Origin of the sequence: Croceibacter sp., from assembly GCF_002716225.1 — a bacterium.
Classification (GTDB): Bacteria; Bacteroidota; Bacteroidia; order Flavobacteriales; family Flavobacteriaceae; genus Croceibacter; species Croceibacter atlanticus.
On record NZ_PAZX01000010.1, the window covers coordinates 1 to 57,671 of the forward strand.

General features: G+C 33.8%; 51 protein-coding genes, 1 tRNA gene and 1 pseudogene (1 of these 53 running past the window's edge). 24 read left to right on the top strand and 29 right to left on the bottom strand.

The window, feature by feature from the left end; translation table 11 throughout:
* Positions 1–85: 85 nt before the first annotated feature.
* From CL818_RS07230 to CL818_RS07255, 6 genes are all read right to left on the bottom strand, one after another.
* A tRNA-Met gene (locus tag CL818_RS07230) sits at positions 86–158 on the bottom strand.
* A gap of 145 nt (positions 159–303) precedes the next feature.
* Entirely contained in the window at positions 304–486 is a 183-nt protein-coding gene (locus CL818_RS07235; RefSeq protein WP_083798851.1) for a CPXCG motif-containing cysteine-rich protein, read from the bottom strand.
* A gap of 29 nt (positions 487–515) precedes the next feature.
* On the bottom strand, positions 516–1,871 hold the full coding sequence (locus CL818_RS07240; RefSeq protein WP_414646394.1) for a TolC family protein: 1,356 nt from the start codon (positions 1,869–1,871) through the stop codon (positions 516–518).
* Entirely contained in the window at positions 1,871–5,137 is a 3,267-nt protein-coding gene (locus CL818_RS07245; protein ID WP_272973092.1) for an efflux RND transporter permease subunit, read from the bottom strand. Before CL818_RS07245 ends, CL818_RS07240 begins: the two co-directional genes overlap by 1 nt.
* A 2-nt stretch (positions 5,138–5,139) precedes the next feature.
* On the bottom strand, positions 5,140–6,312 hold the full coding sequence (locus tag CL818_RS07250) for an efflux RND transporter periplasmic adaptor subunit (RefSeq protein ID WP_272973091.1): 1,173 nt from the start codon (positions 6,310–6,312) through the stop codon (positions 5,140–5,142).
* 113 nt (positions 6,313–6,425) lie between these two features.
* Complete coding sequence (locus tag CL818_RS07255) at positions 6,426–7,652, bottom strand: acyloxyacyl hydrolase (RefSeq protein WP_272973090.1); 1,227 nt, start codon at positions 7,650–7,652, stop codon at positions 6,426–6,428.
* A gap of 94 nt (positions 7,653–7,746) precedes the next feature.
* Between CL818_RS07255 and CL818_RS07260 the strand changes: the two genes are divergently transcribed.
* A complete protein-coding gene (locus CL818_RS07260; protein ID WP_013186089.1) occupies positions 7,747–8,118 on the top strand; it encodes a DoxX family protein in 372 nt (123 codons plus the stop codon).
* 216 nt (positions 8,119–8,334) lie between these two features.
* Here CL818_RS07260 and CL818_RS07265 read toward each other — a convergent pair whose 3' ends face one another.
* Complete coding sequence (locus CL818_RS07265; RefSeq protein ID WP_272973089.1) at positions 8,335–8,808, bottom strand: hypothetical protein; 474 nt, start codon at positions 8,806–8,808, stop codon at positions 8,335–8,337.
* A gap of 29 nt (positions 8,809–8,837) precedes the next feature.
* Positions 8,838–10,133 carry a tyrosine--tRNA ligase gene (gene tyrS, locus CL818_RS07270; protein ID WP_272973088.1) on the bottom strand — a complete coding sequence of 432 codons (1,296 nt, stop codon included), beginning with the start codon at positions 10,131–10,133 and terminating at the stop codon, positions 8,838–8,840.
* 82 nt (positions 10,134–10,215) lie between these two features.
* Here tyrS and CL818_RS07275 point away from each other — a divergent pair, with 82 nt between their 5' ends.
* On the top strand, positions 10,216–11,217 hold the full coding sequence (locus CL818_RS07275) for an NAD-dependent epimerase/dehydratase family protein (RefSeq protein WP_272973087.1): 1,002 nt from the start codon (positions 10,216–10,218) through the stop codon (positions 11,215–11,217).
* Here CL818_RS07275 and CL818_RS07280 read toward each other — a convergent pair.
* The 3 genes from CL818_RS07280 to CL818_RS07290 are packed head-to-tail and all read right to left on the bottom strand — an operon-like array spanning position 11,214 to position 13,752.
* A complete protein-coding gene (locus tag CL818_RS07280) occupies positions 11,214–11,690 on the bottom strand; it encodes a DUF4296 domain-containing protein (RefSeq protein WP_272973086.1) in 477 nt (158 codons plus the stop codon). The genes CL818_RS07275 and CL818_RS07280 overlap by 4 nt on opposite strands.
* Positions 11,690–13,030: a dihydroorotase gene (locus CL818_RS07285; RefSeq protein ID WP_219359915.1), complete on the bottom strand. Its 1,341-nt coding sequence runs from the start codon at positions 13,028–13,030 to the stop codon at positions 11,690–11,692. Before CL818_RS07285 ends, CL818_RS07280 begins: the two co-directional genes overlap by 1 nt.
* A gap of 2 nt (positions 13,031–13,032) precedes the next feature.
* On the bottom strand, positions 13,033–13,752 hold the full coding sequence (locus tag CL818_RS07290; protein ID WP_272973085.1) for a polyprenol monophosphomannose synthase: 720 nt from the start codon (positions 13,750–13,752) through the stop codon (positions 13,033–13,035).
* A gap of 92 nt (positions 13,753–13,844) precedes the next feature.
* Here CL818_RS07290 and CL818_RS07295 point away from each other — a divergent pair, with 92 nt between their 5' ends.
* Positions 13,845–14,516 carry a DUF4271 domain-containing protein gene (locus tag CL818_RS07295; RefSeq protein WP_272973084.1) on the top strand — a complete coding sequence of 224 codons (672 nt, stop codon included), beginning with the start codon at positions 13,845–13,847 and terminating at the stop codon, positions 14,514–14,516.
* An 18-nt stretch (positions 14,517–14,534) separates the two neighbouring features.
* A complete protein-coding gene (locus CL818_RS07300; RefSeq protein WP_219359913.1) occupies positions 14,535–15,281 on the top strand; it encodes a uroporphyrinogen-III synthase in 747 nt (248 codons plus the stop codon).
* Positions 15,282–15,360: 79 nt separating this feature from the next.
* On the opposite strand, the gene pckA is transcribed toward CL818_RS07300, so the two are convergent.
* The gene (gene pckA, locus CL818_RS07305) at positions 15,361–16,971 is read right to left on the bottom strand and encodes a phosphoenolpyruvate carboxykinase (ATP) (RefSeq protein ID WP_272973083.1); all 1,611 of its coding nucleotides are present in this window, start codon (positions 16,969–16,971) and stop codon (positions 15,361–15,363) included.
* A gap of 78 nt (positions 16,972–17,049) precedes the next feature.
* Complete coding sequence (locus tag CL818_RS07310) at positions 17,050–17,439, bottom strand: DUF423 domain-containing protein (RefSeq protein WP_272973082.1); 390 nt, start codon at positions 17,437–17,439, stop codon at positions 17,050–17,052.
* A gap of 69 nt (positions 17,440–17,508) precedes the next feature.
* On the opposite strand from CL818_RS07310, the gene CL818_RS07315 reads away from it, so the two are divergent.
* Positions 17,509–18,879 (top strand): saccharopine dehydrogenase family protein, encoded by a 1,371-nt coding sequence (locus CL818_RS07315; protein ID WP_286972523.1) that lies wholly within the window; start codon positions 17,509–17,511, stop codon positions 18,877–18,879.
* Between the two features lie 45 nt (positions 18,880–18,924).
* Positions 18,925–19,395: an Lrp/AsnC ligand binding domain-containing protein gene (locus tag CL818_RS07320; protein WP_013186101.1), complete on the top strand. Its 471-nt coding sequence runs from the start codon at positions 18,925–18,927 to the stop codon at positions 19,393–19,395.
* 66 nt (positions 19,396–19,461) lie between these two features.
* Here the strand turns inward: CL818_RS07320 and CL818_RS07325 are convergent, their stop codons facing one another.
* The gene (locus CL818_RS07325; RefSeq protein ID WP_013186102.1) at positions 19,462–19,848 is read right to left on the bottom strand and encodes a DUF3127 domain-containing protein; all 387 of its coding nucleotides are present in this window, start codon (positions 19,846–19,848) and stop codon (positions 19,462–19,464) included.
* A gap of 9 nt (positions 19,849–19,857) precedes the next feature.
* Entirely contained in the window at positions 19,858–20,736 is an 879-nt protein-coding gene (locus tag CL818_RS07330; RefSeq protein ID WP_272973079.1) for a flavin reductase family protein, read from the bottom strand.
* A gap of 96 nt (positions 20,737–20,832) precedes the next feature.
* Between CL818_RS07330 and CL818_RS07335 the strand changes: the two genes are divergently transcribed.
* Both CL818_RS07335 and CL818_RS07340 read left to right on the top strand, forming a co-directional pair.
* Positions 20,833–21,996 carry a sensor histidine kinase gene (locus CL818_RS07335; protein WP_013186104.1) on the top strand — a complete coding sequence of 388 codons (1,164 nt, stop codon included), beginning with the start codon at positions 20,833–20,835 and terminating at the stop codon, positions 21,994–21,996.
* A 26-nt stretch (positions 21,997–22,022) separates the two neighbouring features.
* Positions 22,023–22,373: a hypothetical protein gene (locus CL818_RS07340; protein ID WP_272973078.1), complete on the top strand. Its 351-nt coding sequence runs from the start codon at positions 22,023–22,025 to the stop codon at positions 22,371–22,373.
* Positions 22,374–22,376: 3 nt separating this feature from the next.
* Here the strand turns inward: CL818_RS07340 and CL818_RS07345 are convergent, their stop codons facing one another.
* From CL818_RS07345 to CL818_RS07360, 4 genes are read right to left on the bottom strand one after another with little or no spacing between them, the layout of a single operon-like run.
* On the bottom strand, positions 22,377–22,790 hold the full coding sequence (locus CL818_RS07345; RefSeq protein ID WP_219359909.1) for an acyl-CoA thioesterase: 414 nt from the start codon (positions 22,788–22,790) through the stop codon (positions 22,377–22,379).
* Positions 22,790–23,179, bottom strand: coding sequence for an HIT family protein (locus CL818_RS07350; RefSeq protein WP_272973077.1), 390 nt, complete (start codon positions 23,177–23,179; stop codon positions 22,790–22,792). Before CL818_RS07350 ends, CL818_RS07345 begins: the two co-directional genes overlap by 1 nt.
* Before the next feature lie 48 nt (positions 23,180–23,227).
* Positions 23,228–23,551 (bottom strand): 2Fe-2S iron-sulfur cluster-binding protein, encoded by a 324-nt coding sequence (locus CL818_RS07355; protein ID WP_272973076.1) that lies wholly within the window; start codon positions 23,549–23,551, stop codon positions 23,228–23,230.
* Positions 23,551–23,937 (bottom strand): DUF983 domain-containing protein, encoded by a 387-nt coding sequence (locus CL818_RS07360; RefSeq protein WP_013186109.1) that lies wholly within the window; start codon positions 23,935–23,937, stop codon positions 23,551–23,553. Before CL818_RS07360 ends, CL818_RS07355 begins: the two co-directional genes overlap by 1 nt.
* 44 nt (positions 23,938–23,981) lie before the next feature.
* Between CL818_RS07360 and CL818_RS07365 the strand changes: the two genes are divergently transcribed.
* Positions 23,982–25,913: an ABC-F family ATP-binding cassette domain-containing protein gene (locus CL818_RS07365; protein WP_272973075.1), complete on the top strand. Its 1,932-nt coding sequence runs from the start codon at positions 23,982–23,984 to the stop codon at positions 25,911–25,913.
* A gap of 50 nt (positions 25,914–25,963) precedes the next feature.
* Complete coding sequence (locus CL818_RS07370) at positions 25,964–26,740, top strand: amidohydrolase (RefSeq protein WP_272973074.1); 777 nt, start codon at positions 25,964–25,966, stop codon at positions 26,738–26,740.
* On the opposite strand, the gene CL818_RS07375 is transcribed toward CL818_RS07370, so the two are convergent.
* Entirely contained in the window at positions 26,727–28,340 is a 1,614-nt protein-coding gene (locus CL818_RS07375; RefSeq protein ID WP_272973073.1) for an Ig-like domain-containing domain, read from the bottom strand. The two genes, CL818_RS07370 and CL818_RS07375, sit on opposite strands and share 14 nt — an antisense overlap.
* A gap of 57 nt (positions 28,341–28,397) precedes the next feature.
* On the bottom strand, positions 28,398–29,078 hold the full coding sequence (locus CL818_RS07380; RefSeq protein ID WP_272973072.1) for a ComF family protein: 681 nt from the start codon (positions 29,076–29,078) through the stop codon (positions 28,398–28,400).
* 71 nt (positions 29,079–29,149) lie between these two features.
* Between CL818_RS07380 and CL818_RS07385 the strand changes: the two genes are divergently transcribed.
* Both CL818_RS07385 and CL818_RS07390 read left to right on the top strand, forming a co-directional pair.
* Positions 29,150–30,034 (top strand): DUF8428 domain-containing protein, encoded by an 885-nt coding sequence (locus CL818_RS07385; RefSeq protein WP_286972530.1) that lies wholly within the window; start codon positions 29,150–29,152, stop codon positions 30,032–30,034.
* Between the two features lie 67 nt (positions 30,035–30,101).
* Positions 30,102–31,637 carry a glycine--tRNA ligase gene (locus tag CL818_RS07390; protein ID WP_272973071.1) on the top strand — a complete coding sequence of 512 codons (1,536 nt, stop codon included), beginning with the start codon at positions 30,102–30,104 and terminating at the stop codon, positions 31,635–31,637.
* Here CL818_RS07390 and CL818_RS07395 read toward each other — a convergent pair.
* Positions 31,634–32,086, bottom strand: coding sequence for a hypothetical protein (locus CL818_RS07395; RefSeq protein ID WP_272973070.1), 453 nt, complete (start codon positions 32,084–32,086; stop codon positions 31,634–31,636). The genes CL818_RS07390 and CL818_RS07395 overlap by 4 nt on opposite strands.
* A 96-nt stretch (positions 32,087–32,182) precedes the next feature.
* Here CL818_RS07395 and CL818_RS07400 point away from each other — a divergent pair, with 96 nt between their 5' ends.
* Complete coding sequence (locus CL818_RS07400; protein ID WP_272973069.1) at positions 32,183–34,192, top strand: T9SS type A sorting domain-containing protein; 2,010 nt, start codon at positions 32,183–32,185, stop codon at positions 34,190–34,192.
* A 52-nt stretch (positions 34,193–34,244) separates the two neighbouring features.
* Here the strand turns inward: CL818_RS07400 and CL818_RS07405 are convergent, their stop codons facing one another.
* Positions 34,245–37,670 carry a DUF8818 domain-containing protein gene (locus tag CL818_RS07405; protein ID WP_286972533.1) on the bottom strand — a complete coding sequence of 1,142 codons (3,426 nt, stop codon included), beginning with the start codon at positions 37,668–37,670 and terminating at the stop codon, positions 34,245–34,247.
* A 119-nt stretch (positions 37,671–37,789) separates the two neighbouring features.
* Between CL818_RS07405 and CL818_RS07410 the strand changes: the two genes are divergently transcribed.
* The 3 genes and pseudogenes from CL818_RS07410 (at position 37,790) to CL818_RS07420 (ending at position 40,626) form a co-directional block, all read left to right on the top strand.
* Positions 37,790–38,554 (top strand): exodeoxyribonuclease III, encoded by a 765-nt coding sequence (locus CL818_RS07410; RefSeq protein ID WP_272973067.1) that lies wholly within the window; start codon positions 37,790–37,792, stop codon positions 38,552–38,554.
* Positions 38,555–38,581: 27 nt separating this feature from the next.
* Positions 38,582–39,547: an OmpA/MotB family protein gene (locus CL818_RS07415; protein ID WP_286972535.1), complete on the top strand. Its 966-nt coding sequence runs from the start codon at positions 38,582–38,584 to the stop codon at positions 39,545–39,547.
* 40 nt (positions 39,548–39,587) lie between these two features.
* Positions 39,588–40,626, top strand: a pseudogene (locus CL818_RS07420) (aldo/keto reductase).
* Positions 40,627–40,638: 12 nt separating this feature from the next.
* Here CL818_RS07420 and CL818_RS07425 read toward each other — a convergent pair.
* Entirely contained in the window at positions 40,639–41,535 is an 897-nt protein-coding gene (locus CL818_RS07425) for a metallophosphoesterase family protein (RefSeq protein ID WP_286972537.1), read from the bottom strand.
* A gap of 115 nt (positions 41,536–41,650) precedes the next feature.
* On the opposite strand from CL818_RS07425, the gene CL818_RS07430 reads away from it, so the two are divergent.
* Positions 41,651–43,909, top strand: a complete 2,259-nt coding sequence (locus CL818_RS07430; protein WP_286972539.1) for a patatin-like phospholipase family protein — start codon at positions 41,651–41,653, stop codon at positions 43,907–43,909.
* On the opposite strand, the gene CL818_RS07435 is transcribed toward CL818_RS07430, so the two are convergent.
* From CL818_RS07435 to trmB, 3 genes are read right to left on the bottom strand one after another with little or no spacing between them, the layout of a single operon-like run.
* Positions 43,906–44,232: an MGMT family protein gene (locus CL818_RS07435; RefSeq protein ID WP_272973062.1), complete on the bottom strand. Its 327-nt coding sequence runs from the start codon at positions 44,230–44,232 to the stop codon at positions 43,906–43,908. The genes CL818_RS07430 and CL818_RS07435 overlap by 4 nt on opposite strands.
* Before the next feature lies 1 nt (position 44,233).
* Positions 44,234–44,869, bottom strand: a complete 636-nt coding sequence (locus tag CL818_RS07440; RefSeq protein WP_013186125.1) for a LysE family translocator — start codon at positions 44,867–44,869, stop codon at positions 44,234–44,236.
* A 5-nt stretch (positions 44,870–44,874) separates the two neighbouring features.
* A complete protein-coding gene (gene trmB / locus CL818_RS07445) occupies positions 44,875–45,546 on the bottom strand; it encodes a tRNA (guanosine(46)-N7)-methyltransferase TrmB (protein ID WP_013186126.1) in 672 nt (223 codons plus the stop codon).
* A gap of 93 nt (positions 45,547–45,639) precedes the next feature.
* Here trmB and CL818_RS07450 point away from each other — a divergent pair, with 93 nt between their 5' ends.
* Positions 45,640–46,692, top strand: coding sequence for a glycosyltransferase (locus tag CL818_RS07450; RefSeq protein ID WP_272973061.1), 1,053 nt, complete (start codon positions 45,640–45,642; stop codon positions 46,690–46,692).
* Here CL818_RS07450 and CL818_RS07455 read toward each other — a convergent pair.
* The gene (locus tag CL818_RS07455) at positions 46,636–47,724 is read right to left on the bottom strand and encodes a sensor histidine kinase (RefSeq protein ID WP_041240850.1); all 1,089 of its coding nucleotides are present in this window, start codon (positions 47,722–47,724) and stop codon (positions 46,636–46,638) included. The genes CL818_RS07450 and CL818_RS07455 overlap by 57 nt on opposite strands.
* Positions 47,725–47,727: 3 nt before the next feature.
* Complete coding sequence (locus CL818_RS07460; RefSeq protein ID WP_013186129.1) at positions 47,728–48,408, bottom strand: response regulator transcription factor; 681 nt, start codon at positions 48,406–48,408, stop codon at positions 47,728–47,730.
* 165 nt (positions 48,409–48,573) lie between these two features.
* On the opposite strand from CL818_RS07460, the gene CL818_RS07465 reads away from it, so the two are divergent.
* From CL818_RS07465 to CL818_RS07485, 6 genes are all read left to right on the top strand, one after another.
* Positions 48,574–51,357, top strand: coding sequence for a TonB-dependent receptor (locus CL818_RS07465; protein ID WP_272973060.1), 2,784 nt, complete (start codon positions 48,574–48,576; stop codon positions 51,355–51,357).
* A gap of 81 nt (positions 51,358–51,438) precedes the next feature.
* Complete coding sequence (locus CL818_RS07470) at positions 51,439–52,569, top strand: beta-helix domain-containing protein (protein WP_502692231.1); 1,131 nt, start codon at positions 51,439–51,441, stop codon at positions 52,567–52,569.
* Positions 52,570–53,135: 566 nt separating this feature from the next.
* Positions 53,136–54,701: a lamin tail domain-containing protein gene (locus tag CL818_RS07475; protein WP_502692225.1), complete on the top strand. Its 1,566-nt coding sequence runs from the start codon at positions 53,136–53,138 to the stop codon at positions 54,699–54,701.
* A gap of 104 nt (positions 54,702–54,805) precedes the next feature.
* Positions 54,806–55,786 carry a LuxE/PaaK family acyltransferase gene (locus tag CL818_RS07480; protein ID WP_286972679.1) on the top strand — a complete coding sequence of 327 codons (981 nt, stop codon included), beginning with the start codon at positions 54,806–54,808 and terminating at the stop codon, positions 55,784–55,786.
* Positions 55,787–56,823: 1,037 nt separating this feature from the next.
* The gene (locus CL818_RS13580) at positions 56,824–57,339 is read left to right on the top strand and encodes a DUF350 domain-containing protein (protein WP_502692226.1); all 516 of its coding nucleotides are present in this window, start codon (positions 56,824–56,826) and stop codon (positions 57,337–57,339) included.
* A 184-nt stretch (positions 57,340–57,523) separates the two neighbouring features.
* Positions 57,524–57,671, top strand: partial view of a YHS domain-containing (seleno)protein gene (locus CL818_RS07485; protein WP_502692232.1) — the beginning only. The gene runs 212 nt beyond the window's last position; only the first 148 of its 360 coding nucleotides appear in the window; its start codon is at positions 57,524–57,526; its stop codon lies off the right edge, out of view.

The window sequence follows — 57,671 nt, forward strand, 5'->3', positions numbered from 1 at the left end:
AACTTTAGACTTGTGCCATTTTCGTGACGGCTTTACTATTAAAAACAAGTTAGCCCTTTAAAATAAAGGGCTAAGCTATTGTTAGTAGCGGGAACTGGACTCGAACCAGTGACCTTCGGGTTATGAGCCCGACGAGCTACCTACTGCTCTATCCCGCGATTTGTATGTCTGTTTTTTACTTGGTTTTGTAACCTTCAAATCATAAGCTTGACAAAAAACAATTCCCTTTCGTTTGATTGGGATGGCAAATATACAACCTATTCACAATCTGACGAAATATTTTGACTATTATTTTTGAAAATATTATTGCCCTAAATTTTGAGGCTCAAATTGTACTAATTCGTGATTCTCGAACTTCACTTCGACTTCAATAGGGTTGCAGCACACTTCGCAATCTTCAACATAAACTTGCTGTCTTACAGAAGTGTCTAAGAGCATTGAAATTGTTTCCCAGCAATAAGGGCATTGAAAGAAGTGTTCGTACATATCTTAAAGTTATGAATAAAATAAGACACTTAAAACTCTACATTTAAAAGTTGACCTGTAAGCCTTAGCAACTCTAGCTCGGCTAACTTAGCATCATATTTAGCTAAGTTTTTATTGGTCTGTACGTTTATTAAGTTTATTTGTGCCTGTCTAAATTCAATAGAAGAAATTTGACCCAGATTTAAACGTTCTCTGGAGCGCTCAAGGTTATTTTGATTGGTCTCAACGTTTTGCTCTTGTATCTTATAAATTTTCAAAAGGTTTCTATAATTTCCCAAGGCATTTGCAATATCTCTATTTACCTGTAATTCAAATTGTTGTTTTTGCAGTTTTTGAGAATCATTTAAAATCTTAGCGTTCTTTATACCTACAATGCTTCTACCACCATCAAATAAGTTCCAGGTTAAGTTTGCGCCTACAGTTAAATTGTTTCCTCTAGATACAGAACCTGGAAAAAAAGCTGATGCTGGACTGTTAACTCTGTTCCAACCGTAACTTCCTGTTAAGCCCACACTAGGTAACAACAAGGCTTTATTCGCTTTAATTTCAAAATCGCTAATTCGTGTTTGGCTTTCAGCTTGTAATAGCGTTACATTATTAAATTCTGCTTTTTCAACAAAGCTTTCTAAAAGCAAATCGTTTTCAAACTCCACTAATGTGTCTACTTGAAAACCTATAGTTTCTAATTCGCGGTTAAGCACAACATTTAAATCTCTTTTTGCATTTAATAACTGTTGTTTTGCATTTAAGACATTTACAGAGTCTGTCACTACATCCACTTCTGCTTGGAGGACTTCTAACTTGGTACTTTGCCCATAATCGAACCCATATTGTGATCGTGTAACGCGTTTTTGAGAAATTTCTAAAGCTTGTTTAAATACTTCTAAGTTTTCTGTTAATCTAGCTACATCAAAATAAACCGAAAATAATTGCAAGGTTGTGTTCTCAATAGTTTCACGCGCTTGAAGCTCTGTTAAGTTGTAAGTTTCTTTAAGTTGCTTGTAGTTATAAAAACGTCCTAACCCATCAAAAAGCAAATAATTTACATTAAGTGATGCATTGTAGCTTTGTGATTCAGCTCCTTCTATCTCTGTATTAGGTCTTGGACTACCATCTTCATTGAAGGCACCTGGAAACTCTCTTGTTTCATTAGACCTATCATATTGAGCATTAGCATTTCCTGTAAGTGTTGGTAGGTATCCTGAGTTTAAAACACTTTGGTTGTTATCTGCAACCTCTACTTGATTTTCAGCAATTTTAATCCCAAAATTATTAACTAGCATTTGAGATATAGCTTCTTCCTTACTCAACAAGTCCTGACTAAAACTTGTTACAGTAAAAGTTATAGCCAATAACAGAAATGCTGACATGTTTTTATACTTCATCATTGTACCTCATCATTTGTATTAGTATTGCGCTCTGAAATACTGTTACCGTTTGCCTCATCTAATTCTTTTTGTCTTTTCTCTTCATCATTCTTTTCCATTATTGCTCGCTCAACAGATTCTTTACTGTACGTTTTCCCTGTAAGCAACCATTTCCCTTTTGTCTTTGCTGAATTGGTTAAAGAGATTAATAGTGGCAAAATTAATAACGTGAGGAATGTTGCAATAAAAATACCATATGAGATAGATATTGCCATTGGTTTTAAAAACTGGGCTTGTCTACTTTTCTCAATTAATAAAGGTGCAATACCTGCTATAGTTGTTAGTGATGTTAAGAAAATAGCTCTAAAACGAGATTTACCTGCTTCTGTAAGTGCTTTATCAAAAGACATGCCTTCCCGTAAATAACTATTAAATTTACCTATTAACACCAAGCCGTCATTCACCATAATACCAACTAAAGCAATTATTCCTAATAGTGATAAAATATTTACAGGGAAACCGTGTAGGTAATGACCCCAAGCAACTCCAATTATACTAAACGGAATCATAATTATAAGTAGCAAGGGTTGGCTATAACTTCTAAAGGTAAATGCTATAACTGCATAAATTAAAAACAAGATAATTGGAAATACATTTATAGCTGAATTAGTTAACTTTTCTGCTTCTCTATTTTGACCTTCATAAGACACTGAAACACTTGGATACTTAGAGAGAATTTCTGGTAAAATATTTTCATCTATATCTGCAAGAATATCTGTTGCACTAGCATTTGGGTCACCCAAATCTGCATTTACCTGAATTTCTCTTAAACCTTCTAAGTGAGCTATAGATTCTGTTCCTCTTCTAATTGTATAATCAGCTATTTCACCAAACGGCACTCTATTACCATCTTGGGTTATAATGCGCATATCATCTAAATCATTTATAGACTCTCTGTTTTCTCGATCATACCTTACCCAAACTTTAATTTCATCTTGCCCACGTTGAAAACGTTGTGCTTGCAGGCCAAAGAAACCAGCTCGAACTTGGCTCATAACTTCTCTTAAATTAAGGCCCAAAGCATAAGCATTATCATTTAATGTGATACTTATTTCTTTTATTCCTTCTGGATCTGTATCTGTAACATCTTTTAAAGTAGATTTTTCTTGAAGAATTGTCTTTAACTCTTCTTTGGCGCCCTCTAATTCTTCCAAATTATTTCCTAAGAGTGATACAGAAATAGGGCTTCCGCCAAAGTTACCGCCAGAACCAAAGGTTAGTTGCTCTACACCATAAACTTCGCCAACTTCATCTCTTATAGCATTTGTTATTTCTGGAGAACCAAAATCACGTTCTTCGCCAGGCAATAAGTTTACCCGTAGCGAAGCTTTATTATTTCCAGGACCTACTCGACGTACAATGTTTTTAACCACATCTATATTTCCTGTTTGTCGCTTTGTAAATTCTTCATTTACTCTCCAGGCAGCATCTTCAACCAAAGAAATAATACTATCTGTCTTTCTTGGATTTGTGCCTTCTGGCATTAATAAGTTTATGCTAACACGATCACTAGCTATACTTGGAAAAAGTGTAACCTTTACAACACTTCCCATTAAGGAACCAATAGTTAATAATAACAACGTCCCTAAAATGGCGAAACTTAAGAAGCGATTTTTTAGTGTTGCTCTTAATACAGGTTCGTAAAGTTTATCACGCAAATAGCTCATAAACTTATCACCATACTCATTAAACTTTCGCATTTTAAGAAAGAATTTTGCTATACCTTTCTTATTGCGCTTTTCTTCTTCAGTCTCTCTAACTAATGCTTTTGAATGGGCTATGTGTGCCGGTAAGATAATTAGTGCTTCAACCAAAGACACCACAAGTGTTAGGATTACAACGGTAGAAACTTCTCCAAAAAACTGGCCTATTCTACTATCTAAAAACAAGAATGTAGAAAACGCTAAAATAGTGGTAATTATAGCAGATAGTATTGGTGGCAACACTTCTAAAGTTCCATCTATGGCTGCTTGTACAGGCTTTTTACCCATTTCATAATGCTGGTAAATATTTTCTGAAATAACAATACCATCATCTACAAGAATACCTATAACGATAATCATCCCGAATAATGATAATACATTAATCGTAACCCCAAATGATCCAGCGAACATAAACATTCCTAAAAATGCAATTGGCAACCCGAAAGCTACCCAAAACGCGAGTCTCGTATTTAAAAATAAAGACAGAAAAAATAATACCAGCAAAATACCTACTGCACCATTCTCAATTAAAAGCTGTGTTCTTTGGTTTAATGTAATACTTCTGTCATCTTCAATTATAATTTGAAGTGCTGTATATTTTTCATTAAACTCTTCTGTATAAGCTCTTACTTTTTCTGCTGCAGAAATTAAATCTTCATTATTTGTTGTTGAAATATTTACACTTACTGCAACCCTTCCATTTAAATACGAAGCATTTGGAGTTTCTGAAAACCGGTCTTTTACCGTGGCAACATCTTCCAGGTATATCTGTGTGCCGTTAGGTTGAGATTTTACAATTAGTTTATTTAACTCATTACCGTAATAAGATCGATTGTCTGCTCTAATAAGAAAATCTTCAGCATCTGTTTTTATATTACCACCAGTTGTAATTATGTTAGCTCTAGAAACAGCGTCTGCAACTTCTGCAAACGATAAGTTGTAGGCTAGCAAATCATTCTCTCTAACTGCAATCTCAATTTCCTCGTCTGGGTAACCATCGATAGTAATTTGTGACAAGCCATCCATTGCACGTAAATCATACTCTACCTGTCTTGCAATTTGTTTTAACGTTGCAAGGTCTACACCATCTCCACTAATAAAGAAATCTATTGTTTCTCTTATATTTTCCTGTTTTGCAACCACTAAAGGTTCCATACCAGTTGGGAAATTAGGAACACGATCTACAGCATTCTTAACTTCAGAGAGCATGACGTCTATATTTTCATCTGGATCTATCTCTACAGTAATGCTACCTCCATTTTCTCTAGATGTAGAGGTAACGCGATCTACACCTACCAAGCCTTTTAGGTTGTCTTCAATTTTTAAAACAATACCTTCCTCAATTTCCTCTGGCGCTGCACCAGGATACGTTACACTTATTGTTATAATTTCAGATTCTAATAACGGAAAAAATGAGGACTGCATTCTTAGCATGCCTACAACACCAAAAATGATAAATGCGATGATCATTATATTCACCGCAACGTGATACTTTATAAAGTAACTTATGACATTTCTCATAACTACTTAGGTGTTTCTGTAACAGTTAGAGAATCTTGTTTTACACTGTTTGTCTCTGCAGAAGGTTCATTAGATACTACTTTTACAAGCATACCATTATAAGCTCCAGATACTGGTTTAGACAAAATAACCTCGCCATTTGGAACACCTTTCACTACTGCCTTTTTATCTGAAAAATAAACTGGGTTAACAGTTAGGCTAACTAATGTGCTATCTTTTACTGTAAAAATTTCATTACGGTCATTAACTAAACCACGATCTATAGATATTGCATTTTTAATAGTTTTTGCTTCTAATTCAGCTTGCAAATACATGCCTTCTTTCAATGTATTATTAGACACTTCGATAAATGCACTAACTGTTTGTGTTGCTTGATCTATACTAGCATTTACTCGACTTACTTTTCCTTTATATGTTTTTGTCTTATTAATGTTAGGTAGCTCTACATTTTCTCCAACTTCAAGTAAATCTGCATAATCTTTATTTAAGGACACTTGTAATTCATAAGTGCTTGTATCTATAAATTCACCTAATTTTTGTCCAGCTCTAATTAGTGTTCCTTCTGTTACTAAAGCTTCTGTAAGCACACCTGTAAAAGGTGCTGAAATTCTATACTTGCCTAAACGCTGCTCTAAGTTTTTTACGTTGTAATATGTTGTTAGGATACCACGCCCATTTATAAAATATTTTTCTTTATCGTTGGAAATCTCTGGTAGTTTAGGCGTTGTTTCATTTATGTTGAAACTATTTAAATACGTTTCCCATTTAGGAAACACATCTGGATAGTCTAATCGCAAATCTGGCATAATTGCCGTGATTTGATTGTATAAATTACTTTTTGAAGATTGAACAGATGCATAATATTCTGAAGCATCTATACTAATTAAAGTTTGACCTCTTTTATATTCTTGACCAGCTTTAAATAAATTAGAGCTGTTCTTAAATATACCTTGTACCTCTGCATAAAGCTCTACTCTACGCTTAGCCACTAAATTACCATTAGCTGGTATAATTATAGGGACATCTGTGTTTTTAATAGTATCTACAAAAACTGTTTTTACTACTTTTTTTGTTTTAGGAGCCTCTTTGTCTTTACTATCGGCAATAGCTCTCATAGCAAAGAATGCAGCAATTAAGAGCACTCCTGCTATAATATATAATATAGTTTTACGCATGTATAGTTGGTCTTTGAAGCTTAGATGTGTAAAAATAAAGAGGGTTTAATGCAGAATTGTTAATGTTATCCTAAAACCCTAAGGCTTCATTAGCATTTAACGGTTGTTAAACCTTAATTTTTAAACCTATAAGTATAACCTAGGCTAATTTCAGAAAAATCTGCCTGCCCTAAGTTTGCATTAATATGTGCAGACAAAAACAAGTTATGTTGTGGCGATTTGTTATTAGTAATCAAATAATATTTTACACCTAGCCTACTTGAAATGGTTCGTTTTAATTCATAATACGAATCTAAATCTGCATATACATAATTTCCGCTATCTGCTCTGTAACCTTGTGTAATTTGCCACTCTAGCTTATAAAACGGTTTATATAGATTTAAACCCAGATCTAGCTCTACACCAAAATGACCTAGAAGTAGCTCTGCAGTTCCAAACACTCCATAATTTGTTGAATAAGCAAAAGCGTTGTCTTTAAAGTTTGGGTATTGACTATTAATTAAAGCTTCTTCATCTTTAATATAATCATAGAAATGTTGATAATAACGCGCATAGAAACCACCGCCAAATTTAAAGGTTTTATTAATTACTTTTCCTATTTCAAAAGCCACTGTATATACTTCTTTCTTGGTGTTTATTGAGTCTGAAAGTGTGTTATAACCTAATCCAAATCTACTTGATGTGTATGTTTCGCTTTTTTGCTCAAGTTTGGGTTTGTGTGGTTTTACACTCTCTACTTTTGAAGTGTTAATAGTAGCAGACACACTTGCTAACAAAGAATTTAATCCTTGATTAGGTAAGCGCGTGTGGCCATTGGAGTGATGAATGTACCCTAAACCTAGACGCCAGTTGGTAAGTTTATCTTTTAATACATTGTAATATAAAAATGATCTAAATGACCAATTAACTTTAGTTGTAACTGCTCTGTTTAAAGGATTTGCTTCAAAATCATATTGGGTGTTCATATATGAGGCTCCATAACCAACGTTGAGATTAAAGTTGTCTGAATATTTTTTAAACACAGAAAACTCAACAAATGGCATAACAGTAATTGCTTGACCAACTTGATCTGGGTTACCAAAATCTATAACAGCTAAAGAAAGTCCTGTTTTAGGGTAGTTTAATCTTACAGCCCATTCTTGCTCGTTATCTAAATTGTACGTTCCGAAACTAAAAAATAAAGCTGTCTGTAAATTTGTATTAGGAAAGTCTGTATTGGCTGGAAGTGTTTTTCCAACTAAGATTTCTGGAGATAAGTAATATAAATTATCAACATTTTGAGCAGATAATACATTACTGATAATCAATAGCGCTATGACAAAAAGAATTGTTTTTCTCATCTATTTCCTACGATGTCTTGTAAATAAACAACTTTAGATGAAATAAAATTGAAACAACTTTATTAATTTTAAAAATTAAACCAACTATACCCCTATGAAATCATATTACAACATTGGTCTATTTATTTTGAGAGTAGGCTTTTCTGCATTGATGCTAACTCACGGCATCCCTAAATTCTTACAACTTGTACAAGGAGATTTTTCTTTTGGAGATCCATTAGGCATTGGCGCTACTATCTCTTTCTTTCTTACTGTGTTCGCAGAATTTGTTTGCTCAATTCTTGTACTTATAGGCTATAAGACAAGATTGGCGTGCATCCCTTTAATTGTTACAATGCTGGTTGCAGTGTTTGTAGTACACTTAAATGACCCTATAGGCTCTAAAGAACTTGGTCTTGTTTACTTGTTAGCTTTTACAGCTATCGCATTAATGGGTCCTGGTAAATTTGGATTTGACAGAAGATAACTTACTTCCTATATATTAAACATAAAAAAACAGCTACCGATGGTAGCTGTTTTAAGACCTAATATTATTTAAATTTTGAAAAGCCCCAATTTTCCAAAATCGTTATAATAAGGCTAGTCTAGTCAAATTATAAGAAATTTTTACTTAAACTTATAGTGTAAACTTACGCTCATATAAGACATAAAAAAATACCCAATAAAGGGTATTTTTTGTGTTTTAATCTAATTCTTCAATAAGAATCCGATAATCATATTGTAAGTCTTCGTGTAGTTTATCTATTGCATTTAATGCCATAGTTAATTGCCGCTCATATGTGTTTGCTAAAACTCTATTCTTAAATACAGAAGGAGAAAATGTTTTCATCTTCTTACAGAAATATATTAACAACTCTGCTTCTGTCTCTTTCTTGCCAGAATAGCGAATATAAGTTTTAAGTCGTTTTAATATTTTCCGGATTCCCTTCTTTATAAAATAACCTCGAGACGTATTAATTTCTAAAAAAGCTTCGTCTACCTCAACCTTTATTTCTTTAATATACTCTTCTTCATCTGCAGCCTCAAACAACAAATAACTAAGCAGTTCTTTATTTTCTTTCTTAAATTTAGAAAGCCTCAATGTTAACTGCATTAACTCCACTGGAGAGCGCATCTCCAATTCGTCTTTTAGTTGTTTAACTGTGGCTGCTTTCAAATGAGTTGTTTAATGAGTTAGTGTTTCTCTTAGCTTACTTTTAAAATATAGGTATTCTTCTTACCCACATTTAATATCACATAATTATCATTAATAATATCATCTGTAGTAAGTGTATAGGCTTCTGTGACTTTTTCTTTATTTACAGCAACAGAATTCGCTTTTAAAGCTCTTCTTGCTTCACCATTACTCTTTAAGAAGTTAGTTTCTGCAGAGAGTGCTGCAATCATATCTAAACCTTCTTCTAATTTAATTTTAGAGATCTCAGTTTGAGATACACCTTCAAACACATCTAAAAACGTTGCTTCATCTAATTGTGAAATATCGTTTTTAAAGGTTTTTGAAAATAAAACTTGACTCGCTTTAATTGCATTGTCTAAATCTTCTTGACCGTGTACCATTTTAGTTACATGCTCTGCTAAAGTTTTTTGCAATAGTCTTAAATGTGGAGCCTCATTATGTTTTAAAACCAACTCTGAAATTTCTTCCTGACTTAAAAATGTAAAGATTTTAATGAAATTTTCTGCATCTTCATCTGTTGCATTTACCCAATATTGGTAAAATTTATAAGGCGATGTTCTGTTTTTATCTAACCAAACATTACCTCCTTCAGTTTTTCCAAACTTTGTACCATCTGCTTTAGTTAACAATGGAGATGTCATAGCATAAGCTTTGCCTCCAGCCACACGTCTCACCAACTCAGTACCTGTGGTAATATTTCCCCATTGGTCACTACCTCCTAATTGTAACAAACAATTTTTCTCTCTATAAAGGTGAAGAAAATCATAGCCTTGAAATAATTGGTAGGTAAACTCTGTAAAACTCATTCCTACAGTAGACTCAGAACTTAAGCGTTTTTTCACGCTATCCTTAGCCATCATATAGTTTACGGTAATATGCTTTCCTATATCTCTAGCAAACTCTATAAAACTAAAATCTTTCATCCAGTCGTAATTATTTACCAGCTCTGCTTTATTTTCAGAATTTTCACTAAAGTCTAAAAAGCGAGACAGTTGCTCTTTTATTCCTGCTACGTTTTTAGCTAATGCTTCTTCATCTAGCAAATTACGTTCTGCAGATTTTCCTGAAGGATCACCAATCATACCTGTAGCACCACCTACAAGCGCAATAGGAATGTGCCCAGCGCGTTGGTAATGCATTAAGATTACAATTTGCACTAAACTCCCTATGTGTAACGAGTCTGCAGTAGGATCAAATCCAATATAAGCCGCAGTTGGTTCTTTTAAAAGTTGTTCTTCGGTACCTGGCATAACATCATGCAACATACCTCTCCAAGTCATTTCGGCTACAAAATTGGTCTTCATTATATAATTTTTTTAAGGAGACAAAGATAAAAATCCAATTTCGATAACGCATTGTTAGGTGCAGAAAAACTATCTTCGAAATATGATTTTAGTTACAGGAGGAACAGGCTTAGTAGGTTCTCATTTATTATTTCAGCTTTTACAAAACTCAACCGAGACTATAAGAGCCATACACAGACAGGACAGTAACTTAGAGCACGTATTGTCTGTTTTTAAATTGTATGATGAAGAACAAGCAGAAAAGCTATTTGAAAAAATAGATTGGGTAGAAGCAAATATACTTGATATACCACTTTTGTCTGAAGCTTTTAAAGGTATTACGCATGTATATCATTGCGCTGGCTTTATATCATATGATGTGAGAGACGCCAAAATCATGCGTCGTATAAATATTGAAGGCACAGCAAATGTTGTTAACCTATGCTTACACCATGATATTAAAAAGCTTTGTCATGTAAGCTCAATAGCTGCTATAGGGTCTACTATTAACGATAAGCCTATAACAGAAGATACTGTTTGGAACCCAGAATTATCTCATTCTCATTATGCTTGGTCTAAATATGGTGGTGAAATGGAAGTTTGGCGCGGCTCTCAAGAAGGATTACATGTTGTAATAGTTAATCCTGGTGTTGTTATTGGTCCTGGTTATTGGAAATCTGGAAGTGGTCTTTTATTTACAAAAGTTGCCAATGGCTTAAAATACACACCTATTCTCACCACAGGATTTGTAGATGTCTTTGATGTTGTAAAACCTATGATTTCTTTAATGGAAAGCGATTATCAAAAAGAACGCTACATACTGGTTTCGGAAAGTCTGCGTTTTGATAGTGTTGTAAATAAAATAGCAAATGCCTTACAAAAACAACCACCAAAAAAGACACTTGAGTCTTGGATGGTATTTATGGGTTGGGCGTTTCAAAGTATAGGACATACACTTTTTAACACTAAAAAAACTATAACCTACGACTCTATAAAAGGTGTTTTTAGCAAAAGTGTTTACTCAAACAACAAACTTAAAGATGCTTTAAATTATAATTTTAAATTAATAAATGAAAGTATCAAAGATACTGCAGCACACTACTAATTGCGGTCTCTACCTTCTGAATTAGAAATTTTTGAATTTAACTTTTTAGCAATTTCTAAAGAACTGGAAAGCGAGTCTTTTCTAACATTTTCCGCAGCTCTTTTTAAGGAGTCTTTTTTTCTATTTTCTTTAGACCTAAGAGAATCTAATTCTGTTTTCAAGACTTTTAAGCGGTTTTCTACTCGTGCAAAAACACTTTTAAATTTGGGTATGTTATCTGAATAGTACGTTGTATTTTGAACAAGTTGTGTACTATCTATATCATACTTCTCATATATAAATGTATTAAGGTCTAACTCTTTTACATCTACATCATGATTTCCTAAACGCTTTGATGCTTCAATTAAACTTAAGTCGTAAAATATATCTACCATCCTATCTTCGGCAATAAGGTTGTCTGGCTTAGAGGAACGCTCTATAGATTGGCAAGACACTGCCAGAGCAGCACATAATATGATGAGTTTATATTTCATTAACGGTCAAAAGTTAAACGTTCACCTTTTAAAACGTCATAATGTCTAAAATTCTTATATACCAGATTACCATTTACAAATGTGTGAGTAATACGTGATCTAAACGTAGAGCCTTCAAAAGGAGACCAACCACATTTAGAAAAGATGTTGTCTTCCTGCACTGTCCAAGGTGCATTTAGATCTACCATTACTAAATCTGCTTTATATCCTTCTTTTATATATCCTCTTTGTTCAATATCAAAAAGTATTGCTGGATTATGGCACATTTTCTCTACAATTTTCTCTAGTGAAATTTTACCTTCATGATAAAATTCAAGCATTGCCGGTAATGCATGTTGTACCAAAGGACCACCACTTGGTGCTTTTGTATAAGGGTTCTTTTTTTCTTCTTTAGTGTGAGGTGCGTGGTCTGTAGCTAAAACATCTAACTTACCATCTAACAACCCTTTTAAAAGTGCATCTTGATCTTTTTTAGTCTTTACAGCAGGATTCCATTTTATTAGTGTGCCTTTAGCGTCATAATCGCTATCATTAAACCAAAGGTGATGTATACAAACCTCTGCTGTTATTTTTTTATCTTTTAATGGCTTTTTAGAGTCGAACAACTCCAGTTCTTTTGCGGTAGAAACGTGAAACACGTGTAATTTAGCGCCGGTTTTCTTAGCTAATTCTACAGCTCTAGAAGATGATTTATAACAAGCTTCTTCAGACCTAATTATAGGATGAAACTCAATTGGAATATCATCACCATAGCGTTCTGTATATGTGGCCAGATTTGCTTTAATTGTATCTTCATCTTCACAATGAGCACAAATCATTAAAGGACTATTTTTAAATATTTTTTCTAAAACAGTTTCATCATCTACAAGCATATTACCTGTTGATGATCCTAGGAATAATTTTAAAGCAGCTGTTGTCTTAGGGTTAACCTTAACAATTTCATCTAAATTGTCATTAGTACCACCAAACATAAATGAATAGTTTGCATAAGAGGTTTTTGCTGCTATCTCAAATTTCTCCTCAAGCTTTTCAATAGTTGTAGTTTGAGGATTAGTATTTGGCATTTCCATAAATGATGTAATACCTCCAGCCACAGCAGCTTTAGAGCCTGTGTGTATGTTTTCTTTTTGAGTAAGACCTGGCTCTCTAAAATGAACTTGATCATCTATAACTCCTGGCAAAAGGTAATTTCCTTCTGCATCGAAAACATTTACATCTGGAGATTTTGCACTTATGTGATCTGCAACTTCTTTAATAATACCAGACTCTATGTAAACATCTCCTAAAAGGATTTTACCGTCTGAAACAATATGTGCATTCTTTATTAAAATCTTATCCATTGTTATTTTTTAAACAGGCTTTTAAACTTCATTTTAAATACCCCAAAAACAGCTTCATATATAATATTGCCACTCATTTTTGATTCTCCTTTTGTTCGGTCTGTGAAAATGACAGGAACCTCTACTATTTTAAACTTTTTTAAATAGGCCTTAAACTTCATCTCTATTTGAAATGCATAGCCTACAAAAGCAATCTTATCCAAATCTATCGTTTCAAGTACATTTCTTGTATAACAAACAAATCCTGCTGTAGTATCATGAATATTCATACCGGTAATGAACCTTACATACTTTGAAGCAATGTAGGAAAGCAAAACTCTTGACATAGGCCAATTTACAACATTAACTCCTGTAACATAACGAGAACCTATAGCCAGATCTGCCTGCTGTTTTACACAAGCATTATACAGTCTGTGTAAATCGTTTGGGTTGTGACTAAAGTCTGCATCCATTTCGAAGATTAAATTGTAATCTCTTTTAAGCGCCCACTTAAAGCCATGTATGTATGCTGTTCCTAAACCTAGTTTTCCTTGGCGTTCCTCAATAAATAATTGATCTGGAAACTCTTCCATTAAAAACTTAACTGTAGCTGCAGTGCCGTCTGGTGAATTGTCATCTACCACCAACACATCAAATTTTCTTTGTTGAGAAAAAATGTTACGCAACAACCTTTCTATATTAAGGTTTTCATTGTAAGTTGGTATAATGACTAAACTTTTCAAAAAAGCTTTTTTTTTGCAAATGTACTTAAAATAACTACCGTAAACATCTAAGAAATTGCAATAGTCTTTTTCATTACATTACTTTTGCAACAATGAAAGATTTACAGGCTATTCCTCTTCAAGAACCCACAAATTTATGGATCACAGCATCTATAATGATATGTCTTGGCCTTATTTGTCTTTGTAAGGTATTATATGAAGAACGCTTTTTAAGGTTTTTAGCATTACCTATAGAGCCAAGATATTTCATCATAAAAAAGAACGAGCATAAATTAAGTTTTCTATTTAATACATTACTGTTCACATTTAACTGTTTGGTTGCTGGTATTGTTTTAAATCTTATTGCTAGAGATCATTATCCTGAATTACTTACTCGGGAATTTATTTTTTTTATTCAGGTAGTATTTGGTTTTGGCGTTTTAATGCTTGTAAAGTATTTTGCAGAGAAAATGTTGGCTAATCTTTTTTTAATGGAAAACATTATCGAGGATTACCTATTCTTCAAGTTTAGCCACAGACATTATTTAGCACTTGCTATATTTCCACTGTGTATTATAGACGTATATACGCATCTTTTAGGAGGTTACGCGTTTTTAATAATTTCCGTTGCATTTTTAATAATTAACCTATTATTTATCTTAAAATATTATAGAAAAAAGGGACTTCTAATTTTCAATAATTTATTCTATTTTATTTTATATCTTTGCGCACTTGAAATTGCCCCCTATTTTATTCTATATAAAGTAGTAACAATTTTGAATTAACGTATTTAAACACCGTCTATGAAAGTGAAAACAATTTTGGTTTCCCAACCTGAACCTAAAATAGAAAATTCACCTTACTTTGAGCTTGAGGAAAAGCAAAAAGTAAAAATAGATTTTATTCCTTTTATACATGTTGAAGGCGTCTCTTCTAAAGATGTAAGACAACAAAAGGTTGATCTAAAGAATTACACAGCAATTATCCTTACTAGTAGAAATGCAGTAGATCATTTTTTCAGAATAGCTGAAGAATTAAGATACACTGTACCAGATTCTCTTAAGTATTTTTGCCAAAGTGAAGCTGTTGCCTATTACCTACAAAAATATGTAGTGTATAGAAAGCGAAAAATCTATGTTGGCAAAAGAACATTTCAAGAGTTAGCTCCTCTTATTAAGAAACATAAAAACGAGAAGTTTTTATTACCTTCTTCAGATATGCTAAAACCAATGGTTCCTGAAACATTAGATGAACTAGGTGTTTCTTGGAAACAAGCTATTTTCTACAAAACTGTAGTTAGTGACCTTTCTAATTTAAGAGATGTATTTTATGACATCTTAGTATTCTTTAGCCCAAGCGGTATAAAGTCTCTATTTGAAAACTTTCCAGATTATCAGCAAAACAATACACGCATTGCTGTTTTTGGAAACACTACAATTAAAGCTGCAGAAGATCACGGCTTAAAGGTAAACATTAAAGCACCTTCACCGGAAACACCATCTATGACAATGGCTTTAAAGAAATACATTACAGAAGTTAATAAGAAGTAATTACTTCACTAACTTTTAAACATAAAAAAACCCGATGATAAAAATATCATCGGGTTTTTTGTTTTTACTTAATTGAGCTTTATTTAACGTTTGGAGCGCCTGCTAATATTTCTTCATTAGCGTACTCTTCAAATTTTAAGAAGTTCTGTCTAAAGCTTTCTGCTAAAGTATAAGCCTTTTTGTAGTATCCTTCATCATTATTCCAAGTCTTACGAGGACTTAAAACGTCTGTTGGCACGTTAGGACAAGTTCTTGGTTGTTTAACGCCAAATACTGAGTGTGTGTGGTAATTATCTTTGTTTGCTTCTTCCAAAGAACCATCCATAGCAGCAGAAATCATAGCTCTAGTATACTTTAAAGCCATACGTTTTCCAACACCATAAGGACCGCCAGTCCAACCTGTGTTTACCAACCAAACATTTACACCAGAATCTTTCATTTTCTGACTTAGCATTTCTGCATAACGTGTCGGGTGTAATGGCATAAATGGTGCTCCAAAACACGCAGAGAACGATGGCATTGGCTCATCTACACCAGCTTCTGTACCAGCAACTTTTGCCGTATAACCACTAATAAAGTGATAAGCAGCTTGACCTGGAGATAGCTTACTAATAGGAGGCAGTACACCAAAAGCATCTGCGGTTAAGAAAAATATGTTTTTAGGATTCTTTCCTATTGAAGGCTCCTGAATATTATCTATATGATAAATTGGGTAACTAACTCTTGTATTTTGAGTAATACTAGTATCAGCAAAATCTACATCTCCATTTTCATCTAACACAACGTTTTCAAGAATAGCTCCTGGTTTAATTGCATTATAAATATCTGGTTCGTTTTCTTTTGAGAGGTTTATAACCTTTGCATAACAACCGCCTTCAAAATTAAAGATGGTATCTTCTTTTGTCCAGCCGTGCTCATCATCTCCAATAAGTTTTCTATTAGGATCTGCAGACAATGTTGTTTTACCTGTTCCAGAAAGACCAAAAAAGATTGAAGTATCTCCATCTTCTCCTACATTAGCAGAGCAGTGCATTGGTAAAGTTTCCTTTTGTACTGGCAATATGAAATTAAGCGCAGAGAAAATCCCTTTTTTAATTTCACCTGTATATCCAGTACCACCAATAAGCGCTATTTTCTTTCCAAAATTTAAAATTGCAAAGTTGTGCTGGCGTGTTCCATCTACTTCAGGATCTGCCATAAAACCTGGTGCATTTACAATAAGCCATTCTTCTTTAAAGTTTTTAAGCTCATCTTCTGAAGGTCTTAAAAACATATTATAGGCAAACATATTGCTCCAAGGATATTCGTTTACAACACGAATATTTAATTTATATTTTTCATCTGCACAAGCGTAGCTATCTCGCACAAAAACTTCTTTTCCAGATAAGTAATCTGTAACTTTATCATAAAGTGCATCAAACTTATCTGCATCAAAAGGGATATTTATATTTCCCCACCAAATCTCATCTTTAGTAACATCGTCTTTAACGATAAAACGGTCTAAAGGAGAACGTCCAGTAAACTCGCCAGTGTTAATTGCAAGAGCGCCGCTGCTAGCTTCTTGGCCTTGGCCGTTTGCTATTGCTGTCTCATGTAATTGTGATGGCGTAAGTTGATAATGGGTCGTTGTGTCCTTGATTCCGTAAGGTTCTAGCGAAATCGATTTCGTAGTGTTGGTATTTGTAACCATAACTAGGTTTTGAAGTTGTGTTTTGTTTATAAAGCAAAAGTACAGAAATCACTCCTAACCAAGAGAATTAAATTCTATTTATTGATTTTTTAACGTTAATGCTTTGTAAAATATGAGTGCCCAAGCTGTTATGAGCAATGTACCTCCTAATGGTGTTAAAATTGCGATGCTTTTAAAATTAAAGTCTGTCAAACTATTTGTGGCCAGTCCAAAAATTGACCACGAAAATAAAATTACTCCTATAATTAATAACCAAAGCAATACAGTTTTAGATTTAGATGTCTTTACACTAAACAATCCTAAAAAAACTAAAAGTAATGCATGATACATTTGGTATTTCACTCCTGTTTCAAATGTATTTAATTGTGCCACATCTAATACTTTTTGCAAAGCGTGAGCTCCAAAAGCACCTATAATTACAGCTGTTAGTCCAAAAAATGAGCCTGCAATAAGAAATCTTTTATCCATGTTTAAATTTTTTAGGTTGTAGCCAATTCATTACTTTCGTCTTACTACAAATCTAACCAACTAAAATAAATGCGTAAAATATTAATTATAGGAGCAGGAAAATCTACAAGTTATTTAATGTCTTACTTGTTAGATCATGCAGAGAAAGAACAATTAAAAATTACTGTAGGAGATTTATATGTAGCTAATGCTCAAAAAGCTATAGGAAATCATAAACATGCCAAAGCAATAACTCTTGATGTCTTCAACAAAAAAAACAGACAAGAAGCAATAGATCAAGTAGACCTTGTTATATCTATGCTTCCTGCACGCTATCATATTGAAGTTGCAAAAGACTGTATAACCTTTGGAAAACATATGGTTACCGCATCTTATGTAAGCCAAGAAATGGAAAGCTTAAACCAATCTGCAATAAATAAAGGGTTGGTGTTTATGAATGAAATAGGTGTAGATCCAGGTATAGACCACATGAGTGCTATGCAGGTAATTGACAGAATAAGAGACAAAGGCGGAAAAATGCTGTTGTTTGAATCTTTTACAGGAGGCTTAGTGGCTCCAGAAAGTGATAACAATTTATGGAATTATAAGTTTACCTGGAATCCAAGAAATGTTGTTGTGGCCGGCCAAGGTGGTGTTGCAGAGTTTATTCAAGAAGGCCAATATAAATACATCCCTTATAATAAACTTTTTAGAAGAACAGAATTTTTAGAAGTTGATGGGTATGGCAGGTTTGAAGCATATGCCAATAGAAACTCTTTAAAATATAGAAGTATTTATAAGTTAGAAGATGCTCTTACATTATATAGAGGTACTATGCGTCGCGTAGGATTTAGTAAAGCCTGGAATATGTTTGTTCAACTTGGTATGACAGACGATAGCTACATCATGGAAGACACTATGGATATGAGTTACAGAGAGTTTGTTAATTCTTTTCTTCCGTATTCTCCATCAGATTCTGTAGAGCTAAAAATGAGACATAGTCTTAAGATAGATCAAGATGATATTATGTGGGATAAATTATTAGAGCTTGACCTATTTAACGACAAAAAGAAAATAGGATTAAAAAGTGCTACACCTGCCCAAATTCTTCAGAAGATTCTAATGGAAAAATGGTCTTTAGCACCAGATGATAAGGATATGATTGTTATGTATCATAAGTTTGGCTTTGAGTTAGATGGCAAAAAACATCAAATAGACTCAACAATGGTAGCTTTGGGGCAAGATCAAACCTATACTGCTATGTCTAAAACAGTTGGCTTACCAGTGGCTATAGCAGCACTAAAAATATTAAATAAAGAAATTACCACGCCTGGTGTTCAAATACCAATTACTAAAGAGGTATATGAACCAATTTTAAAAGAACTGGAAGAGCACGGAATTACCTTTAAAGAAACAGAAAGAAAATATTTAGGTTATAATCCAGATGGCGTTTCTGCATAATGTTTTTTAATTAATTCTTATATTTCGGTTTTAAACTGAAAGCTGATGAAACTAAAAAACGAACAAGTTGTTATTGATGGTATTGATAAAAAAATACTTCGCTCTTTAATCTCCGATGCGCGTACACCTATTTTAGAGATTGCAAGAAATGTTGGTATAAGTGGTGCTGCAATTCATCAGCGACTACGAAAATTAGAAAAAAGTGGGCTTATTGCTGGTTCTAAATTTGTCATAAACCCTAAAGTTCTAGGTTATCATACAATGGCTTTTATTGGGGTGTTTTTAGATAAAGCTATGAGTAACCCAAAGGCTGTGAAACAGTTAGAGGCGATACCAGAAGTAATAGAGTGCCATTACACCACTGGAAATTGGTCTATTTTTCTTAAAATTCTGTGTCGGGACAACTCCCATTTAATGGAGGTTTTAAATAAAGAAATACAAGCTATTTCTGGAGTATCCAGAACAGAAACATTTATCTCTTTAGAACAACAGATAGAACGACAAATAAAAATATAAAAAACACCCAAAGCACTACAAAATGCTTTGGGTGTCTTACTTATAATACAACTTTAATTTATCGTATTAAAACGGTAAATCATCGTGATCATCTTGATTTAAATTGTTTCCAGCTGGCTCAAATTCATCAACTGGTGGCATTGGAGCTGCATTACTAGAACCTGCATTGTTTTGCGGCTGTAAGTTTTCTATTCTCCAACCTTGAATACTGTTAAAGTACTTAGTTTCTCCTTGAGGGTTTACCCACTCACGACCTCTTAAGTTAATACTAATTTTTACCTGTTGTCCAACATTAAAGTTATCTAACAAATTAGTTTTGTCTTGAACAAACTCAATCATTATATGTTGAGGATATTGCTCTTCTGTAGTAACAACAATCTCTCTTTTTCTAAAGCCATTGCTACCAAATGTTTGTGTGTCGTTAATTAACTTAACTGTTCCTTGTACTTCCATCTTCTTCTGTTATTTTGCTAATAAAATATACCACGCATTTGTGGTGTTATTGTTTTCTAAATGTTGCTTGGCTTGTTTGTGCAAATCTTCTACTGTTGCATTTTTCACAAACTCTCCTAAGCTATTTTTTATAATATAATCTTCAATTAATTCTTTAGTTGGTAGCGTTTCAACATTACCAAGTCTACCTAAATCATTACCGGTTAAAATTTTACTTTCTCTAATAGTTTGCGGTAAATTATCTACTCCAATTCCTAGTGTACGAAGTGGTTTTTCAACTTCAAACATTCCCATATTTGCCCTAGAGTACCAATTACCACCCATTCTAGCTACAGTATCAATTTTATGTTGATCTATGCTTCCATTTTCATCTAACACATTTTTATTAATATGTATTTTCACTACTTCACAAATAATAAGGTTACCTGCGCCACCTTCAGTTCCGGTTTCAACAATCTGTTTCACCTTGCATTCTAACTGTACTGGAGACTCTGCTACCCTAAACGGTTTAACCAAGTCACTTTTAAGCATTGTAAGTCCTGCTTTTTCAAATTCATTTACACCTTCTGCATACTCTGTACTACTAAGAGACATTTGTTGCACCATATTATAATTTACAATATTGATAACAACCTCATCTACTTCTTTAGCATTCTCTAAGGTATGCTTAGTGGTGTTACCTCTTACTCGTCTTGCAGGAGAGAAAATAACTATTGGCGGATTTGCACCAAAGACATTAAAAAAACTAAATGGAGATAAATTTGGTCTTCCTTGAGCATCTACAGTACTTGCAAATGCAATTGGACGTGGACTAATGGCACTTAGTAAGTGGCCATGAACTGTACCAACAGTTTCATTTTTAGGGTCTATAGACAAGATGTTCTCCATACGGCAAAGGTAACAATTGCAAATGCGTTTTAAAACCGAACACACAATAATTTGATGTGAACACGTTTATAAGTAACTTGGTCTTTTTAATCAACTATGAACTTTTCTAACGAACGTAATATACAACGCTGGCTAATTCTTGTCTCTGCCTTAGTGTTTATTGGCCTTATCTTTTTTAATGCCTCTTTATTTTTTCAGCAGCTAAAAAATGATGAGCGTAATAAAATGCGAATCTGGGCTATGGCTCTAGAAGAATTTATAAGTTTTGATATAGACAATCCTAATGATGGCGCCAACCTAGATTTAGTTACAGAAATTGTAACAAGCAACGTTACAATCCCATCTATAAACACAGATGGCAACGGTAACATTATGCAGTCTGCAAATATTTCTGAAGAAGATGAAAGCAACCCAGATCGCATGCAGCGTATACTTTTAGAAATGAAGTCTGAAAATGACCCTATAAAAGTAAATTTAGGCGATGGCGAAATTCAATATGTGTATTATGGCAACAGTCCTACTTTAAATCGCTTAAAATACTATCCTCTAGCATTAATAGTATTCTTGTTGTTACTTATAGGAGTTATCTATTTCTTTTACAGAACTGCACGATCAAGTGAGCAAAACAAATTATGGGCAGGAATGGCCAAAGAAACCGCACACCAAATTGGCACGCCATTAAGCTCATTAGTAGGCTGGACAGAAATTTTAAAAACCGAACATGTTAATCCTGAGTATATTGAGGAGATAGAGAAGGATATTGAACGGCTAAAAGTTATTACAGACAGATTTAGTAAAGTTGGTAGTAAGCCAACCCTATCTAAGGTCGATATTGTTAAAGTAACCGAAGAAACTTTTGGCTACTTAAAAAACAGAAGCTCTAAATTAATTGAATTTAAAAGTGAGATTCCTAATAGCTCAATCGAGGTTATGCTAAATGAACCTCTGTTTAGTTGGACTATTGAAAATTTAGTTAAGAATGCTATAGATGCTATGAAAGGAAAAGGGCAACTCTCACTTCGTCTTATTGAAGATCAAAAAGTAGTGAAGATCGAAATTTCTGATACTGGTAAAGGAATTCCTAAAAGTAAATTTAAAAAGGTTTTTGAAACCGGTTATACCAGCAAAAAAAGAGGTTGGGGATTAGGATTATCTTTTGCAAAACGTATTATTGAAGAATACCACAATGGAAACATTAAAGTTTTAAAAAGTGATCTCGGAAAAGGTACTACCTTTGGCATAAAATTGAGAAAAGTATAAGTCAACTATTGTTGCAGTTAACAGCTATGAAAGAATTATTTTCAACATTACGAGAAGCTCCGCTAAATAATCATTGCCCTAAATGTTTTTCAAGAGATGGCCTGCAGGTTACTTTTAAACAAAAGCATTTAAAGACAATGTGGTACAACAAGCGTACAGACGAAGTAACTAGTACGTTATTCTGCAATACTTGTAATCAGCAAATTTTTCCTGTTGATTGGGATGAAGATATTGAGCGCGTTTATGAATACCAAAGAAAAGCATCACCTCCAAAACCTTCTTATTTTAAGCCTTCAAAAAATTTATATATAGTTGTTGGCTTAAGTTTAGTTGCCTTAGGCGGTATAGCAGCCTACGCGTTTATTGCTATGGTGTAAAAATTAAGAGAACTCTTCCATCTTTTCACGCAACCAATCTGGAATTTCAAAGGTTTTTTGAGTATTAAAATCAAAACAAACAGCTACATCTTGACCTATGGCACTAACTTGATTTGATTCATTTAAAATATAGTGTTCTAAACTAAAACTTGTAGTGCCTATATGAGTAACCCTTGTTTTAATAATTACGTTTCCTGGATAGGTTAATTGTTGTTTAAAATCACATTTTGTAGAGACCAACATTGGTCCTTTATTAGTATCTGTATGGTAAGTTGCAAGTCCTGTTTCTTCCCAGAAATTAACTCTAGCAGATTGCATGTATTTAATGAATGTTACATTATTTACATGCTTATAAGCATCTGTTTCACTCCAATCTATCCTTAAGGTTAGGGTTAACGGAAATTTTTCAGCAGACATTACAGGAAAGTTCTTATGCGTTCTGCTATTGCTTTAAACTCATCTTCCTCCAAAGAGACTTTATGTTTAAAGGTCATCTCTTTCATATCATTTAAAGGTATAAGGTGTACATGAACATGAGGAACCTCCAACCCTATCACCGCTACACCAACACGCTTGCAGTTAATAGCTTTTTCAAGAGCAATTGCTACTTTTCTAGAGAATGACATTAACCCATTGTACGTTTCTTCATCTAAGTCGAAAACTTTATCAACTTCCTTTTTAGGAACACAAAGTGTGTGACCTTTAGCATTTGGGTTAATATCTAAAAATGCAAAGAAATTTTCATCTTCTGCAATTTTGTAAGACGGTATTTCTCCGTTTATAATTTTAGTGAAAATTGAGGCCATAATGTTAGTTTTAAGGATATAAAAATACAGAATTTAAAACCGACGACATTAGTCTGCTTGAGGGGCCAATTTTATTTCCATACCATCCAACTCTTTTGTGATAGGTATTTGGCAGCCTAACCTACTATTATCTTTAACAAAAAATGCTTGGTCTAGCATATCTTCTTCATCATAGCTTTTTTCTTGTAAGACGTGTGCTTTATCTAAGATATAGCAATGGCAAGAAGCACACATTGCCATACCACCACAAGTTCCTTCAACTGGCAATTCATGCATTTTACAAACCTCCATAAGATTCATATTCATATCTGTAGGCGCATCTACCACATGAGCTTCACCTTCTCTATCTATAATGGTAATCTTAATATCCATTAGTGTTTTGCTTTTTGTTTATCGTAGCTAAAGAAAAAATTAATCCAGATGTTTCTAGACAAACGCATTATTAAAGGCATAAAAACAATCATTGTAGCAACAATTACAAAGAATGAGTTTAGTAAACTTACGTTAAGCATATAATATGCTATTACAAATGCAGCTGTTGCAAATGCAATACCAACTGGGTAACTTACATACATAGCGCCATAAAAAAAGGATGGTTCTATTTTATATTTTGTACCACAATTAGAGCAACGCTCGTGCATATGCATGATTTTTGTAATCTTATACGGGTTAGGTTCCTTGTACATAGATTCCTCATGACAAACAGGGCAAACGCCTCCTAAAATAGAATAGATCTTTGTGCCTTTAAATAGTTTCATTCCCTTTTGATTTACAATACAAAAATAATCATCTTTGCACGGCTATGCTTAACATTCACGAATTATCTATATCATTTCAAGGCGAATTCCTTTTCGAGGACATAACTTTTAGGCTTAATGCGGGAGATCGCGTAGGTTTAGTTGGTAAAAATGGCGCCGGAAAATCTACAATGCTCAAAATCTTATCAAAAGATTTAGAACCAGATACTGGTCAAATTGCAATTGAGAAAGACATAAGCATTGGGTTTCTTAGACAGGATATAGATTTTGTAGAAGGCCGAACTGTATTAGAAGAGGCTTATCAAGCTTTTGAAGAGATAAAGCGCCTCGAAAAACAAATAGACGACATTAACACACAGCTCGCTGAACGTACAGATTACGAAAGTCAAGGTTACGAGCAGTTAATGATAGATCTTAATGATATACAACATCAATATGAAATAATTGGTGGTTATAATTATCAAGGAGATACAGAGCGCATCTTACAAGGATTAGGATTTAAACGGGAAGATTTCAACAAAAAAACAGACACCTTTTCTGGAGGTTGGCGTATGCGTATAGAGCTGGCAAAGCTCTTATTGCAAAACCATGACATCATGCTTCTGGATGAGCCTACAAACCACTTAGATATAGAAAGTATTCTATGGTTTGAATCTTTCTTAAAACAATTTTCTGGAGCTGCGGTCGTAGTCTCTCACGATAAGATGTTTTTAGATAATGTAACTAATAGGACTATTGAAATATCTTTAGGTAAGATTTACGACTACAATACCTACTATTCAAAATACTTAGTACAACGTAAAGAGTTACGTGAACAACAGTTGGCCACTCAAAAAAACCAACAAAAACAAATTGAGCACACCGAAAAGCTAATTGAAAAATTTAGAGCAAAAGCATCTAAGGCTACAATGGCACAATCTCTAATTAAAAAATTAGACAAGGTTGAGCGTATTGAGGTAGATGAAGATGACAACTCTGTTATGACTGTTAGCTTCCCTGTTTCTGTAAGACCAGGAAAAGTTGTAATTGAAGCAGAAGGCATTTCAAAAAGTTACGGTGACAAACAAGTACTTAAGAATATAGATTTACTTGTAGAGCGTGAAAGTAAAATAGCATTTGTAGGTCAAAACGGACAAGGAAAAACCACATTAGCAAAAATTATAGTCGATGAGATTTCTCATCAGGGTCATTTAAAGCTTGGACATAATGTACAGATAGGATATTTTGCCCAAAACCAAGCAGATTATTTAGACGGCACTAAAACAGTACTCCAAACTATGGAAGATGCTGCTAATGAAAAGAACCGCACAAAAGTAAGAGACATTTTAGGGTCATTCTTATTTAGAGGTGAAGAAGTAGATAAATACGTTCGTGTACTTTCTGGAGGTGAACGTAACAGGCTAGCATTAGCCAAAATGCTTTTATCACCTTTTAATGTCTTGGTTATGGATGAGCCAACAAATCACTTAGACATTAAATCTAAGAATGTTTTAAAAGATGCTTTAGAAAATTTTGAAGGCACGTTACTTTTAGTTTCTCACGATAGAGACTTTTTGCAAGGACTCACATCTTCTATCTATGAGTTTAAAGATCATAGGATAAAAGAATACCTAGGAGATATAGACTATTACTTAAGTGAACGAAAGGTTGAGGATATGCGTGCTGTCGAAAAAAGAGACAAGCAACCTACAGCTTCTAAAAATACAGATGATACTGCTGCTTCTCAAGACAACAAACAATCTTATGAAGACCAAAAAAAGGTAAAGTCGCTTTCTAACAGACTAAGCAAGGTTGAAAAGAATATTAACCAATTAGAGAAAGAAATTAAAGCTATAGATCTTGAACTAGAGCTTAATTACGACAAAACCATTGCTCAAGATAATTTCTTTGACAACTACCAGGCAAAAAAGAAAAAACTAACCACCTACATGCAAGATTGGGAAACAATACAACTAGAGCTAGAGCAATTTAGTTAATAGTGTTTTTAGTTTATTATATTTAAACTGAATTTAAAAACACTTGTGCTGTGCAAGACTCCCTAAATGTTACCATCATACAAACCCATTTAGCTTGGGAAAACCCAATTGAGAACCGTTCTCATTTTGATATGCTTTTAACTAGTTTAAAAGATACTCATTTAGTGGTGTTGCCAGAAATGTTCACTACTGGCTTTACTATGAATGCAGAACAGGCTTCAGAAATTTCTGAAGGTGAAACTTTAGCTTGGCTACAACAATGGGCAAAAAGAATAAACGCTGCTATTACTGGCAGTGTTGCTGTAAATGAAAATGGTAACTATTACAACAGACTTTATTTTGTATACCCAGATGGTAGCTTTAAAACCTATGACAAAAAGCATTTATTTACTCTTGCTAATGAGCACCATACTTATAATGCTGGTAAAGAACGCTTAATTGTTGAGTATTTAGGGTGGAAAATTTGTCCGTTGGTGTGTTATGATTTAAGGTTTCCTGTTTGGGCAAGAAATACAGAAGATTATGATGCTTTAATTTATGTTGCCAATTGGCCTAAGATAAGAACGCACGCTTGGGATACACTTTTAAAAGCTAGAGCAATAGAAAATATTAGTTATTGCATAGGTGTAAATAGAATAGGCCTAGACGGCAATGGCTATGAATATGTAGGGCATTCAGCAGTTTACAATACACTAGGTGAACTAGTATCATCAGAAGAACTAGAGACAGACTTGTTGCAAACAGTAACCTTAGAAAAGTCTCATATAAATAAGACTAGATCTCATTTAAAGTTTTTACAGGATAGAGATGCGTTTACTTTAAAATAAACGTCTGGTAAATTTCACTATTTGCTCTAATTTCAATCTCTTCAGGATAAAACACTACGGGTTCTGGCTGTCTTTTATCTAAATAACTTCCGGTATCCCAATAACCGTTAGCGTTTGTGTCGTAAATAATTCTAATAAAATACTTTTTAGGGTCTATTTTAGTAAACTCGAAAACGCTTTCTGTCTCTTTATATTTTTCATAAATAACTTCACCTTTATTGTTTAAAAGCTGAGCAATTATTGGATAAGATTTTACATTCTGAACGGTTAGGAATAAATCGCCATAATCTGAAAATTCTTTTGTTGGCACACTATAACTTAAACTATCATTAGTAGCGTTAAAAAAATCTGTTATAGCCTCAGGTAGAAATGTTATCTGGTATCTATTACTTTCTGTTGGTTCAAAATTTACATTTACAGTATTCTTTATTGTATCCAGAGAAGCTTCAAAAGGTATGTTTAAAGTGTCTTTATCTACAACAGAGATTAACTCTGGATTTATTAAAGCTAAAGGCGTATTGCCACTTACTGTAAAAGCTTTATTTAATAATATATTTATTTTATCGGCTTTTGCTATTTCTAAAGTATCTGCAAACTGATCTTTAAATCGAGTAATTAACGTATCATTATATGTGCCGCTTTCAACCTTAAACACCAAACTATCTGTTTCTTCTAAAAAGGGTTTAAACCAATAATGTAAGGAGTCTGTAGTTCTATCTTTTAATACTCTATATTCAAAATTATCAGGTGTATCTGTTAGCAATGTTATATTAGTATTGCTTGGTCTACCTTCATAACCAAAAAGTATATGTTGCTTCCCTATTTGTTTAGGTTTCAAAAATTTTAAATCGAGTTCTTCTTTAAAAACGGTTAGTTCATAGGTTTTATCTGTAGGTAAAGTTATAGTGTCTTGTAAATATGCGACCTTATCTACTTTAGGTTCAAATTTATAATTGTTGTTATTATCCTTAAACGCTACTAATTTATAGGTGCCTTCTTTAAGATTTTCAAATTGAAATGTTGTTGCACTGTCTAACGTGTTGGTTATATAACGTGGTATTTCATTATAAATAATAGAGTCTTTGTAGTTTTCATTAAGCTCATATAAAGCAACTGTAATAAATTGTTCTGGCACTCTTTTAAATGCATCTTTAACAGAGCCTTCAAGCTTTAATGAATCTATATAAGCTCCTGTTGAAAAAACGTATTTAAAAAACTCAAGCGGATTACCTTCATTATTGTCTTCTATACTTCTGCCAAAATTTACCGTGTACGTTGTATTTGGTTTTAAGACAGAGTCATTAAATTTAATCTTAACAACTTTATTAGGACTTCCTAAAGGAGTAATATATGGTGCAGGATCTATTGGTGGAGAAATTACTATTTGCTGCTGAGAGTTTTTAAGCTTAACATATTCATTAAAAAATATTCTAATTTCATCTTCATTAAAGTTTGTGGTAAACGGTTCTGGATTTGCCTTCACAAACTTGGGAGGTGTCTCATCTTTATCTCCACCAGACGGCGAGCCACGTTTAGCACATGAAACTAACACAGCAGACAACAAAACAACCGTAAAAATAAACCTAAAAAAAACGCTCATAATCGTGTAAATATACATGACAAAGAAACGCATTTTTTAACTATCTATTTTGAGATGTCATAATGTAATTGCCATAGTAGCCACACTAAGTTTTAAGTTTTCTGTTTCTAAAAGTTTAGCACCACAAGCTTCAATAGTAGCACCCGTTGTAATAATATCATCTACTAAAAGTACGTGCTGTCCTTTTAAAACATTTAAATCATTAATTGTTAAGGTGTTATCCAATTGTCCCCAACGTGCAATTCTTTTCTTAAACACTTGAGTCTTAGTAATTCCTGTTTTTATTAAAATTTGATCTTCGTAAGGAACGTTTAACGCAGATGCTATAGCTTTTCCAAATAATGTAACTTGATTGTAACCTCTTTTCTTTTTACGTTTAGGATGTATTGGTACAGGAACCACTGCAGTTATTGTCTTGTGCCATTCTGTTTTTAAAAGCTTTTGAGCCATCCATTTACCTAAGTATTCGCTAATTTGCTCATCACCTCTATACTTAAGCTGATGCATTAACTTTTGAGTTGTTCCTTTTTTCTCAAATGTTAAAAGTGAAACTCCATGTTCCAAAGGTAGTCTTCCATAAAACATTTTCTCAACCTGAGTTGGACTATTGTAAAACATTGGAGCTTCAGGAAGGTCGTCACTACACGCCACACACAACGTATTAAGGTCTTTAGGCAAAGTTGCATTACAGACCACACATGCATTAGGAAATAAAAGCTGAATAAAATCGTTTATCATCAATAACAATAATACAACTTTACCTTAAATTCATTACTTTTAGCATCCTAATAAAGCAACCATCATCATAAATGACTGAAGAAAAGAACAGCAAGGCATTAAAAATACTTACTGCGGTACTCACTATAGGAATAATTGCACTTGGTGTTTATACCATGAAGTTTTACAATGAAAACCAGCAAACAATTTCTAGGCTGGAAAATGAAAAAGCAGATCTTGAGTCAGACCTTAGCGAACTTATCATTAAATACGATACTGCAATTTCAAAGAATGATGTCATGGCCAAAGACCTTTATGAAGCTAAGCAGCGCATTGAGCGTCTGTTAGATTCCATTAAAGGATTAGATAACACAAATTATGCAGCTATTAGTCGCTTTAGATCTCAAATTAAAAAACTAGAACGAGAAAAGGATAAACTGTTTAAAACTGTTGACAGCTTAAGCAGACAAAACCAAAGATTAGCAACAGCTGTAGACAGTACAAACTCTGTACTTAAAGAACGCATTGTACTTACAGACTCTTTAGTACAGCAAAATGAAATTTTAAACGAAAAAGTTGCTGCTGGTTCTAAAATGCAGCTTACAAAATTATCTGCAGAAGGCGTTATCATTGAAAACTCTGGTGATATTGCTAACACAAAAAGACATCGCAGAGCAGATAAAATAAGAACCTGCTTTACTATTGCTAAAAACCTAATAGCAGAACCTGGCGAAAAGAAATTATACGCACAAATTATAAACCCTAAGAACAACCTTATTGGAGATAACAAACAAGAAATGTTTGAAGAAAAAGTTCTTATGTACAGTGCTACTACTAAAGTATTTTATGAAAATGAAGAGTTAGACATTTGTATTCTTGTTGATGCAGATGAGAATAACATTATCTCTGGCGTTTATCAGGTTAATATTTTTCAGGATGCAGATTTACTGGCAACAACTTCCTTTACATTAAAATAATCTATCCATCTCTGAAATATTCAAGGTTTCAGAATTGTATTTATAATCAACTTTCTATTTTTGCGCTATGGCAAACCAAGACACAACATTTAAGAATGTAATTTCTCATGCTAAAGAGTATGGGTATATTTTTAGTTCAAGCGAAATATATGATGGTTTAAACGCTGTTTATGACTATGGTCAAAATGGAGTTGAACTAAAGAAAAACATCAGAGAATACTGGTGGAAGAGTATGGTACAAATGCATCAAAACATTGTAGGTTTAGACGCTGCAATACTTATGCATCCAACTACCTGGAAGGCTTCTGGTCACGTAGATGCATTTAACGATCCTTTGATAGACAACAAAGACTCTAAAAAACGTTACCGTGCAGATGTTTTAGTTGAAGACTACGCAGAAAAAATACACCAAAAAGCCGAAAAGGAAATTGCAAAAGCTAAGAAACGTTTTGGTGATGCTTTTAATGAAGAAGAGTTTGTAACAACAAACCCACGCGTATTAAGATACAGACAAGAACAGAAAGAAATTTTAGAACGCCTTGCAAAGTCCTTAACAGATGGAGATTTAGCAGATGTAAAGCTTTTAATCGAAGAGCTTGGTATTGCTTGTCCTGCTTCGGGATCTAAAAACTGGACAGACGTAAGGCAGTTTAACCTTATGTTTGGCACAAAGTTAGGCGCAGATGCAGAAACGGCTACAGACTTATACCTAAGACCAGAAACAGCACAAGGTATATTTGTAAACTTTTTAAATGTACAGAAGTCTGGGCGCATGAAGATTCCGTTTGGTATTGCGCAAACAGGAAAAGCCTTTAGAAACGAAATTGTTGCAAGACAATTTATATTTAGAATGCGTGAGTTTGAACAAATGGAAATGCAATTCTTTGTACGTCCAGGAGAAGAACTTAAATGGTACGAGCATTGGAAAGAAACTAGAATTAATTGGCATTTATCATTAGGTTTAGGAAAAGAAAATTATAGATTTCACGATCACGAAAAGCTAGCACATTACGCAAATGCTGCTGCAGATATAGAGTTTGATTTTCCTTTTGGCTTTAAGGAATTAGAAGGCATACATTCTAGAACAGATTTCGATTTAAAAGCTCACGAAGAACATTCTGGCAAAAAGCTTCAATTTTTTGATCCAGAATTAGGTGAGAATTATGTACCATATGTTGTTGAAACCTCAATTGGTTTAGACCGTATGTTTTTAGCTGTACTTTCTAAGTCTTTAGTAGAAGAAGATTTAGGTAACGGAAACTCTAGAACAGTATTAAAGCTTCCTTCAATTTTAGCACCTACAAAAGTTGCCGTTTTCCCGTTAGTGAAAAAAGATGGATTACCAGAGTTGGCAGAACAAATTGTTGAAGATCTTAAGTGGGACTTTAATGTACTTTATGACGAGAAAGATGCAGTAGGAAAACGCTATAGACGCCAAGATGCTGCCGGTACACCATTTTGTATCACTGTAGACCATGATAGTTTAGAGGATCAAACTGTTACAATACGTCACAGAGACAGTATGGAGCAAAGCCGAGTAAACATTTCCGACTTAAAATCAATTATTGGTAAGGCTTTAGATTTTAAAACTTGGTTAGGTTAATATCCTGCTAAGTTTTTTATCATATTAGTTAACGGCACAAGTGTTTTTGGTGGTTGAGTCTTATCAAACTCAGACGATGTAAAGCTGGCAGAATTTGTATTTATTTCAATTTTGCTAGCTAAGTCTGCATCTGCAAATCGTTTTTGTGAAGGTGCTTCCAAATTAGATATTTCATTTAAATCTAATTTTTCAACAAGGCTATTTAATGCTTTCCAATCTTCACTAGTAATATTCTTTTCTTTCGTAACTGTTCCGTTTTCATTTACAACCAAGCTAATTTCTGTAACAGAAATTAATTCTTGCTTTCCTCTTGTATAGGCACTCCAGCTAATCTTTTTCAAATTGTTTTCTGTTTCCACTTTAGCAGTTTCTGCAGTAGCTTTTTTACCACTTTCGCAAGCTCCATTAACAATTGTTACGAATCCTAAAATGACTATTAAAAATTTCATGTTGTATATTTAGATGTTAAAAATAAGATTTTATTAGTGATTTATCGTAAATTTTGTACTTTCCCCGATTGATAAACTTAACTTAATTATAAATTTATGAAAAACTTTACTCGTTTAGCCTGTTTTTCGCTTTGCTTTATTCTTAGTCTAAGTGCTTGGGCACAGAAAGATCCGCAAGGTGTTAAAGGTCCCAATGGACTAGTACGTTGTTTAACAACAGAAATGGATACAGAACTTTCTAATCGTTATCCAGAACAAACTATTTCTAAAGAAGAATTTGAAGAGTGGCTAGCTCCAAAAATTGAAGAATTTAAAGTGAATCAAGCTTTAACTAGCTTACAGCAACCAGTATTAACCATACCAGTTGTCATTCACATTATACATGATGGAGATCCTATTAATGTTGCCGGCGGAGAATTATCTGAGAATATTTCTTACGCACAAGCTGTATCTCAAGTAGATGTATTAAACGAAGATTTTAGACGCCTTATGGGAACACCTGGCGCTGGAGAAACTAACTATAATGCAGGTGTAGATGTTGAAATAGAATTTTGTCTTGCTACACAAGACCCTAACGGTGCAGCATCTAATGGTGTAAATCGTGTAAACCTTTGCCAAGAAAGTTGGTCTACAGCAGATATAGATGGTATTGTAAAGCCTGAAACTATTTGGGATCCTACTAAATATATGAATATGTGGTCTGTAAACTTTACAGACTCTTCTTTATTAGGATATGCTCAATTTCCTAACAGCTCAGGATTAGGTGGATTAAACACAAATAATGGTCCTGCAGATACAGATGGTGTTGTTTCAAACTATAATGCATTTGGAACTTTAGCACAAGATGACGGATCTTTTATCTTAAACAACACTTATAACTTAGGAAGAACTATGACTCACGAAGTTGGACACTACCTAGGTTTAAGACATATTTGGGGAGATGGCGCTTGTAGCGTAGATGATTTTTGTGATGACACTCCAAACTCAGATGGCGCAAACTTTGGTTGTGCTATGGATTCTTCTTGTGGCTCTATGGATATGTCTGAAAACTACATGGACTACTCAGACGACTCTTGTATGAATACATTTACAGAAGACCAAAAAACACGTATGCTTACTGTAATGATGAACTCTCCAAGACGTATGGAGCTTCCAACTTCAATAGGGTGTTCTGCAGGTACTGCTAGCACTAATGATATTGAAGTTAGATTAACTTGTTTCACAGAAAATATTTGTGAAGTAGGATTCTCTCCAGGAATTGAAATTATAAATAAAGGTACAGCTGCAGTAACTGAAGCTACAATTACCTATTCTGTAAATGGTGATGCTGCTCAAACTTATGAGTATACAGGAAACCTTAATCAGTTTGATATAGCTTCAATTAATTTACCTAGCGTAGATGGTATTAATGGTAATAACACTGTAAATGTATCTGTAACTGATGTTAACGCTACAACAGATGAAGTTGCTAGTAACAACTTAGATAGTGATGAATATATTTATGCGAACGACGGTGATATTACTGAATACAACGCAACAACGTATTTCTTAGAATTAGTTACTGATGATTATGGTAGCGAAACAACTTATGAAGTAACAGATGCAAGTGGTAATGTATTGTACGAAGGCGGTCCATATGAGGATAACACAACTATAAACGATGAATTTACAGTAGAAAATAATGAGTGCTTCCAGTTTACTATTTTCGATGCATTTGGCGATGGTATCTGCTGTGGCTATGGTGATGGTAGCTATTCACTAACAACAGGTGATGGTACTGTGGTAATTGAAGGTGGACAATTTGAAGATTCTGAAAGCGTTGCCTTTAGAGCTAATCAATCTCTATCTGTTAAAGAGAATGCTTTTGCAAACTTTGCTATTTACCCTAATCCTGCAGATAATGTTTTAAACATCTCATTAAACAATACTAATGAGTTGCCAGAAACTGTAAAAGTATTTAATACTTTAGGGCAAGCTGTTGTTACTAAGTCTGTAACCAATAGCTCAGATTTAAATGTAAATGTTTCTAGCTTACAAAAAGGAATTTACTTTGTAAGAATAGAGAATGAAACTACTAGTGGTGTTGTTAAGTTTGTAAAGAACTAAATACAAATCACTAATAAATATAAAAGGCTGCCAATTGGCAGCCTTTTTTTATTTAAAAATATGCCCTAAGTTGTACGCTTCCTGTATGTATAGCATCTAGGTTTTCACTCTTTCTTCCATTATAACTTAGATTAAGGTCTAAGTACTTAGTAAGTTTTTTCTGTGTTAAAAACTGCCAAGTATAATTTTTATCAGGCTGTAATCCTTCTAACATTTGATATGCAACTGGCGAAAATGCACTACCAGAGAAATCATTTTGTATGTAATTAAACTCTCCACTTATAGCAAATTGTTGTTGGTTGGCATAAGAAAACCCTAACCCAAATTTTTGTTGATCTAACTGTTCTTTACCTCCAATTAAATTGTCTTGAAAATTGTAATTATAAAAGATATCAAAACGAGTTTGTCTGCTTAAAAGGTAGGACAGCTTGGGATCTATTGAAACGCCTTCAATATTAAAATTTCTACTTTCAAAATTTTGAGAAATACTTTCAGTGGTACTTAATTGATTTTCTATTGAAATTAACCAGCTTTCTGCAAATTTGTGATTAAAATTTATTTGGTGGCTCTGCTGTATATTTTCTTGTAAACCAGTAGAGAGAAGGTTTTTAGCTTTAGTTGATACGTAACTATAGGATGTAGTAAACTTTTGTTTACCTCTATTAAAAAAGATACTGTTTCTAAAACTAAGGTTAAGAGCTAATTCCTTTTCATCATTATCATTAAAAGGATTAATATCAAAAGCCTCACCATCTCGGCGAATCTTCCTGTCTATTAAATAGGCTGTCTGATTGTAAAAATGAGACATAAACTTCTTAAACCCATTAGTTTCTTTTTCCCAAGACCTCAAGTTTAAGGACAATGTCTGGCTAAACTTGTTTTGGTGTGTTCTTATAAAAACCTGATTTGGTAATAACACTCTTATAAACCGTGCTTCATCTTGAAATTGGGCAATTTCAAATTCTTCCAATTCTTGAACACCGTTATTATTATAATCGTTCCAGGTATATTGCCCTTCACCTGTATCAACCTCAACATAAGTAAATTCCTGTTGTGGCAAAGTACCACTGTTGGTTTCAAACGTAGTGTTTAAAGAGATTTTCTTATTGGCTATAAACTGGCTATATACAATTCTGGAATTTAAAGAGACATCATCATTATCATCTTCAGTTTCATCTTCTAAAACTCTATAATTTGCAAAAACTGCTAATTTTGTATTACTAGTATTAATTAGCCTAGACTTTAAATAATAGTTGTTTGAGTTACTAACACGAGTTAGCTCATTACTTTGTACACTATCATTTACGCGATACCTATACCCTATTTCTGCAAACACATTTGTACTATCTCCAACACCAGTATACACTTCATAATTCATAAATCTTTGACTATCTCCCGTTAAAGAGTCTGTTGCCACTTGGCGCTGCTGATTATTTTCTGCACTATATTTTGCTCCAATCCAAGACTTTTTGAACCCATATACTGCGTTAATATTTGCTCTTAGGAACTCTGAATCTATCTCTGAACCTTCACTATTTAAGTAACTTGAGTTTACAAAGGTTTTAAGCCTACCAAAAGTTAATGCCGAATTAAACACGTGTCTAGAACCACTAAAATTATCCTCATAATCTAACTGCTGAAAACTATAGTTAACAATACCTTGCTTTTGGTTAGACAACTCTAAACCTCCTATTACATAGGTTTGGCTTCCTATAGGTGTCTGTAAATTCCAATCGCGTTCAAATTCTATATTATAAATACGCTGTATACTTTGATATTCGTCTTGTATGTAATTAAATGTTCCGAAGGCATCTAAATTCCAAAGCGAGTCATTGGTAACTATACGTTGTCTGAAATCAAATTTTGTTGCCACACCATCATTATCATCATCATCTATATCTGAAAAAAGATTTAAGTCATTTTTACTACCTGCAATCTCAAAATATAAATTTGTTTTTTCTGAAGGTTTATATCTCCCATTTACAACACCTATCTGCAATTTGGTAGGTGCCTCTAACTGTATAACAGGCGCAAAACTACCTTGAGGAACGCCATTTACTGGAGCTACATATTCATAAATTCTATTTATTGCAGAGGCATCACTTAAAATATAATCTCCGTTGTTTGCGCCCACATTACTAAACTGTATTTGAAACAACTCATCTTCAGCATTTGTAGAGAACACATAAACTGGCTGACTATTTATAGTTTCTAACCTGTACAACACTCGGTTTTCACTAAATTCAGAAGGTTGCACACTAGAGGTAAACATTTGAGACATATCATCTCCAGCATCTGCCAATATTGCTACTTGCTGCGCATTAAGGTTTTGTTGTAGTGGTTGGTTTTTACTATCGTTTTCTGAATATACAAAAGCACCTATCTTTAAGTTATCACTTTCATAGTTTCCGCCACCAGTTGCTATAATCCTAGTATAATTACGCTCACTAAATTGGTACTGCACACTAATCCTCATTTCTGAAGTTATAGGATAGGTGCTGTTAAACATTATTTCACCGGCATTATAGTCTATCANATAATCTTTATTCTCTCCACGTACNAANGGCACNCCATTNACATATACAGTTTCACTNCCAGAAACAATAAGTACAAAAAGCTCTCCGTTAGGACCAGTAAGTTTATANGGACCTTGNTTTCCTTCTTGTCCTTGAAACTTACTTTCTGTAAAAACACCTCTAACCAACGCGCCTGCTGCAAATAAATTTGTAGAATTACCNTCAGGATTTAATGTTGCACCCAAAGATATTCCTTGTACTTTTTTTTCGAATGAAGCAAAAAACGATTCATTTTGAACAAGGTTTACATCNCCTGCTCTAATGTTCCAATTATCACTAAATAGCTCAATAAAAACTTGATCAAATTCATCTAAATTTTGAGAATAGCCACCTTCCTGAAGCGGTATATTAGAGTCTTGTATAGAGGCTCTTAAGCCTACTCTAGGNCTTATTTGTCCAGAAATCTGTAAATCTAATTGAGAGTCTAATACTGTATTTTGATTGTTACCNACNCGTATTCCTCTAGAAATACTTCCGCTTGTATTAAGGCCATCAAAAGGCGTGAATGTTTTTACACCCTTTTCTTGTTGGTTAAGTTGGTATAATTTATTTAGATCATCGTTATTTTCTACTATNATACTTTTATCTAGCTGAAAATATCGTTTGGTTAAGAANTCTGGATATGGTAAATATGATNCCTTTAAGGTATCATTNGCNGCNGTATTTAAAAACGTATTAGAAAATGTGATTTTAGCCAAGGAAAAATCAACTTTATAAAATGCAGTATCTATNGGTTTTCCNGTTGTATCGAGTAATTGAAACCTATTAGGNTTTATACTAACCGAGTCNATAAAAACACTGTCACGAACAACTAAAGTTTTCGTCTTCATACTACCAACAGTTTGTTGTGCAACACCAACTGTTACAACACAAAACAATAAAATGAAAGTTAGTATGCGCATCTTAAGTAAAACTACTGTTTTTGATAATTATTTTATGCAAAACNCAATCATTTTAGTCGCTATTTATATGGGTTTCGTTAATTGTATCCCTTAAATTTGAAGCTGCAAAAACAAATCTCATGAAAATAGTATCCTATAACGTTAACGGTATAAGAGCAGCAATGCGAAAAGACTTGATAAGCTGGCTTTCTCAAACAGATGCAGATGTAGTCTGTTTACAGGAAATTAAAGCTAATCCAGATCAATTTGATGAAACAGAATTTCATGATATAGGCTACAAGTATTGTTATTGGTATCCTGCTCAAAAAAAAGGATATAGCGGCGTTGCTTTACTCTGCAAAACTAAACCCAACCACGTTGAATATGGAACAGGTATAGCTACAATGGATTTTGAAGGTAGAAATATTAGAGCAGATTTTAATGATGTTTCTGTAATGAGCATGTACTTACCGTCTGGAACAAACTCTGCAAGATTAGACTTTAAGCTAAATTACATGGATGAATTTTTAGAATACTCTAAAGATTTAAGACACAGTATACCTAATCTTGTTGTTTGTGGAGATTATAATATTTGTCATAAACCAGAAGACATTCACGATCCTGTAAGATTAAAAAATGTATCTGGATTTTTACCTGTAGAAAGAGATTGGCTCACAAAATTTATTGACAGTGGTTTTATAGATTCTTTTAGAGTTTTTAATGACCAGCCAGAAAACTATACGTGGTGGAGCTACCGTGCAAATGCAAGAGCTAATAACAAAGGTTGGCGTTTAGATTATTTAATGGTTACACCTCCATTACAAGAAAAACTAAAACGTTCCGTTATTTTAAAAGATGCAGTGCATAGCGATCATTGTCCTGTATTATTAGAATTAGATTTATAATTACCCAAACCAAAAACCCTACAAAGTATGAACACNATAAAANTAGCAACAGTTGCCCTTACAGGAAGTTTATTATTAACTTCTTGTGTTTCATCTAAAGTTTACAAAGATTTAGAAGGAAAATATGCAGATGTAAAACGAGAAAATAGAAGTTTAAAAGATGATTTATCTAAGTTTAAAACTTCAAGTGAAGAGTTTGAAACTAGCTTAGAAGTTATGACAGATAAATATGCTTCACTTAAAGCAGAACATGATCAATTAGAAAGTGATTATAATGCTACTAAGCAATCTTATGAAAGCCTACAGAAATCTTATGATGCATTAGAGGCAAATAGNAGTAAAGCATTAGCTGAAAACTCTAAACAAAATAGAGCACTTATAGCAGAACTTGAAGACAAAAAGAAAGCATTAGCCGAAGAACGCGCGACATTAGATAAGCTTAAAGCAGATTTAGAGTCAAGATCTAATAGAATTAACGAACTAGAAAGCGTTATTGCAGCCAAAGAAGCTAAGATGCAAGCTCTTAAAACAGCCGTTTCTTCTGCCTTAGGAGATTTTGAAGGAAAAGGGTTAACTGTTGAGCAACGTAATGGTAAAGTTTATGTTTCTATGGAAAATAAGCTGCTATTTAATTCTGGTAGTTGGGCTGTAGGTTCAGAAGGGCGTCGTGCTGTAAATCAACTTGGTGAAGTTTTGGCTTCAAATCCAGATATTGCTGTTCTTATTGAAGGTCATACAGACAATGTACCTTATGGTGGTAACGGCCCATTACAAGACAACTGGGATCTTTCAACTAAAAGAGCAACATCAATAGTAAATATTTTAAGAGAGAACTCTCAAATAGATCCGCAAAATCTNACTGCTGCAGGACGTGGTGAGTATTTACCAATAGCGTCTAATGATAGCGCAACTGGCAAAGCTAAAAACAGACGTATAGAAGTTATCTTAACGCCTAAATTAGATGAAATCTCTAAACTTCTTAACGATATATAAATCAGTTTAAAGAAGTTACTAACCTCACAACAGTCTAATTATGGAATACAANAAAATACCAGGAACAGATATTAAAGTAAGTAAAATTTGCTTAGGATCTATGACTTGGGGCGAGCAAAACACAGAAGCAGAAGGACACCAGCAAATAGAATATGCACTAGAGCAAGGTGTTAATTTTATAGATACTGCAGAAATGTATTCTGTTCCCGGAAAACCAGAGACGCAAGGNTCTACAGAACGCATTATCGGTTCNTGGTTGGCAAAAACTGGTAANAGAAAAGATATAGTATTAGCATCTAAAATTACAGGACCTAGCCCAACATTTAAACACATAAGGCAGCCTTTAGATTTTAGTAAATCTTCAATAGAAGACGCTTTGCATAAAAGCCTTAAACGGTTANANACAGATTATTTGGATATATACCAATTGCATTGGCCAGAACGAAATACAAATTTTTTTTGGACAGCGTGATTATACCCATAAACCGTCAGAAGCTTGGGAAGATAACTTTAATGAAGTTTTAAATACGCTGGAAGGTTATGTGAAAGATGGTAAGGTTAGACAAGTTGGTTTGAGTAATGAAACGCCTTANGGTGTTATGAGATGTGCCGAAGAAGCTAGAAAAGGCAACCTTAAGGTTGTTACAGTACAAAACCCATATAATCTTTTAAACCGAAAAGACGAGATAGGTTTGAGCGAAGTATTGCTAAGAGAACAAATTGGTCTATTACCATATTCGCCACTTGGGTTTGGGCAACTTACCGGAAAATACTTAGATGGAAAAACGCCGGAGAAAGGTAGAGTAACTTTATTTCCGCAGTACTCAAGATATCACAATCCTAATGCTTTTGAAGCTACACGTAGGTATAATGAAATTGCTAANTCGCATAATTTAAGCCTCACACAAATGTCTCTTGCATTTATAAGACAAAAGCCATTTGTAACATCTACAATTATAGGCGCAACAACATTAGAGCAGCTAAAAGAAAACATTGGAAGTTACAACGTCACTTTATCTGAAGAGATNATAAATGCTATNGATGAAGTACACAATGACATTCCTAATCCTGCACCTTAAGTTTTTATTTACTTAGGTTGTAATGTAATCTTTTAAAGGAGTAGGTCCTTCTAAGAGCACCCTTTCAATTTTAAGAAACCCTTCATTAGTCGTGGCAATATCCCATTTTATAAGTGAGATGTTGCCACGTTCTATTTCTAAACCGGTAATNCTTCTCGGGTGCACACAGCTACCATCATTAAAATAAGCAATATCTCCTGGCTCAGGAAATCTAGGTCTATGTGTATGGCCTGTAATAGTTAGCAGGTTNTTATTATTAACTATCCACTTTTTAGTACGACGNTCCACTTTAATAAGTTCTTTATAATTCTTAGCAGGACTTGTAGGGTCTGCAATACCAACAATTTGTAGAGGTTTCCACAGAATCCTAACTAAAAACCTATTAATTCTCCAACCTACATAGTTCATAAAATCTGCTTGATGGCCGTGTACACAAAATATTTCTTGTTTACTANTCTCNTGTGCTAACACTAATGCTTCAGGAAATTGAATACTNGGAAACAANGGTAAATCCTTTCCTGTACGGTGATCAAAATATGTGTATATATGTTTTTTAACNTAAGATTGGTCNCGCAGAACCATATCGTGATTTCCGTAAACAATATGTANTCTATNTTCAAGATAGAATGCTTTTAAAAGTTCAAAAACATTTTTGTGTGCTCTTAAAATAGTGTCAAACTCTATATTTTCCCAGAGTTCTGTTCCATCTCCTAATTCACAATATGTAAAGCCTTCTTTGTAGTAATGCTTTAAAGCGTGAAAGTATACGTTTTTGTTATTGGCAAAATCGTCTGCAAAACTATTGTCGCCTCTATGGCAATCACTAAAAAAAACAAGCTTAGAGTCATCATTAAATGAAATACGTTTGGCCTCTTTATATGCTCTAGAAAACCGTTTTTGTGAAGACATGTTTTTATTATAAATATACACAGAAAAAATACGTTCTATATTAAACTTGCATCTTCAACTTTTATATAATTTTGTTACAACCAACAACCATTGTATTACCTATCTTTATAAAACCTTGAGATCAATTAAAATACATAGTACTGCTATCCTATTGCTTTGTTTAATCCTAAACTCTGCATACAGTTTTGGTCAGGATAATTTAGACGCTACAAAAGATATAAAAGTAGGCTTAGTACTTAGTGGTGGTGGCGCTAAAGGGTTAGCCCATATAGGTGCCTTAAAATTAATTGAAGAGTCTGGAGTTAGGATAGATTATATTGGCGGCACAAGTATGGGTGCTATTATTGGCGGCCTTTATGCCTCCGGATATTCTGCCAACCAACTAGATTCTATTTTTAAAAAAACCGATTTTAATACACTTATACAGGATAACCTTCCGCGAAGCGCTAAAACATTTTACGAAAAAGAAGACGCAGAGAAGTATGCTTTAACATTACCTTTTGATGGCTTTAAAATCTCATTTCCATCAGGTTTAAGTAAAGGTCAGAATGTTTATAACTACATGAATAAGCTTACAACTCATATTGGAGATTTAAATGATTTTAGCAAATTGCCTATTCCTTTTTTCTGTATGGCTACCAATATTGAAAATGGAAAACAAGTTTTATTAGAAGAAGGCTCATTACCGTTAGCTATTTCTGCTAGTGGAGCCATTCCCTCTATTTTTAGTCCTGTAGCAATTGAAGATCAAATATTAACAGATGGTGGTGTTAGCAACAATTACCCTATTGAAGAACTGAAGAAGAAAGGTATAGATGTTATTATTGGCATTAACGTACAGGATAGCTTAGTAGATCGTAAAAACTTAAGCTCAGCTTTCGAAATTCTTACGCAGGTAAATAATTTTAGGACCATACAAGATATGGAGAGTAAGCGTGAAAAAACAGACATTTACATAAGACCAGATATTACTAAGTACAACGTATTGTCTTTTGATGATGGCGACTCTATCATTAAAAACGGATACAAGGCTGCGCTTTTAAAATTTGAAGATTTAAAACGTGTCGCACTTAGGCAAAAACCTAAAAAAGCTTCAAAGGTAGATGTCAAATCTTCCGATGTTCTTTACATTAAAGATATTATTGTTACGGGAAACAAAAATTACCCAAGATCCTATATTCTTGGTAAGCTTAAAATTAGAGACTACACGTTAATTACCTATGAGGACTTTAACTATGGCATAAACAACCTTTCTGCAACAGGAAATTTTAATAGAGTAAATCATCAACTAATTCCAGATGGAGATGGCTACAGGGTTAGTATAGATGTTATAGAAAGTAATGAAAAAATGCTCCTAAGATTAGGGCTTCATTATGATGATTTATACAGAACTGCAGGATTACTAAACATAACTAGAAAACGTCTTTTTTTTAAAAATGACATTACTTCTTTAGACTTTATCTTGGGAGACAATGTGCGTTATAATTTTGAATATTATATAGATAAAGGAAGGTATTGGAGTGTTGGCGCAAAGTCCAGATACAACTCATTTGAAAAGAATATAAACTTCTCATTAATAAGAGAAAACACCAACATTCCTAACTTTGATGTTAACCAAATTGAAGTGAATTTTGAAGATCTTACCAACCAAATATATGGGCAAACTTTGTTTAGACAGCAGTTTCAACTTGGGCTAGGCTTGGAGCATAAATATCTTAGAATAGATTCTGAAACAATTGGATTAGATGAAAACACCCAATTACGCGGCATCGTAATTGAAAACAGCCATATCTTTAGCACTTTTGGAAACTTGAGGTTAGATACTTTCGACAATAAATACTATCCTACCAATGGTGTGTTCTTTGATGGTGATTTTCATCTGTATGCTTTTTCTAGCGACTTTAATAATGATTTTGAAGAGTTCTCTATAGCTAAAGGAAAAATTGCTTACGTATTTTCTCCACTACACAAATTTGCCTTTAAAATTGGCTCTGAAGCTGGTTTTAAAATTGGAAATTCTAATATGAATACTTTAGATTTCTTTTTAGGCGGCTATGGTAATAAGCCTATTAATGGTATTGTCCCATTTTATGGTTATGATTTTATAAGCCTTTCTGGAGACAGCTATATAAAAGGAACGTTAGATTTAGATTTTGAAGTCTTTAATAAGAATCACATAATAGCTAGCGCCAATTTTGCAAATGTTGAAGATGGATTGTTTAAAAATGGAAATTGGTTAACTTCTCCAGATTTTAGTGGGTATGCTCTTGGCTACGGTATTGAAACACTTTTAGGACCTGTAGAGGTTAAATGGAGTTATTCTCCAGAGGTAGATGAAAGCCAATATTTCTTTGTAGTCGGGTTTCGCTTTTAAATCTCTTTCATAGGATCCCAAAATACATCTGTAAAATTTTGCACTTGGTTATCTATAATAATGTGACCTTCTTCTTCTAATAACTGCTGCATAAGATTTGTACCATTAAAATGATGTTTGCCAGTTAGCACACCGTTTCTATTTAAAACTCTATGTGCTGGTACATCTTCTATATTTCCTGCATTATTCATAGCATAACCAACCATTCTTGCACTTTTTGCAGCACCAATTGCCTTTGCAATAGCACCATAAGAGGTCACCTTACCATAGGGTATTAACTTTGCAACGTCATAAACCCTATCAAAAAAACTAGGCTCCTTCATATTACTCTATATGAAATGGATAATAAATTCTTATTAAAGCTATTACTACCAATATGGCCATAAGAGCAGCCATAAAATAATTGGAATATTTAGAGAACGTTTGGGTTTTAGACTCAATCTTAAGGAAAGATAAGACATAAAAGTACAGGGTTGTAAATGTTCCTAATCCTGCTGCCAGCATAAATAAAAGAATCTCCAGGTTACCATAATCTACAGTTCCTTTAGCATTAAATGCTGTACTAATTACACAAAAATATGGTATGGGGAAAATATTTAATGCAGACACTCCAAAGCCTTTAAAGAAACTGCGAGATCCTGCTTGTTTAGGCACCTTAAACTCTGGATGATGTTGTTTAGCCTTAACAAAAAAATAAATGGCCATAATTCCAAAAATTACAAGACCAGTTCTTAATAAAATATTTCTAACAAATGGGTTGTCAAAAATATATTTAGCTAGCAGTATGGCAATTAATGCTTGAAACAGTACAGTTACAGATGCACCTAAGGCAGCAAACATTCCATTTTTACGGCCACGCTCTACACAAGTTTTAGCCACAGACATGTTTACCAAACCTGGAGGTATAACACCTACGAGAGCAGCTATATATGTAATTATAAAAAGTTTGGTTAACGCCAAGTGTATTAGTTTATCCTAAATCGAATATAAGTTATAGGTTTTCCTTGTTCAAGATACTGATTTTCATAGAAAGTCTGTATGCCAATCACATCTTCTGGAGAATATTCGTTTTTATAAACATTATGGTTAGCCTCTAAAACTTCATGTCCTTCACCGTGCAGTAAGCCAAGTGTATAGCCATGCATAAACTCACTATCTGTTTTAAGATTAACTACACCTCCAGGTTTTAGTATTCTTTTATATTTCTGCAAAAACTCTGTATTGGTCATACGGTGCTTTGTGCGCTTGTATTTAATTTGGGGATCTGGAAAAGTAATCCATATTTCATCTACCTCGTTAGCTGCAAAAATATCTTCTACCAATTCAATCTGGGTTCTTACAAAAGCCACATTAGGCATCTCATCCTCAATTGCAGTTTTTGCGCCACGCCAAAAACGAGCACCTTTAATATCTATACCCACAAAATTTTTCTCTGGATATTTTTTAGCCAAGCCCACACTATACTCTCCTTTACCACAACCTAACTCAACAATTACAGGATTGCTATTACCAAAAAACGAGGCCCAACTTCCTTTGTGTTTAAAGTTTCCAGAAACAACATCTTCTCGCGTTGGCTGAAACACATTTTCAAATGTTTCATTTTCTTTAAAACGCTTCAATTTATTTTTACTTCCCACAGATAATATTTTATGCAAAAGTAGAGATTTATAAAGCTTTAAGAATAAGTGTATATTTACTTTTTAAAAAAAGTTTTAAAGGCAACAGGTTTTATGCTGAAGAAAAAAATTCTGGTGGCACCACTTAATTGGGGATTAGGACACGCCACACGTTGTATTCCTATCATTAATGCATTAATTTCAGATGGCTTTGAGCCTGTATTAGCTTCAGACGGTGCAGCCCTAGCTTTATTAAAAAAAGAATTTCCAAATTTAGCATTCCACGAATTACCTTCTTATAACATAACTTACTCTAAAAAAGGAGCATTATTTCAGTTTAAAATGTTGCTGGAAAGTCCTAAACTACTAAAGAGTATTTATGCTGAGCAAAAAGCTTTAAAAAAGATTTTAAAGACTGCTAAGTTTCACGGTATTATATCTGATAACCGTATGGGAATTAGGAGTACTACTATACCTTCTGTATTTATCACGCATCAACTAAATGTGTTGTCGGGCAGCACTACAAAATTCAGTTCTAAATTACACAGACGTTATATTAAAAAGTTTGATGAGTGTTGGGTTCCAGATTTAGAAGGTTCCCAAAATTTAAGTGGCAAGCTTGGGCACTTAAAAAACAGCACTCTACGCATTAAATATCTTGGGCCGTTAAGCAGATTTAATAAACAGCTATTACCCAAAACATACGATTTACTTGCTATGGTTTCTGGTCCAGAACCTCAACGCGAAATGCTAGAAGACATTTTTAAGGTGGAACTAAAACTTTTTAAAGGTAATGTGCTTCTTATAAAAGGAAAGATTGAAGACAAGCAGACTATCGAGAAAGACGGCAATTTGACCATTTACAATTATATGATGGGCAAAGAATTGGAAGATGCATTTAACCAAAGTGACTTGGTAATTTCCAGATCTGGCTATACAACGCTTATGGATGTTGCTAAATTAGGTAAACCCGCATTCTTTATACCTACACCAGGCCAGTTTGAACAAAAGTACTTAGCTAAGCGTTTAAAGAAAATGAAACTAGCGCCAGCTTGTAAGCAGCATAAATTTAAGGTGGAGAAACTAAAACAAGTGTCTAATTACGATGGTTTAGGTCATCTCGGTAATCAATGGGTCAACTTCAGTGACTTCTTCAAGCTTTTCTAGTGTAAACGAAAACTCACTACCTACACCAAACTCACTTTCTACATAAATCTTTTCTTCGTGAGCTTCAAGTATATGCTTAACTATAGAAAGTCCTAAGCCAGAACCTCCTTCTTTACGGTTTCCGCTTTTATCTACTCTAAAGAAACGCTCAAATAAACGCGGTATATTTTCCTGCTTGATGCCTTCGCCATTATCTGTAACCCTAACTAAGATCTTATTGTTTATAAAATCTTCGACAGTTATTTCTGTAGTACCATCTTTCTCTCCATATTTAATAGAGTTCACTACAAGGTTGGTTAAGACCTGTTGTAACCGTTCCTTGTCTCCACAAACCATAACATCTGTATTAGAATCGAAGTCATAGAGCAAGGTGATATTTTTTTTGGCAGCTTTCATTTCTAAAAGCTCATAAACGCTATGTATAAGTTCTGAAATTAAGAAGTTTTCTTTATCCAAATGAAGATCTCCAGCTTCAAGCTTGGTAATCATATCCAGATCTTTAACAATATAGATAAGCCTATCTACACCTTTCATTGCTCGATTAAGGTACTTTTTTCTTAAGGTTTTGTCTTTCATTGCACCATCTAACAAGGTGAGAATGTAACCTTGTACCGTAAATAATGGTGTTTTTAATTCGTGAGATACATTCCCTAAAAATTCTTTACGGTAAGATTCTCTAATCTTTAAAGCTTCAATCTCTAATTTTTTACCCTTTGCAAAGCGTTCCACTTCACTTTTAAGGGTTGCCATATCTGTAGTTACTTGGGTTCTTTGTAGTGTAGTAGCATCTAAAAGAGAAACACTATCATAAATACCCTTAACACGTTTATAAATGAATTTTTCAATACGCAACTGTATAACCATAAAGGAAAACAGATAGCAACTTCCTGCAAACGTTAGGATAAAAAATAATGAAATTGAGAAGTCGAAAAATGAGAATAGAAATATACTTACAAGTACCGTTAAGAATATTGTAATATAAAACGAGGTGTTAAATGCGAACTTAAAGGAACGCTTAAATTCTTTAGCCATTAATTAAGATACAAACTTGTAGCCAACACCTTTAACAGTCTTAAAGCGCTTGTCGCCTAATTTCTCACGCAACTTACGAATGTGAACATCTATGGTACGGCCACCAACTACTACTTCATTACCCCAAACACGGTCTAATATATCTTCTCTTTTAAAGACTTTGCCAGGTTTAGATGCTAATAAAGATAATAATTCAAACTCTTTTCTTGGCAAAAGAATCTCTTCTTTTCCTTTAAGGATTTTATATTCTTCTCTATTAATTATAAGATCACCAATTTTTACAACATTATCATTGGTACTATCTTCTACAATACGTCTTAACAAAGCATTTACTTTACTTACAAGGACTTTTGGTTTAATAGGTTTAGTAATATAATCATCTGCACCTGCATCAAAACCAGCTAGCATTGAGTAATCTTCTCCTCTTGCCGTAAAAAATGTAATTATGGTATCTAGGTCTGGTATTTTTCTAATTTGCTCACAAGCCTCAACACCATCCATTTCTGGCATCATAACGTCTAAAATTATTAGCTGTGGCTTTCTTTTTTTTGCAAGTTTAACAGCCTCTTTACCATCTGATGCTGTAATGACATTGTAGCCTTCAGAAGAAAGGTTATATCCTACAATTTCTAGTATATCTGGCTCATCATCAACCAGTAAGATAGTAATATTCTTGTTGTCCATAGGTAAGTTAGTTTCTGCAAAAGTAAATATAATCGATAAAACGGCTATGTTAAGTTATTGCGTGTTAAAATAACATTATGCTAACATACATAGCTAATAGAGTTAACTTCTGCTTAACCTGAATCTTTAATCTTGATAGTTTCTTTGCACAAAATTATAAAAGTAATGATTAGAGTTTTTCAGATCTTAATATTTGTCTTTTCTACAATCGTAGTAGCACAAGACGTAGGTTCGGTTGCAGGTAGCCTTTCAGACAAGGATAACAACAATGAACCATTGCCCTTTGCAAATGTTATTATTAAAGGTACAAGTAAAGGAACCACTACAGATTTTGATGGTAACTATTTGCTAGACAACATTGCAGTAGGAACCTATACTATCGAGTTTAGCTTTGTTGGATATGAAACATTAGAAGTTCCTAATGTTGTTATTGAAGCAGGAAAGGTAACAAATATCACCACTGCCTTAGGCGCTTCTGCTGCTGCACTCGATGAGGTTATTATTAAAACCACTGCTAGAAAGGAAAGTGAGGTCGCTTTATTATTAGATCAAAAGAAAGCTGTAACTATTAAACAGAGTATTGGCGCAGATGAACTTTCAAGAAAAGGTGTAAGTGATGCTGCAGCTGCTGTATCTAAAATTTCTGGTATTTCTAAACAACAAGGTGGTGGCAATGTTTATGTACGTGGTTTAGGAGATCGCTATTTAAACACTACATACAATGGCCTTACAGTACCATCTAATGATATTGAAAAGAAGAATATAGATTTAGGTTTATTCTCTTCTGATGTTATTCAGAATATTGGTGTTAGTAAAACTCACGCAGCAAATTTTTATGGAGATTTTGCAGCTGGTAATGTTGATATCGTTTCTAAAGAATACACAGGAAAATTCTTTATAACTGCTGAAACTGGTAGCTCAATAAATACTAGAGCAGTTGATAAAAACTTTGTAAAAAGTGAAGGCACAAGCTTTTTTGGATATTATAACAGATATGACAACAACCCTTTTGCAGTAGTTGTTTCTCACGGTGTAGATCCAGAATCTGCTTCTGGACCAGTTGCTTTTACAGGCGCTATTACAACAGGAAATTCTTGGAATATCGGAGAAGAGTCTAGATTAAGCGTTTTTGGTACAGTATCCTTTAGTAATGATTTTGAATACAGAAGAGGTACACAAGTAGACTTTACAACTGTAGAGAAAAAACGTTTCCCAGACAGTGAAGAGTTTGAATATAGCACAAACACAACTGCTATGGCAAATATTGGATACAAGATAAACAACAATCACAGGTTAACCTTTAACTCATTGTTTATTAATGATGCTACAGATGAAGTTGGTTATTTTGGTATTGGTGGAAATGGTACCAACAGAGATGCCATATTAAATACAGACAAAGGCTTTTACCAGATGAACGTACAGTTTGATCAGGATATGGTTTTCGTAAATCAATTAACTGGTAAGAGCAGACTTAATGATAAATTAGAAGTAGAGTATGGTATTGGTTTTAATAATGTACTAGCAAGACAACCAGACCGTAAACGTATTAGTGTAGAGCGTTATGATTTAGCATTAGATAATGATCCAAACACAAACCCTTTCTTTTACAGTAACATAGCCTTTGACAATCAACGTTATTTTCAAGAAATTACAGATAATGAGCTTAATGCACGTGTAAACCTAAATTACAAGCACTCAGAAGAGCTTACGTTTAACTTTGGTTACAATGGTAGATCTAAAACTCGTGAGTTTGAAAATGTAAGATACGGTTACGACTTTATTAACGGTACCAGCACAGAAGTTCCAGACATAAACAACTTAGACGCTGTATTTTCTCCAGAAAATATAGGTGAACTTTATGACATATTTGTTTTTAACGCAATAGATCCTTCTCAAGGTATTACAAATAGAAACAATCCAGGTTTACCAGAAAACATTTACGAAGGAGAACTTAACGTACAATCTGCTTATGTAGATGCAGAAATTAAATCTGGAGAAAAATGGACATTTGTACCTGGATTAAGGCTTGAGTATTTTGACCAACGTATAGATTACGATGTAATTAATATTATTGCTACAGATCCAGGCTTTAGAGAAGCAGACGAGTTATTTATACTACCTAGTTTAAATATTAAATATGCGTTAACTGAAGATCAAAACTTAAGATTCTCTGCAAGTAGAACTGTATCTACTCCAGAATTTAAGGAAGTAGCACCTTTCGTATATGAAGATGTAACACAACGTATTGGTGGTAACCCAGATTTATTAACAGATCCTGCATTTTCAAGCATCCTTAACTTAGACCTTAAATACGAATGGTTTTTTGGAAGATCTGAGTTGTTTTCTTTAGGAGCATTTGCAAAGCAAATAAACGACCCTGTAAACTTAGTTGTTGCTAATGATGCAACAGGTACACAACGATTTGCAAGAACAGGAGACAAAGCAGAGGTATTAGGTGCAGAAATAGAGATTCGTAAAAACCTTATGGTAGATGAAGATGAAAACAGCATATTCTCTACAGGTGCTAATGTTACAGTAATGCACACAAAACAAGATTTAAAGAGTTCTCAAGGATTTATTTCTACAACTTTTGATAGAGACTCAGATGAATTACAAGGAGCATCTCCATTACTAATAAATGCAGATGTTAGCTATAGCCCAACATTTGGTACATATAAGCCAGTAGCTAACCTTATTGTTTCTTATTTCTCAGACCGAATTGATGCATTAGGATCTGGACAACTAGGAAATATCACAGAAAAAAGTGTAACTACTTTAGACTTTGTCTGGAAAAACCAAATAGGAGATCACTTAGAAATTAATGCCAGCGCAAAAAATCTTTTAGATCCAACCATCGAAAGAGTACGTGAAAATAATGGAGGCGATATTACTATCTCTAATTACAAAAGAGGAATTAATGTCGGCCTGCAACTTAAATATAACTTTTAAAATCAACTCTAAACCAATCAATCTTAAAATTTAAAAACAATGAAAAAAAATCTTTTATTAACAGGNCTTACAGCAGTTGCAATGTTTTTTGCATCTTGCTCAGATGACGACACTTCTCAAATAAACATCACCAANGGTGGAGATGGTGGCAACGGAAACCAAGACAACGTAATTGGAGGTACATTATCTGAAGATTTAACTCTNACGGCTAATGAAACNTACACATTATCTTCTGCTCTTATTGTTCCAACAGGAAGAACATTAACTATTAATGAAGGTGTAGTAGTTAAAGCAAATGCAGGATCAGATGTATATATTGCTGTACAACAAGGTGCTACAATTAACGCTTCAGGATCTGCTTCTAACCCAATTGTATTAACATCAAATGTTGCAACTCCTAATGCAGGAGATTGGGGTGGACTTATCATTTTAGGTAGAGCACCTATTAACTCTGTAGCTGGTGGAGACGCAACATCTACTTCAGAAATTGGAAACTTACCATATGGTGGTAGTATAGAAAATGACAACTCAGGTACTTTACGTTACGTACGTGTTGAGTATTCTGGTGGTAGTGCAGATGCTTCTTCAGAAAACAATGGCTTTTCTTTTTATGGTGTAGGCTCNGGTACAACTATTGAATACATTCAAGCTTTTGAAGGTAAAGATGATGGTGTTGAGTTTTTCGGTGGTACTGTAAATGCAAGCTTCATATCTGTAGTTGGCGCACAAGACGACTCTGTAGACTGGACTGAAGGTTATACTGGTTCTTTAACTAACGTATACGTAAGACATGGTGTAGATCATGACAAAGGTATTGAAGGAGATGGCTTTAATACAGATATAGGAAATAATTCAGACTCTGGATTTTTCTCAGCTCCAAANATCACTAACATTACAATNGTAGGACGTGGATCGTCTAACGAAAATGAAGCAATTCGTTTACGTGCAGGAACAAGAGCTTTATTCACAAATGTAGAACTTTCAGGTTTTGCTGAAGCTTTTGATTTAGATGATGAAGATGGAGAAAACATAACTGGTTCTGGTGTAACAGCTAACGAAACAGGTGTAACAGATATTTTATTTACAGATGTTACTTTAAGATTAAAGAACGATACTGGAGCAGAATTTACAGAAGATGATTTCTTTTCTGGTATAGACAATGGTACAGGTACAGATTACGATACTTGGAGCGCTGGTTGGGTAAGAAACTAAGCTAGAACCATTTAATATAAATTAGCCTCTCCATGTGAGAGGCTTTTTTTTTANCTATTACTACTATGTTANAATAACATTAAATAGTATTGATATTAATCATATTAACAAAACGTTTGGAATCTAATTCGTATTTTCGTACGAATAATAAAATTTATCTATGATGAAAAAAATTACTTTTTTACTTACCTTTTTATTTGCAAGCACGCTTATGCTTGCTCAAACAGTTGCTCTAGAAGAGAGCTTCGAGACAGATGGTAATGGTACACGTTATACTACCACTACACCAGAATTTACTGATGGTTTTAATGATTTTTTCCTTAGAACAGATGGTTCAGACATTAACTCATCTTATGAGGTATCTGGAGCAGATGGTTCTTTTTTCTTTGCAGCTCACGATATAGATGGTGAAGGTGCAGCCCCAATACAATCATTAGATTTTACTGGTATAGATATTTCNGGNTTATCAAANCTTTCNTTTGTAATGNTTGCAGCTGAAGATGATGATGGTTCANCTAACCAAGACTGGGATNCAGATNCNTTNGTNTNNGTAGAAGTTCAANTAGATGGNGGTGGTTACACTAAAATTCTTACAATTTGCTTCTNNAGGNNNTANNAATACAGANCCNGGTTTAGATACAGATTTTGATGGTGTTGCAGATAGCACNCCTTTATCAAGTGCTTTTCAAACATTTAANGTTGANTTAGGTGNTACNGGNACTGTNGCAGATCTTAGAGTTACTTTNNNAAANTTANATGCNGGCGATGAAGATATNNCNATAGATNANTTANGATTANTAGACAATTTTACAGTAACACCAACGGTTACTATTACTGCACCAACAGATGGTCAAGTATTTGCAGATGGCACTACAAGTGTAGACCTAGAGTTTACAACAGCTAATGCTCCTGCAGGAAGTACTGTAAATGTAATTGTAGATGGCGTAACTACTGAAGATGCAGCAAGCCCATTTGCTATTCCTACTTCAAACGGAGAAACTTACAATGTTACTGTTGAATTAAAAGATAGTGGTAATGCTACTTTAGACTCAAATGCAATTTCATTTAGTGTTGCTTTTCCTTGTGATTTATTCTTGGGAGATGCGACTACAGATTGTGATACACAAACTGCAGGAACAGATACATATACTACAAGCATTCCTTTTACAAACGGCGGAACATCTACGTACACAATTAATACTGGTGGTGTAGGAGTTGTTGGTGGNGACGATCCATCTGCTGTTNCAGAAGGTACTATAACAATTACACTTGTAGATGAAGGTACAGACTTTACTGTAAACATTTTAGGTGACACTGCAGATAGCGGTTGCGATCTTACAAGATTTATAAGTGCTCCTACTTGTGTAGCTACAGCAGCTTGTCCTGGTGAAGGTGCTATAATTATTACTGAAATCCTTCAGAATCCTNATGGAACAGATACAAATAAGGAATATTTTGAAGTTTANAATACAACTGCTACACCTATTGATATGATGGGTTGGATTATTTCAGATGCTGGATCAGATTCTTTTACTGTTGAAACTTCTGTAATAATTGCTCCTAACTCTTATGCTGTTTTTGCTAACGAAGGAGATGCTGCTCTTAATGGNGGTATTACTAACGTTGCTTACGAGTATGATGGTATGGCTTTAGCAAATGGAGATGATGAAATTATTTTATCATGTNCTGGTACTGTAATAGACCAAGTATTTTACGATGGTGGTGCAGAATTCCCAGATCCAGATGGTGCAAGTATGGAGCTTGCTATCGATGCGTTAAATAGCACAGACAATGATCTAGGTTCTAATTGGGGTACTGCAACTTCAACATATGGAGATGGTACAGATATGGGAACGCCTGGCGCTCCAAATGATTTTGTATTAGCAACAGAGAACTTTAACAAGCAAACGTTTGTATTGTTCCCTAACCCAACTGCAAATGGTTCTGTAACAATAAACACTACTAACTCTTCTGATGCGACTGTAGCAATTTACAGCATCCTTGGTAAGAAAGTAGTGTCTCAAAAGCTTACAAACAACACATTAAATGTGTCTGCTTTACAATCTGGAATTTACTTAGTGAAAGTAACTCAAGATGGAGCAGTATCTACTCAAAAGCTTATCGTAAGATAATTTAGCTGAGTTTATAATATATAAAGAGCCTTCAATAACTGAAGGCTCTTTTTTTATGTTTCAAAATTTAATTAAAATGACATCTTTAGGTTAGCTATCTTTGTATAATGCTAAGAGAAGACATCTTTAAAATAACTTCAGAATTAGAGTTTAACACACTTGCCTTACGTGTGTTTAAGTTTCAGTACGAAGCTAATGCAGTNTATCAAAAATTCTGCAAACTTCTAGATAAGCATCCTAGCAACGTAAACAGCCTACGTGATATTCCTTTTATTCCTATTGAATTTTTTAAGTCTCACGACATCCTATCGTCTAAAGAGCCTATTGTAAAAACNTTTACAAGTAGTGGCACAACAGGTTCTCAAACAAGTAAGCATTTCATTACAGATTTAACTATCTATGAAGACAGCTTTAATATAGCATTCCAAGAATTTTACGGAAACCCAGAAGACTATGCAATTTTAGCATTGCTGCCGTCCTATCTTGAACGCGATGGTTCNTCTTTAATCTATATGGCAAATAATTTAATAGCAGATTCTAAACATCCTAAAAGCGGNTTTTATCTTCATAATTTGGAAGACCTTGCGCAAACACTAAAAGCGCTTGATGNTAGCGGACAAAAAACATTATTAATAGGTGTTTCTTTTGCGTTATTAGATTTGGTTGANGCTTATTCATTTCAACTTGAAAACACTATTGTTATGGAAACTGGAGGAATGAAAGGACGCCGAAAAGAAATGATTCGTGAAGAACTNCACGAAATTTTAAGTAAAGGATTTGGAGTTAACAACATTCATAGTGAATATGGAATGACAGAGTTATTAAGCCAGGCATACTCAAACGGCCAAGGTGTTTTTAACTGTCCTAAGCANATGAAAATTTTAATTCGAGATCCAGAAGATGCCTTNACATATTTAANTAAAGNNAAAACTGGAGGTATAAATGTTATAGATCTTGCCAATTTAAACTCTTGTTCGTTTATAGCAACTCAAGATTTAGGCAAACAGATATCNGAAACAGATTTNGAAATCTTAGGGCGTTTTGATCATAGTGATGTTCGTGGTTGTAACTTAATGGTGTTATAATGGCAGAGCAAAATAACAACCTAGGCTATGGCTGTTTATCATTTTGCATTAGTGTAATTGTTGCTGCAGTATTTACAGCTATTATTTATGCTAACATTAAATACAACATACTTCTTATTTTTATAGGAACGCTTTTTATTGCCAATAGAGTTACACCTTTGTTGTTTAGGAAGACAGCATCTACCTCAACATTTAAAACAGGAAAAACGNCNGGTTTTATAATCCTCGGAATTATATCTGCAGGTCTTTTTTACCTATATAATAGTACTAGCAAAGATCGTAACATTATAGACACTGTTGAGAATACTATTGACACCCGATTCTTAAAAACAGGAACAGATTCTGTTAAGGTTTTTACACATAATCGTACTTGGCGTGATTATTATGGCGCCTCCTACTCTAGTGAATTTATGGTAAGAGAACAAGATTACCATAGACTTAAAAACCAAACTGACAATTTTAAATATACAGGTCAAGCAACATTTTGGGGAGATTTATATGCTTTGGTTTCAACCAATGACGACTCAAGTTTAGATTTGGTTTATAATGCATTTGAAAGTTTAAAGACCTCAGAAAANTTAAATGCCAAGCAATTTGCAGATATGGTTGTNACTATGGTNCAAGATATGCCATATGCTCTAGTACTTGAAGGCGCCTGTTTAGCTCCAGAATTTTATGAGGAAGATTTTGCTGAGTTGTTACGAGAATGCCCATCGTGTTGCATTGGAAACAAAAGATTTGGGTTACAAAACCCTGTTTCCTATCTGGCTAACTTAAANGGAGATTGTGATACTCGTACTGTCTTAATTTACACAATACTTTCTCACTTTGGGTATGATATAGCCATCCTGAATAGCGACTATTATATGCACTCTATACTAGGTATAAATTTACCAACCAGCGGACAGTATAAAACCTATCGTGGTAAAAAATACTATGTGTGGGAAACCACTTCTCAAAACTTTACAATGGGNACACTGCCTCAAAATTTTAAAGATCTTAATAAATGGTACATTGTACTTACTAACAACTAACTTATGAACTCACATCTTCTTGGTCTTGCTATTTTAGAAATTGTTATTGCAGTTATTATTTCTGTAATTATAATTTATGCCTCTTACTCTATATTAAAACGTTTGTTTTTTANGGGTACAGATTTAAAGCAAAACAANATGGCATTTATTGTGTTTACNAGTGGNATCATCTTATCTGTTGGTATTATCTTGAGTGAAATTATACCAAGCATCACCAATGTTATAAGGCTTTCTATGAGNACCAATCAAAGTATAACCATAACAGATATACTTCTCTATTCTGGCTTATATCTTATTATTGGGTTTGTATTTGCAGTAATNATTAATTTCTCTGTGTTTGTACTCTTNTCAACATTAACAAAGGGAATTAATGAATTTAAAGATATACAGCAGAACAATATTGGCACTAGTATCTTGGTAGTTGCCATACTCATTGCNATCACCTTAATCTTAAAAGATAGTATNTCCCTACTAATTAGTGCTCTTATACCCTATCCAGAAACCACCAACTTTCTTTAAGTTTTGTTAAACTTACTGTTAATAAGCACTTTAAATGTTAGGTAGATGGTTAGTAGTGGACTAAACGCACTAATAACCTAACTATACTATTATGAAAAAGATTGCATTATTAGCATTTACCACATTATTACTTGTGGCGTGTGCATCGCAGAATATTGGACCAAATGTAAATGGCAATGGCTATATGGCAGATGGTTATGATGTTACAGAATATTTTAACGACAATGCTACAGAAGGCTTTGATCGTTACTCNACAACATATAATGGCGCCAAATATAAATTTGTAAACCAAAATAATTTGGACAAGTTTAAAGCTAATCCTGAGAAGTACG

Coding starts and splice junctions, on each gene's coding strand:
- CL818_RS07235 (WP_083798851.1), bottom strand. CDS start 486: ATGTACGAACACTTCTTTCAATGCCCTTATTGCTGGGAAACAATTTCA.
- CL818_RS07240 (WP_414646394.1), bottom strand. CDS start 1,871: ATGAAGTATAAAAACATGTCAGCATTTCTGTTATTGGCTATAACTTTT.
- CL818_RS07245 (WP_272973092.1), bottom strand. CDS start 5,137: ATGAGAAATGTCATAAGTTACTTTATAAAGTATCACGTTGCGGTGAAT.
- CL818_RS07250 (WP_272973091.1), bottom strand. CDS start 6,312: ATGCGTAAAACTATATTATATATTATAGCAGGAGTGCTCTTAATTGCT.
- CL818_RS07255 (WP_272973090.1), bottom strand. CDS start 7,652: ATGAGAAAAACAATTCTTTTTGTCATAGCGCTATTGATTATCAGTAAT.
- CL818_RS07260 (WP_013186089.1), top strand. CDS start 7,747: ATGAAATCATATTACAACATTGGTCTATTTATTTTGAGAGTAGGCTTT.
- tyrS (WP_272973088.1), bottom strand. CDS start 10,133: ATGAAGACCAATTTTGTAGCCGAAATGACTTGGAGAGGTATGTTGCAT.
- CL818_RS07275 (WP_272973087.1), top strand. CDS start 10,216: ATGATTTTAGTTACAGGAGGAACAGGCTTAGTAGGTTCTCATTTATTA.
- CL818_RS07280 (WP_272973086.1), bottom strand. CDS start 11,690: ATGAAATATAAACTCATCATATTATGTGCTGCTCTGGCAGTGTCTTGC.
- CL818_RS07285 (WP_219359915.1), bottom strand. CDS start 13,030: ATGGATAAGATTTTAATAAAGAATGCACATATTGTTTCAGACGGTAAA.
- CL818_RS07295 (WP_272973084.1), top strand. CDS start 13,845: ATGAAAGATTTACAGGCTATTCCTCTTCAAGAACCCACAAATTTATGG.
- CL818_RS07300 (WP_219359913.1), top strand. CDS start 14,535: ATGAAAGTGAAAACAATTTTGGTTTCCCAACCTGAACCTAAAATAGAA.
- pckA (WP_272973083.1), bottom strand. CDS start 16,971: ATGGTTACAAATACCAACACTACGAAATCGATTTCGCTAGAACCTTAC.
- CL818_RS07310 (WP_272973082.1), bottom strand. CDS start 17,439: ATGGATAAAAGATTTCTTATTGCAGGCTCATTTTTTGGACTAACAGCT.
- CL818_RS07315 (WP_286972523.1), top strand. CDS start 17,509: ATGCGTAAAATATTAATTATAGGAGCAGGAAAATCTACAAGTTATTTA.
- CL818_RS07320 (WP_013186101.1), top strand. CDS start 18,925: ATGAAACTAAAAAACGAACAAGTTGTTATTGATGGTATTGATAAAAAA.
- CL818_RS07325 (WP_013186102.1), bottom strand. CDS start 19,848: ATGGAAGTACAAGGAACAGTTAAGTTAATTAACGACACACAAACATTT.
- CL818_RS07330 (WP_272973079.1), bottom strand. CDS start 20,736: ATGGAGAACATCTTGTCTATAGACCCTAAAAATGAAACTGTTGGTACA.
- CL818_RS07335 (WP_013186104.1), top strand. CDS start 20,833: ATGAACTTTTCTAACGAACGTAATATACAACGCTGGCTAATTCTTGTC.
- CL818_RS07340 (WP_272973078.1), top strand. CDS start 22,023: ATGAAAGAATTATTTTCAACATTACGAGAAGCTCCGCTAAATAATCAT.
- CL818_RS07345 (WP_219359909.1), bottom strand. CDS start 22,790: ATGTCTGCTGAAAAATTTCCGTTAACCCTAACCTTAAGGATAGATTGG.
- CL818_RS07350 (WP_272973077.1), bottom strand. CDS start 23,179: ATGGCCTCAATTTTCACTAAAATTATAAACGGAGAAATACCGTCTTAC.
- CL818_RS07355 (WP_272973076.1), bottom strand. CDS start 23,551: ATGGATATTAAGATTACCATTATAGATAGAGAAGGTGAAGCTCATGTG.
- CL818_RS07360 (WP_013186109.1), bottom strand. CDS start 23,937: ATGAAACTATTTAAAGGCACAAAGATCTATTCTATTTTAGGAGGCGTT.
- CL818_RS07365 (WP_272973075.1), top strand. CDS start 23,982: ATGCTTAACATTCACGAATTATCTATATCATTTCAAGGCGAATTCCTT.
- CL818_RS07375 (WP_272973073.1), bottom strand. CDS start 28,340: ATGAGCGTTTTTTTTAGGTTTATTTTTACGGTTGTTTTGTTGTCTGCT.
- CL818_RS07380 (WP_272973072.1), bottom strand. CDS start 29,078: ATGATAAACGATTTTATTCAGCTTTTATTTCCTAATGCATGTGTGGTC.
- CL818_RS07385 (WP_286972530.1), top strand. CDS start 29,150: ATGACTGAAGAAAAGAACAGCAAGGCATTAAAAATACTTACTGCGGTA.
- CL818_RS07390 (WP_272973071.1), top strand. CDS start 30,102: ATGGCAAACCAAGACACAACATTTAAGAATGTAATTTCTCATGCTAAA.
- CL818_RS07395 (WP_272973070.1), bottom strand. CDS start 32,086: ATGAAATTTTTAATAGTCATTTTAGGATTCGTAACAATTGTTAATGGA.
- CL818_RS07400 (WP_272973069.1), top strand. CDS start 32,183: ATGAAAAACTTTACTCGTTTAGCCTGTTTTTCGCTTTGCTTTATTCTT.
- CL818_RS07410 (WP_272973067.1), top strand. CDS start 37,790: ATGAAAATAGTATCCTATAACGTTAACGGTATAAGAGCAGCAATGCGA.
- CL818_RS07435 (WP_272973062.1), bottom strand. CDS start 44,232: ATGAAGGAGCCTAGTTTTTTTGATAGGGTTTATGACGTTGCAAAGTTA.
- CL818_RS07450 (WP_272973061.1), top strand. CDS start 45,640: ATGCTGAAGAAAAAAATTCTGGTGGCACCACTTAATTGGGGATTAGGA.
- CL818_RS07455 (WP_041240850.1), bottom strand. CDS start 47,724: ATGGCTAAAGAATTTAAGCGTTCCTTTAAGTTCGCATTTAACACCTCG.
- CL818_RS07460 (WP_013186129.1), bottom strand. CDS start 48,408: ATGGACAACAAGAATATTACTATCTTACTGGTTGATGATGAGCCAGAT.
- CL818_RS07465 (WP_272973060.1), top strand. CDS start 48,574: ATGATTAGAGTTTTTCAGATCTTAATATTTGTCTTTTCTACAATCGTA.